This window comes from Actinoplanes sp. NPDC051405, assembly GCF_055586185.1.
Genome location: NZ_JBVJIR010000003.1, coordinates 495,514 through 543,376 on the forward strand (window position 1 = coordinate 495,514; position 47,863 = coordinate 543,376).

The following is a 47,863-nucleotide window of genomic DNA, read 5'->3' on the forward strand; positions in this document are numbered from 1 at the left end:
CCAGGCCTGGCTGGCGGAGCTCGACCACCGCCAGATGGAAGAGCTGGTGATCGACGCCTGGCGCATGGTGGTGCCGAAGCGGGTGGCCGCGGCCTATGTAGCCGGTCTGCCCGACGCCGACCCGCCGACCAGCCGTTAGGTCCGGGCAGCCGCCGGAATTCCGTTGCGAGGCGGTTCAGGATGGGGTCATGGGCATCTACCTGGAGACGGACCAGCTGGTGCTGCGCCAGTTCACCGCGGGCGATGTCGACCACATCGTCGCGCTGGACAGCGATCCCGCCGTGATGCGCTACCTGACGGGCGGCCGCGCGACGCCGCTCGAAGAGGTCCGGGACGTGGTGCTTCCATTCTGGCTGGCGTACTACGAGCGGGGTGAGCAGTTCGGCTTCTGGGCCGCCGTCGAGAAGGCATCCGGGCGTTTCGTCGGCTGGTTTCACTTCCGGCCGCGCCCGGACGGCCCGCCCGCCGGTGGTGACGCCGACTCCGGGGTCGAGCTGGGCTACCGCCTGCGCCGCGAGTCCTGGGGCAAGGGCTACGCGACCGAGGGCAGCCTTGCCCTGATCCGCAAGGGCTTCACCGAGCTCGGCGTCGAACGGGTCTACGCCGAGACGCTCGCCGTGAACCTCGGCTCGCGCCGGGTCATGGAGAAGGCGGGCCTGCGCTACATCCGGACGTTCCACCAGGACTGGCCCGAGCGGATCCCCGGCGACGAGCACGGTGACGTCGAGTACGCCCTGACCCGCGCCGAGTGGGCAGCTGCCCGTCCCTAACGCAGGTAGCCGCCCTCGGCGAGGTTCTTGGCGTGCTGGGCGTACACCTCGGGCTCCCGCGGGGCGAGCGTGGCCAGGCCGTCGACGTAGCGGTTGTACATCGAGAAGGCCGCCGCGATCAGCACTGTGTCGTGGATGGCCTTGTCGTCGGCACCGTGCTCGCGGGCGTGGTCGATGTCCGCGGGGCTGACGCTGCGGCCGTCGACCCGTACCTTCTCGGCGATCGACAGCAGGGCCTGCAACTTCTGATCGGTCTGCGCGTGCTCGGTCGTCTTGCCCTCCTGGTGCAGCAGGTGGGCGGCGACCGCGCCGTGGATCCCGCTGCAGTACGTGCACTCGTTGCGGCTCGACACGTACGCGGCGATCGTCTCCCGCTCGCCGGGCGTCAGGGGTGACGGGCCCCGCAGCAGCGCATCGGCCAGGCCGTTGAGCGGGCCCGCGGTGTGCGGGTATTGGACCAGGAGCCCGACCATGCCGGGCAGTTCGGGCAGGTTGATGTGCGGCACGCGCCCATCGTCCTGTGCGCGCGGCGGCGTGTCCAGCGAGCCTCCGGCTGCTCTCCGCGACCGTTCGTCCGATGGCCCGCGGCCTGCCCCCCGGCGATTTCGGTGAGGCCCGGGACGTCGCCCGCCGGCACCGTTCCGGGGTGCTGATGAACGCCGTGTTCGACCTGCGCGAAGCGTTCAGCCTCACAGCCGCATCGCCCGCCACCCGGCCCGCAGCTCCGCGACGAACAGTGCGGGCTGCTCGAAGGCCGCGAAGTGCCCGCCCCGGGCCGGCTCGCCCCAATAGCGGATGTCCCGGAAACGCTTCTCGGCCCACCGGCGCGACGGGCGCGGATTCTCCTTCGGGAAGACCGAGCAGGCCGTCGGCACCTCGATCACATCCGTTGTGCCGGTGCGGAACCGCGCCTGAACTGCCCGGAAGCTCTCCCAGTAGAGCCGCGCCGCCGAGGCGCCCGTGCCGGGCAGCCAGTAGAGCATCAGATTGTCGAGCAACTCGTCGCGGGTGAGCACCGTGGACAGATCACCGTCGCAGTCTGTCCAGGCCTGGAACTTCTCGATGATCCAGGCGGCCAGCGCGACCGGTGAGTCGACCAGCCCGTAGCCGATGGTCTGCGGTCTCGTCGATTGCTCCAGTGAGTAGCCGTCACCGCTGTCGCCTGAGGCTTCGAGGTCGCGCAGGGCGGCCTCCTCCGCCTCGGTGAGGGCCTCGAAGGTCGCCGGGTCCGGGGCCACCAGCGGGGGCATGACGTGGATGCCGAGGACCTTGTCGGGGTGCTGCTGGGCGATGCTCGTGCTGATGCTGGTGCCCCAGTCGTGACCCGCGGCCACGAAACGCGGATAGCCCAGTCGGTCCATGAGCCGCACCCAGGCTGCGGCTGTCCGTTCCACTGTCCAGCCCTGTTCGGCGGGACGGTCGCTGAATCCGTACCCGGGCAAAGATGGACACACCACGTGGAAGGCGTCCGTCGCCTCGCCGCCGTGCGCGACCGGATCGGTGAGCGGGCCGATCACCTTGGCGAACTCGGCGATCGAGCCCGGCCAGCCGTGCGTGAGAACCAGCGGCACGGCCTCGGGATGGGGTGACCGCGCATGCACGAAGTGGATGCCGAGGCCGTCGACGGTCGTCCGGAACTGGGGCATCCGGTTGAGCCGCGCCTCGGCCGCCGGCCAGTCGTAATGATCGGCCCAATACCCGCAGAGCCCTTGCAGCTCCGCCAACGGCACGCCCTGCGCCCAGCCGCCGACGGTGGCCGGCTCGGGCCAGCGCGTCCGCCGAAGCCGCTCCCGCAGGTCGGCGAGGGCCTCGTCGCCGGCCCGGATCGCGAAGGGCGTGATCATCCCGGGCGAACGCTGATTCATGGTCCGGGACGCTAGCGGCGCGGTACGACATTCTTGCCCGGATCGCGTCCGAGCAGGGCGAGGATGCGATCCAACGGATCTCGACCGGAGTCGGGAAGCGGCGGCGCGAAGGCCGCTCCGGGCGCCAGCCGGGCCTCGCCGGCGGGCACGGCCTCCGCGATGGGCAGGGCCGCGGCGAGCACGTCCGGCGGCAACTCGTACGCGATGCCGAGCGTGCGCGCGACGTCCCAGCCGTGCACGACGTAGTCGACGAGGTGGAAGCCGATGGCGAGTCGGCCGGGAATCGGCCGTGGCGTGATCTCGGGCAGCAGGAAGCCGCGTTCGGCTACGTCGGGTCGGGCGAATGCCGCGATGACGGACTCGGCTGCTTCCGCGTACTCCCGGGTGATGTCGTCGCCCGGCGGTCGGGGCTGCCAGATGTCGAGATCACCGCCGTGGCCCGCGGCTGCCGCGGCGAAACCGCGGTGCTGGGCGGTCATGTGGGCGAGCAACCGGCCGAGGTCCCATTCCGCGCATGGTGTCGGCAGCGACAAGTCCGGTGGCAGGACCTGCGCGACGATCGGCACGGTCGCCCGGACAGCCCGCGCATGGGTGGCGAGGAGGTCAATAGTATGCATGTGCTTACGATCTGCGGGCGTACATGATTTGTCAAGGTGTATGTTTTCGGCCGTGCCCGACCCGGACCGCGACCGTCCCGATCTCGGCGCGATGGTCGTGCGGCTCGGCCGCGCGCTGATCGCGGCCGAGCGGCCGGTGCTGGCCGCGCACGGCGTGTCGATGTGGGGCTATGTCGTGCTCAGCGCCCTGGCTGACGAGCCGATGCGCACTCAGGCGGCGCTCGCGCGCGCCATCGGCGCGGACAAGACCCGGATCATCGGGACCCTCGACGAGCTGCAGGAACGCGCTCTGATCGAGCGCGAGCCGGACCCCGAGGACCGACGGGTACGGCTGCTGCGGCTGACGCCGGCCGGGCGGCAGCTGTACGCGTCCGTGAGAGCCGACATCCGGGTCGCCGAGGAGCAGTTGCTGGGCGGGCTGACGTCGGCGGACAAGCGGGTCTTCCTGCGAGTTCTCCAGCAGTTGAGCCCCGAGGTGAGCTAGTGCTCAGCGGGCGGCGAGGGCTTCCTGCAGACCGCGCGCGGCGAGCCGGTCGGCGCGCTCGTTCTCGGGATGGCCGGCGTGGCCCTTGACCCAGTGCCACTGCACGTCGTGCCGGGACACGGCTGCTTCGAGGCGCTTCCACAGGTCTACGTTCTTGACCGGCTGCTTGGCCGAGGTCAGCCAGCCGTTGGCCTTCCAGCGCGGCATCCACTTCGTGATGCCGTCCCGCACATAGATGCTGTCGGTGTAGAGCAGCACGGCGAGCGGTGCCCGGGTCAAGCTCTCCAACGCCTGGATGGGGGCCATGAGCTCCATCCGGTTGTTGGTCGTGGAGGAGGCCTCGCCGCCGCACAGGTCCTTCTCGCTGGAGCCCCAGCGCAGCACGGCACCCCAACCGCCGGGTCCGGGATTGGGAATACAAGCGCCGTCGGTGTAGATCTCCACCGCAGTGGCCGAGCCAGTCATGCGCAGCACCCTACCGACCAGCTCAAGCCGGGAGGGCAGCAGAGCGGGAGGCTCCCACCGCATCGAGTGAGCGTCAGGCCGCCGATCCGGTGCCTGCGTGACGCCGCAGGCGTGCCGGGGGGAACCGGTACCGGACCGGCGGCCTGCCCCCGCAGTGCCCGAGAGCGGTGGGAGCGCTCCCAGTGCCAGCGTAGCGAATCGTCCGCCCGGCGCAAAACCGTTCGGGAACACTCACATTCCACCGCCGACCAGCAGCTCCGCGACCTGCGGTTCTCGCTCGGAAAGAGGCCGGCCCGGCGCGGCCCGGGCCACACCGCTGTGGACAGGCGGGAGCCGCGGACCGGCCAGCCAGTACAGTTTCGGCATGCGTGAGGCAGCCGTCGAGGTGCAGGACGTCGTCGTGAAGTACGGCGATGTCGTTGCCGTCGACGGCGTTTCGCTGACCGTGCCGCGCGGCGCGATCCTGGCCCTGCTCGGCAACAACGGCGCCGGTAAGACCAGCTTGCTCCAGGTTTGTGAGGGCTTCCGGGCGCCCGATGCCGGGTCCGCCCGGGTGCTGGGGCTCGACCCGGTCGCCGATCACGACGATCTGATGCCGCGGCTCGGCATCATGCTGCAGTCCGGCGGCGTCTACCCCTGGGCGACCGCCGGTGACATCCTGCGGCTCTTCGCCTCCTTCGCCGCGCATCCGCTCGACACCGACATGCTGCTCGACCGGCTCGGGCTGCGGAAGTTCGCCAAGACCACATTCCGCCGGCTCTCCGGCGGTGAGCAGCAGCGGCTGTCCCTGGCCGTCGCACTCGTGGGCCGGCCCGAGCTGGTCTTCCTCGACGAGCCCACCGCGGGCATGGACGTCGGCGCCCGCCAGACCACCTGGGAGCTCGTCGAGAGCCTGCGCACCGACGGCGTCTCGGTGCTGCTCACCACGCACCTGCTCGACGAGGCCGAGAGCCTCGCCGACCACGTGGTCATCATGGACAACGGCGTGGTCGCCGCAACCGGCACGCCGGCGGAGCTCACGGCCGCGGCCGGCATCGACCTCCTTCAGGTCCGCGCGGACCCCGCCCTCCCGGTCGCCGACCTCGCCGCCCGCCTGGACGCCAAGGTCACCGAGGACAACCCGGGCGAGTACGCGATCGCCGGCGCCCTCGACACCGAAGCCATCGCCGCGGTGCTCGGCTGGTTCGCCACGGCCGGCGCCCAGGTGACCGCGGTCAACACCCGCCGCCGCACCCTGGAAGACGTCTACCTGGCCCTGACCGCCGGAGCCACCCGATGACCATCGGCTCCCACCGACGGCGCCCGACCGCGACGAATCCTGGAGCTGGGCGATGAGCACCGAAGCCGGCACGTTCACTCCCGCCCCCGGCCGGGCGCCGATGCGGGCGATCCTCCGCCAGCAGGTACGCATGGAGTTGCTGCTGACCGCCCGCCGGGGTGAGGCCGTGGTGCTCGCCATGGGCGTACCCCTGTTGGTCCTGCTCGGTGCCGGCCTGACCAACGCCACCAACGTCCCCAGCGATGACCGCCTGGGTTTTGTCGTCCCTGGCGTGCTGGCCCTGACGGTGATGTCGACGGCCTTCACCGGCCAGGCGATCACCACCGGTTACGAACGCAGCTACGGCGTCCTGAAACGCCTCGGGGCCTCCCCGCTGACCCGCCCCGGCCTGCTCTTCTCCAAGACCGCCGCGATCCTCTGCCTGGTGGCGCTACAGGTGCTGGCCCTTGCCCTGGTCGGCGTCGTGGTCGGCTGGCGACCCGAGCTCTCCCTCGTCCTGCCCGCCATCGGCGTGACCGTGCTCGCCACCGCCGCCTACTGTGGCCTGGCCCTGCTCATCGCGAGCGTGTTGCGGCCCGAGACGACCACCGCCGCGGCCACCCTGATCTACGTGCTGATGCTGGCCGCGGGCGGGATCATGTTCGCGGCGCCCGACCTCGGCCCGGCCGGGCACTTCCTGCTGCCGCTCGCGGCGCACGCCGAGGCTCTGCGCGACACCCTCACGAGCGGCACCGCAGTGCCGGCAAGCATCTGGCTCAGCCTCACCCTCTGGGCTGCGGTCGCGCTCACCGCGGCCGCCCGCAAGTTCCGCTGGGAGTAACGGGGCCGATCCCGGCCAGGATGAGGTGCGCTGTCCGTCGATCGGTGGACACCGGGTGACAGCCGGGCGGTCGTCCCGGGCGGACCCCCTCCTTCGACAAGCTCCCATGCATGACAGCGATCGAGGTCACCAGCCTCCGCAAGACGTACGGTTCCCGTCCCGCGGTCGCGGGTATTGATCTTTCCGTTCCGCACGGCGAGGTGTTCGCCCTGCTCGGCCCGAACGGCGCCGGGAAGACCACCACCGTGGAGATTCTCGAGGGGCACCGGCAGCGGGATTCCGGCCACGTGCGGGTGCTCGGGCAGGATCCGGCCACCGGCGGGCGGGCCTGGCGGGCCCGGATCGGCATCGTGCTGCAGTCGGCCACCGACGCCGCCGATCTCACCGTCGCCGAGACCGTCCGGCACATCGCCGGGTTCTATCCCCGGCCGCGGTCCGCCGCCGAGGTCATCGAGCTGGTCGGGCTCTCCGACAAAGCGAAGGCCAAGGTACGGGCCCTGTCCGGCGGTCAGCGCCGCCGCCTCGACGTCGCGCTGGGCATCGTCGGCCGGCCCGAGGTCGTGTTCCTCGACGAGCCCACCACCGGCTTCGACCCGCAGGCGCGGCGGCAGTTCTGGCAACTGGTCCGGGCGCTCGCCGCCGAGGGCACCACCATTCTGCTCACCACCCACTACCTGGACGAGGCCGAGGCGCTCGCGGACCGGCTGGCCGTCATCGCCGCCGGCACCCTGGTGGCCGAGGGCACCCCGGCCACGCTCGGCGGCCGCTCCGGCGCCGGCGCCATCGTCGAATGGGCCGGGCCGAACGGCCGGGAGTCCGAGCAGACCACCGACCCGGCCGCGGTGATCAGCCGACTCACGGCGGCCGGCGTCGACCTGACCAGCCTGACCGTCACCCGCCCCAGCCTCGAAGACACCTACCTGACCCTGATCGGCGAGCACCGATGAGAAACGGCCGGCGAGCAGCGAAATCCACAGCCACCCTTGATCGGAGAGCAGCGATGACCACCACCGACACGGCCCTTCCCTCGACCGCGCGGATGGGGGTCAGCCGAGGCTGGGTCGAGATTATTCAGTTCTTCCGCGACCGCACCGCCGTCATCTTCAGTTTTCTCTTCCCCGCCCTGCTCCTGCTGCTCTTCGGCACGATCTTCGCCGACGACTACGACCATCCCGGGCTGAGCGCCGCCCGGGTCTTCTCCGCCAGCATGATCGCCTACGGGGTTGTCGCCACCGCGTTCATCACCATGGGCGTCGGGATCGCCACCGACCGGGAGGACGGCACGCTCAAGCGGCTGCGGGGCACGCCCGTCACCGCCACCGCGTACTTCCTCGGCAAGCTGATCATGGTCGCCGTCCTGACCGCTGCCGAGGTCGTCGTGCTGCTCGGCGTCGGGGTGCTGTTCTTCGATCTGCCGCTGCCCACCGACGCCGGGCGCTGGTTCACCTTCGGCTGGCTCTTCGTGCTCTCCGTCATCGCCTGCGGGCTGCTCGGCATCGCCGCGAGTGCCCTGGTCCGTTCGGCGAGGACCGCGGGAGCCGTGCTCAACGTGCCGGTGGTCGCCCTTCAGTTCCTGTCCGGGGTGTTCATCCATCCGATCACTCAGCTGCCCGGTTGGATGATCACGGTGGCGTCCGTCTTCCCGGTGAAGTGGATGGCCCAGGGCTTCCGGTCCGTCTTCCTGCCGGACTCCGCGGTCGGGTTCGAGGCCGGCGGCGCCTGGGAGCACGGGCGGATCGCCTTGGTGCTGCTCGCCTGGTGTGTGATCGGATCAGTGCTGTGCCTGATCACCTTCCGCTGGACCAACACCCGCGACGCATGATCGCGCAGCCGGACAGCCCGGGAGAGCCGATCGCGCAGCCGGGCGGTGGGGGAGTTCCCGCCGCCCAGCTGGGCGGCCCAGGAGAGCTCGCCACGCAAAAGGGCGGCCCGGGGGAGCCGATCGCGGAGCCAGGCGGCGCAGGAGAGCCCATCGCGCGCTACTCCCGGGCCTGGGCGATCTTCTACGCCGTCGTCGCCCTCGCGGTGGCGGCGGCGGTGCTCGGCCAGTCCGAGACCGGCACCGGGCGCCGGGCCGTCGCGGTCGGGGCCATCGCGGTGATCGCCCTGCTCTACGGGCTGTGGGGGCGGCGCGGGCAGGCCGGCCTGCCGTTCGTCGTGGCCGTGCTCGTCGTCTTCGCCGTCGGCACGGTCGCGGTCTCCACCGTCAGCTACCTGCTCTTCGCGCTCTGCCCGCTGATCTTCCTGGTCCTGGAGATCCGCCCGGCTGTCGTCGCGGTCGTCTGCGCCAACCTGCTTCCGCTTGTCGGCGCCCTCACCGACGACGGGGTCGACTGGTACTTCCTCACCCACGTCGCCCCGATCTCCGCCACGACGTCGGCCGCCGCGGTCTGGCTCGGGGTGTGGATCCACCGGGTTGTCGAGCAGAGCAAGGAACGGGCCGCGCTCATCGCCGAGCTGGAGAGCAGCCGGGCCGAGGTGGCCCGGTTGTCGCACGAGGCCGGCGTCGCCGCCGAGCGGGCGCGGCTCGCCGGCGAGATCCACGACACCCTCGCCCAGGGCTTCACCAGCATCATCACCCTGCTCCAGGCCGCCGATCCGGCGCTGGCCGACGAGCGGCTCGCGCTGGCCGTCCGGACCGCCCGGGAGAACCTGGCCGAGTCGCGGGCCCTGGTCGCCGCGCTGGCGCCGGCCGCGCTGGCGACCGGCTCACTGCCCGATGCGGTACGCCGTCAGGCGACCCGTTTCACCGAGGAGACCGGCATCCCGGCGACCTTCCGTCTCACCGGCGACACCCGGGCGTTGCCGACCGTCGTGGAGGTCGTGCTGCTCCGCGCGGCGCAGGAAGCGCTGACCAACGTCCGCCGCCACGCGAACGCTCACGAGGTGGCTGTACTACTCGCCTTCGCCGTGGACAGTGTCCGGCTCGTGGTGCGCGACGACGGCCGGGGATTCGACACCGCGGCCACGACCGGCTTCGGACTGCCCGGCATGCGGGCCCGCGCGGAACAGGTGAACGGCACGCTCATCGTGCACAGCGACCCGGACACAGGAACCCTCGTGGAAGTGGAGGTGCCGGCGTGACCGGCGGCGGGCAAGGGGGCGGCGTGACCGCCGGGGGCGGGGGAGCTGCCGGCGTGATCCGGTTGATTCTGGTGGACGATCATCCTGTCGTGCGACACGGTATTCGCGGCATGCTCGAGGCCGAGCCGGACCTGAGTGTCGTCGGTGAGGCTTCGTCCGGGCCCGAGGGCGTGGCGCTCGCCGCCGAGCTGCGGCCGGACATCGTGCTCATGGACCTGCGGATGCCCGGCGGGGACGGTGTCGAGGCGACCGCGCGGATCGTGGCCACTGTGCCCGGAGTGCGGGTGATGGTGCTGACCACGTACGAGTCGGATCGTGACATCTTGCGGGCGATCGAGGCCGGCGCCGGGGGTTATCTGCTCAAGGACGCCTCGCCGGCGGAGCTGGCCGAGGGCGTCCGGGCCGCCGCCCGCGGCGAGACCGTGCTCGCGCCCAGCGTCGCCTCCACCCTGGTCCGGCAGGTCCGCAGCCCCGCGCCGCCGGCGCTCTCCGCCCGGGAGACCGAGGTGCTGCGCCTGGTGGCGCGGGGACTGACCAATGCCGACATCGGCCGGGAGCTGTTCATCACCGAGGCCACCGTCAAGACGCATCTGCTGCGCGCCTTCGCGAAGCTGGACGTCGCCGACCGCACCGCCGCGGTCACCCGGGCGATGAGTCACGGCCTGCTGTGAGCCGCCGCGGGACGGGTCAGCGTTCGGTGTGGCGCTCCACGAAGGCCAGTGTGGTCTGGGCGACCTCCAGCCAGCCGCTGTCGATGGTCAGCGCGTGGCCGCGCCCGGGGATCTCGGCGAACTCGGTGATGCCCGGGTTCTTCAGCTGCTGCTTGTAGGCGGCCTCCGAGAGCGACCGCGGCACGGTGTGGTCCTTCTCGCCCGAGATGATCATCATGGGTCCGCGGTACGGGTTCTCCGTGTCCACCTTCGCCTCTGTCCACGGGTTCAGGTTGGCCGTCGCCGCCTGGAACAGCGGGGCGCCCGGCGCCGGCACGCAGTACGTCTCGTACAGCTCGTGGGCCTCCTCCTCGCTGACCGCGTTGGCGAACGCGTACCGGAACTGGTCGTAGGTCAGCGGTACGGCCTTGTGCCTGTTCGCCGGGTTGGTCAGCACCGGCGCGGCGGACCGCAGGGCCGAGATCGGCAGCGGCAGCACCCCGCGGAACGGGGCCGCGTCGATCGCCACGGTCGCCGCCGACAGCCCCCGGCCCGCGACGATCTGCGCGAGCAGCCCGCCGAACGAGTGGCCGACCACCGCCGGCTGCTTGTCGAGCTTGCCGATGACCTCGGCGTAGTGGTCGGCGACCTGGCCGACCGTCTTGTTCGCGAAGACCTCGGGGTGCGCGTTGGCCTCGGCCACGGTCTCCGGGTCGTCCGGCCAGCCGGGCGTGATCGGGGCGTAGCCGGCCGCCCGGAAGACGTCGGCCCATCGGTCCCAGCTGCTCGGCAGCAGCCACAGCCCGTGGATGAAGACCACCGGGGTCAGCCCGGTCGCGTTGACCTCGGCGATGTCGGTGAGGGTGTGGGCCGGGATGACGGTCGCGGGATGCTCGGACATGCGCTGCTCCTTCAGACGGCATCGGGAACCTTAGTGGCCCCTTGTTACGTCCCGGTTCACAGAAAGAGCCCAGCCCGGCCACAGGCCACGGCGAGGTCGGGACGGCACATTGGTTGAGTCGTCAACAAATGAGGGGGACGATCCGATGGACCGGGACAAGGCACTACGCCGTACGTCGGCGCTCACCGGGGTGCTGGTCGCGGCCGGCCTGGCCGGGACACTCGGGGTGGGCCTGGCGGCCCGTGCCGCCGACTCCACCGGGAACACCACCCCGGCCACCGACAGCTCGACGGCTCCCGAGAGCGTCACGGACAGTGACAGCGGCTCGACCGGCACGGATGCGCCGTCGCTCTCCGGCGGCAGCGACGGCTCCGGCCAGGCCACCTCCGGAGGGTCGTGACATGCCGCTGATCGAGACCCTGCCGGTCGGGGCGGACACCGCCCAGTGGTCCGTCTGGGGCACGGTGGCGCGCGTCGTCGTCACCGAGCCGGCCCGGCTCGCCCGGGCCACCGCCGTCGTCGAGGCCGAGCTGGCCGCGGTCGACGCGGCGTGCAGCCGCTTCCGGGCAGGCTCCGAGCTCTCCGTCGCCTGCCGCGCCGGTGGCCGTCCGGTCGTGGTCAGCCCGCTGCTCGCCGACCTGGTCGGTGCTGCCCTCGAAGCGGCCCGGCAGACCGGCGGCGACGTCGACCCCACCATCGGCGCCGCGCTGTGCGGTCTCGGCTACGACCGGGATTTCGCCGCCGTCACCGGCCGCGCGGTCGCCCCGGCCGTCCGGGTCTTCGCCACCCCGGACTGGCGATCGGTGCGGCTGCACGGCCGCGAGCTCACGGTGCCGGACGGCGTTCTGCTGGATCTCGGCGCGACGGCCAAGGCAGTCGCCGCCGACCGGGCCGCCCGGCTGGTGTCCGCCAGGCTCGGCGTCGGCGTGCTGGTCGCGCTGGGCGGGGACATCGCGACCGCCGGGCCCGCGCCGGACGGTGGCTGGTCGGTGCTGGTGCAGGACCGGCCCGGCGACCCGCACTGCACGGTCCGGTTGCCGGCCGGCGCCGCCCTCGCCACCTCCAGCACTGCCGGCCGCACCTGGGGGCGCCCCGGCGAGCTGCTGCACCACATCCTCGATCCGCGCACCGGCCGGCCCGCGCCCCGGGTGTGGCGGACGGTCTCCGTCGCGGCCTTCTCGTGCCTGCGCGCCAACACGCTGAGCACGGCCGCGGTCGTGCGGGGCCACGCGGCGTCGGAGCTGCTCTGTGGTGGGCCCGCCCGGCTGGTCACCCCGGAGCTGGACGTGCTGCGGCTGGGCGGGTGGCCGGCATGACCGACGCGCTGTGGTACCTCGGGCGGGGCAGCGGGGTCGTCTCGCTCGTCCTGCTCTCCGTCGTGGTGGCGCTGGGCATCGGCGCGCGCTCCGGGCGGACGGCCTTCGGGTTGCCCCGCTTCGCGGTCAACATGCTGCACCGCAACGTCGCGCTGCTGGCCGTCGCGCTGCTCGTCGTGCACGTGGTCAGCCTCTACTTCGACCCGTACGCGCAGCTGCGCTTCTTCGATCTGGTGGTGCCGTTCGCCGGCGAGTACCGGCCGTTCTGGCTGGGGCTGGGCACGCTGGCCTTCGACGTGGTGCTCGCGCTGATCGCCACCAGCCTGCTGCGGCACCGGCTCGGCGTGCGGGGCTGGCGGCTCGTGCACTGGCTGGCGTACCTGTGCTGGCCGATCGCCCTGCTGCACGGCTGGCAGACCGGCACGGACGCGGCGAGCTGGTGGCTGCGGGCCCTGCTGGTGCTCAGTACCGCCTTGGTCCTCGCCGCTGTCGTCTGGCGGGTCACGCCCTCGTTCGCCCGGTTCCCCGCCCGCCTCCCGCGCCGGGTCCGCACCCCTCAGGAGGTCCGATGACGACGGTGGACGCCCCCGGCGGAGTGCGGCTGCGCCTGCTCGCCGGTGACAACGACGGCCGGCTGGACACCCATCTCGGCCGGCACGGACGCTCGCCGGTGCTGAACGCCGAGCAGCTCGTCGAACTGCTGCGCGCGGCCGGGCTGACCGGGCGCGGTGGGGCCGGCTTCCCCACCTGGCGCAAGGTGGAGGCGGTGCGCCGGGCCGGGGGTACGCCGGTGGTCGTGGCGAACGGCGCCGAGGGGGAACCGGCCAGTGGCAAGGACCGGGCGCTGCTCGCGTACCGGCCGCATCTGGTCCTGGACGGCCTGCAGCTGGTCGCCGGTGCGCTCGGGGCGCGTACCGCCCATCTCTATGTGGCGGCGGCCTCGGCCGACGGGGTCCGGGCGGCCCTGGCCGCGCGGCGCGGGGCGGGCCTGGACCCGGTCCCGGTCACCGTGACCGTGGCACCACAGTCCTTCGTGGCGGGGGAGGAGTCGGCGGTGGTCGCCGCCGTCTCGGGGCGGCCCGCCGTGCCCGCCGACAAGCTGGTGCGGATCACCGACTCCGGGGTGGCCGGGGCGCCGACGCTCGTGCAGAACGTCGAGACGCTGGCCCACCTGGCGTTGATCGCCCGACACGGTCCCGGCTGGTTCCGCGCCGCGGGCACGCCCGACGAGCCGGGCACCTTTTTGGCGACGGTCGGGGGCGCGGTGCGCGCGCCCGGCGTGATCGAGGCCGGGTACGGCGTCCCGCTCGGTGACCTTGTCGACGCGGCCGGCGGAGCGACGGCTCCACTGCAGGCTGTGCTGCTCGGCGGCTACCACGGCGGCTGGGTCCCGGCCCGGCCCGGGATCGAGGTGAGCCGGGCGGCGCTGACCCCGCTCGGCGCGTCCCCGGGCGCGGGCATCGTGCTCGCGCTCCCGGCGCACGTGTGCGGCCTGGCCGAGACCGCCCGGATCGCCGGATACCTGGCCGGCGAGGTGGCGGGCCAGTGCGGCCCGTGCGTCAACGGCCTGCCCCGGCTGGCCGGCACGCTGGACGACCTGGCTCACCACCGGGCCCGGCCCGGCCTGCCGGCCGAGGTGCGGCGGCTCGCCGCGCTGGTCACCGGCCGCGGCGCCTGCCGGCACCCGGACGGCACGGCCCGCATGATCACCAGCGCCATGCGCGCCTTCGAGGCGGATGTGGCCGCGCATCTGGCGGGCCACTGCCTGGCCGTCGCATCCGGACACCAGGGGGTACGGCGATGAGCACCACCAGGCTGCACGTGGACCGGACGGCCTGCGACGGCCGCGGTCTCTGCGCCGAGTTGCTGCCCGAGCTGCTGAGCGAGGACGACTGGGGCTACCCGGTGGCCCGCGACGGCGAGGCGGAGCCCGTGGTGCCGCGGCGACTCGAGGATTCCGCCCGCCGGGCCGTCGACCGCTGCCCCGCTCTGGCGCTGTGGCTCGTGCGGCGCTGAACTGCTTCGCGCCCGCCGTTCCGCACCTCGTCCGAAATGGTCGCGGCGTGATCTTTTTGCCGGCCGACTCAGTGGATCATCCATTGTCAAGTGGGCCGATCGACGGGCGTGTCTCACATTCGGCCACTTCTGTCCAACCCGGATGATCGATTAGGGTCGGCCGGACATCGAAGGTCACGACTACCCCGCGCACGCGCTCCGCGTCCGGCATGTTACGGTGCGATGCCATGATCGGCTCTATCGGACAAATCACGGGCGCCAATGTGGAAAAAGCGGACCAGGGCCGGCCGGTCGTCGCCCACTGACGTCACTCTCGGTACGCCTGTTATTTTGTCCGATGTAGAACCGAGTTCACCGGCAATGCACGATGTTGCCGCCCGCCCCGGTATCCGAAAACTTGGTCCCGCGTTCGTAAAGATTGCGACCCTGGGGTCTCTATTTTCCTGGCCGTCGTCTAGCGTTCACCGCCTGAGCGTCCTTGCGCTTTGTTGTTGTGAGGCCAAGGGGTGGGGGGCGTCGTAAGTGGGGTGCACGAAATTGCCGAGTGGGCGTGGGGTCTCACGGCGGGCAGGGGCGTCGTGACAACGACGGAAACAACGGCGGACAACGCCGGGACCGGACCGATTCCGACAACTTCATCGTATGCGGGAGTCACCGAACGGGATCTCGGTGTCTCCGACGAGCGGGGCCACGCCGACCGGTGGGTCTGGGAAGCCCGCTACGTCAAGCTGCTCCTGGTCATCGACTTCGGCGCGACCCTGGTGGCCACTCTGGCCGCCTTCGTGCTGCGGTTCCAGGGCGCGCCGTACGCGGACTGGTATCTGGTGCTGTCCGCGCTCATCCCGCCGGTGTGGGTCGGTCTGCTGGCGTTGACGCACGCCTACGAACGGCGGGTGCTGTTCGTCGGCGGCGAGGAATATCAGCGGGTGCTGCGAGCGGGCGTACGCCTCACCATGGGCATCGCGCTCGCCTCCTATGTGGCCAAAGCGGACATCGCCCGGGGCTATCTGCTGATCGCTCTGGTGCTGACCACCGTGCTGTCGCTGACCGGCCGCTTCGTGTTGCGCAAGGTGCTGCACCGTTCCCGCCGGCGCGGGGCCTGCATGCACCGGGTGCTGGCGCTCGGGCACGCCACGGCCGTCGCGCAGATGACGCGCCAGTTGCACCGCCGCTCGCACCACGGGTTCCAGGTCATCGGCGCCTGCCTGCCGGCGGGACAGCTCGCCGACGCGGCGCACACGGTGGACGTGCCGGTGTTCGGTGCTCTGGGCGCCGCGGCGAATTCGGCCGCCGCCGCCGGGGCCGACACGGTGATGGTGCTGTCCTGCCCGGAGCTCGACGGCCCGATGCTGCGCCGCCTGGCCTGGGAGCTGGAGCGCGACGACATCGACCTGATCGTCTCGTCGTCGCTGGTGGACACCGCCGGCGACCGGATCACCGTGCGCCCGGTCGACGGGCTGCCGATGATGCACATCGAGCACCCGCGGCTCTCCGGCGGCCGGCGCCTGATCAAGTCCATGTTCGACGTGTCGGTGGCCGCGCTGCTGCTGGTGCTGCTGGCGCCGCTGTTCCTGCTGGTCGCGCTGGTCATCCGGCTGGACACCGGCGGCCCGGTGTTCTTCCGCCAGGTCCGGGTGGGCCGTGGCGGCGAATCGTTCCGGATGTACAAGTTCCGGACGATGCACACCGACGCCGAGGCGCGCTTCGAGGCGATGCGGCAGCAGAACGAGCACGCCGGGGTGCTGTTCAAGATCCGTGCGGACCCGCGGGTCACCCGGTCCGGACGGATCCTGCGCCGCTACTCGCTCGACGAGCTGCCGCAGCTGATCAACGTCCTGCTGGGGGAGATGTCGCTGGTCGGGCCGCGCCCGCCGCTGCCCAGCGAGGTCGAGCAGTATCCGCAGGACATGCGCCGGCGGCTGGTGGTCAAGCCCGGCATGACGGGGTTGTGGCAGGTGAGCGGGCGGTCGGACCTGTCCTGGGAGGACTCGATCCGGCTCGACCTGCGGTATGTGGAGAACTGGTCGCTCACCGTCGACCTGGTGATCCTCATGCGGACCGCGATGGCGGTCATGCGGGGCTCGGGAGCCTACTGAGCGACGCGTGGGGCGTCGTTCGACAGGTGGTGCAAGCATGCGGCCGGGACGCCGCAGGATGGGGACACTTCGGTGGTACTGCTGTATTTCATCGCCGCGTTCGCGGTCATCGTGCCCGCGGTGGCCGGCCCGCTGCTGGCGTACGGGCCGGGCCGGCGGCTGGCCCGCGGACGGCTGGCGGCGAAGACCCGCGAGTCCGTCGCCGGGCTGGTCGTGACCCTCGGGCGACCGATGACCGCGCTGGTCTTCGTGCTGTTCTGGGCCGCCGCCGTGGTGGCGGTCTTCTGGCCGGTGGGCATCCTGGCGCACCGCCTGGAGAACGTCATCGACTGGCCGGTGCTGCTCTGGGTGACCGACCGCCGCAGCCCCGGCTTCGAGGACTTCAACTGGTGGTACACCACGCTCGGCGACCGTGACCCGCTCAAGATCGTGGTGGTCGTGGCGGCGGTGCTCTTCGCCCCGTTCTGGCGCAAGCGGTTCTGGATCCCGCTGGTGGCGATCCTGGTCAGCTTCCCGCTGGAGCAGTACGTGCAGGCCATCCTGGCCGGCATGGTCAACCGCGGCCACCCGCCGACCGGGCTGGGCTCGTACCCGTCGGGCGGCATCGCCCGGGTGGTCATGACCTTCGGGGCGATCGCGCTGTTCATCGCGCTGACCTGGAAGATGCGCCGGCGCTGGCACGTGGTGCTGGGCACCGTCGTGCTCATCATGGCGACGTACGAGGGCTACTCGCGCATCTACACCCAGAAACACTGGCTCACCGACGTCATCAGCGGCCTGATCTTCGGCCCGGCGCTGTTCCTGGGCTACGCCCTGGCTGTCGGCATCCTGGTCGGCCGGTATCCACGCCCGCAGGCGCGGCCGGCCACCGGCGCGGCCGAGGCCACCCCGGCGACCGGGCCGGCCACCCCGGCGACCGGATCAGCCGCGCCGGACACCGGGTCGTCCGTCCCGGCCACCGGGTCGGCTGTCACGGCGACCGTGCTGTGACGACCCTGCTCGTCGCCTCGACCGGGGGTCATCTCGCCGAACTGCACGACCTGACGCCGCGGCTCGGCGTGGGGGAGCGGCGCTGGGTGACGTTCGACAGCCCGCAGAGCCGGTCCCTGCTCGACGGCGAGGATGTCGTCTTCGTGCCCCCGGCCACCAGCCGGGACCTGGTCGGCGCGGTCAAGGACCTGATCGCCGCGGAGCGGATGTTCCGCCGCGAGCGTTACGAGCGGGTGATCAGCACCGGCGCCAGCGTGGCCCTGGCGTTCTTCCTGCCCGCCACGCGCGCCGGTGTGCCGTGCTCCTACATCGAGAGTGCCACCCGCACCGAGGGTCCCTCGCTGACCGGCCGGCTCGCCGCCCGGGTGCCGCGCACCCGGCTCTACACGCAGTATCCGGCGTGGGCGGACGACACCTGGCGGTACGGCGGGTCCATCTTCGACGCCTTCGAGGCGGAACCGGTCGCCGAGCCGCGCCCGGTGAGCAAGGTCGTGGTGACGCTGGGCACCCACGAGCGCTACACGTTCCCGCGCCTGCTCAACCATCTCGTGACCCTGTTGCCGCCGGAATGGGACGTGCTGTGGCAGGTGGGCTCGACCGTGGTCGATAAGATGCCCGCCGGCGCCCGGAAACAGGTGCCGATCACCGAGATGCGCCAGGCCCTGGCCGAGGCGGACGCGGTCATCTCGCACGCCGGGGTGGGCTCCGCGCTGGCGGCGATGCAGGCCGGCAAGCGCGCGCTGTACGTGCCGCGGCGCAAGGCCTTCGGTGAGCACGTCGACGACCACCAGGTCGCGATGGCCCGCGAACTGGAAGGCAGGAAGCTGGTCGTGGCCCGGGAAGCGCCGGAGGTCGGCCTGGAGGATCTGGCGGAGGCGGCGGCCTGGCGGGTCCGGGCGAGTCCCGGGGTGACGCCGTTCCGGCTGGCTCCGTCGTGATCGCACACACTTTGTTCATCCTCTGTGCTCCGGCCCGAACCGAGCAGGCAACGTCTCCGTCCGGACGGTCGATAGCGAACTGACGCTCACCGCACGAGGCTGCGTCAATCTTTAAATTCTCATTAGGAGGGCTCGTGTCCCTAAAGCGTCGACTCCGGTCGCGGCCGGTGGCCAGAATCCTGGCCTCCGCCGCGGTGCTGAGTCTGACGGTCGCTCTGACCGCCATCCCGGCCTCCGCCGTGTACGTGCCCCCGAACGACCCCGCGACCATCGTCTCGGCCAATCCGGTGGACTACACGCCGCACGCCCAGAACGGCAGCATCCGTGCGTTCGCGCAGATCGGCAACACGGTCTACGCCGGCGGATCCTTCAGCGGCATCAAGGCCGCCGGCGCGAGCACCTGGTCGCCGGCGAGCAACCTGGTGGCCTACGACGCCGGCACCGGCGCGCTGCGCACGGGCTTCGCCCCGGTCCTCGACGGCGCGGTGCAGACCCTCGCGGTCAGCCCGGACGGCAAGCTCATCGTCGGTGGCAGCTTCGGCACGGTGAACGGGGTGTCCCGCAAGAACCTCGTCGAGCTGGACCCGGCCACCGGCGCCACGGTGACCGGCTGGGTCGGCCGCGCCGACGGCGGGGTCGTGCGCCGCGCCATCGTGCACGACAACCACCTCTACATCGCCGGTGCCTTCCACTGGATCAACGGCACCGAGCACGGGCTGCTGGCCCGCCTCAACGCCACCACCGGCGCGATCGACAACACCTTCCAGGTCGACGCCAGCGGCCCCCGGCCGTACCCGAACAGCACCGAGCTGGTCTGGGGCCTCGCGGTCGCGCCCGACGGTGACACGGTCGTGGCGGTCGGCAACTTCACCGAGGTCAACGGCAACGCCCGCAACCAGGTCGTCATGATCGACACCGCGAGCACGCCCACCGTCGCGGACTGGAACACCGACCGGTACGTGGCCGCCTGCTACAGCAGTTCGTTCCCGTTCTACGCCCGTGACGTCGACTTCAACGACGACGGCAGCTACTTCGTCATCATCGCCGACGGTGGCCGCGGTGACGCGTACTGCGACGCCACCGCCCGCTGGGAGACCGCGGACCGGGGCAGCAATGTCCAGGCGACCTGGGTCGACGTCACCGGCACCGACTCGGTCACCTCGCTCGAGGTCGCCGACGGCGTGGTCTACGTCGGCGGGCACTTCCGCTGGCAGAACAACGCCAACGGCAACGACTCACAGGGCCCCGGTGGCGTCAGCCGCTACGGCATCGCCGCGCTGGACCAGCAGAACGGCGTACCGCTGAACTGGAACCCGACCCGGTCGCCGGGCAGCCAGCTGCCGGCCGGCGGGACCAACTGGGGCCCGATCATGTGGGAGCTGTGGAAGGGCCCGAACGGGCTGTTCGCCGGCTTCGACGCCGACGGCCTGGGCAACGAGTACCACGGCCGGCAGGGTTACTTCCCGGACGCCGGTGGACGCACCATCGCCATCCAGGACGCCCCGCAGGCCGCGTCCGGCTACCTCTACCTGGGGGCCGGCAACGGCCAGGTGACCAAGGTGTCGTACGGCGTGTCCGGGGTGGGCACCCCGGCGACGGTCAGCCAGCCGCAGCTCACCAACGCCAAGTCGGCGTTCGTGGTGTCCAACAAGGTGTACTGGGCCAAGACGGACAGCAGCGCGCCCAGCGGCAGTCTGCTGAACATCTCGATCCTCAGCGGTTCCGGCGCGATCGGGGCCCCGTGGGTCGGCAGCGGCTACAACTCGTGGTTCGCCGCGGCCAGCATGACCGGCTCGTTCTATCTGCAGGGCCGGATGTATTACACGACAGCGTCGAGCAACGCGCTGTTCTATCGTTACCTCACGCCGGACGGCTACGTCATCGGTTGCACCGCCTTCACGCTGCCGACCTCGGACATCGACTGGCGCACGGTGCGCGGCATGACGTGGGTGGCCGGCAAGCTGGTCTACGGTTCCACGGACGGAACACTCCGGACGGTCAACTTCGACGCCTCGGCGTCGACCGCGGTCGACGGCTCCACCGCCACTGTGGTGGCGGCGCCGACGGCCGAGGCGACATGGTCCAATCCGACCCTGTTCTTCGCCACTTCGTAACACAGTCTGTCGTCGGAGCGACGACTCTCTGTTGCGTAACCTTCCCCGGCCGCGCGAGGATGCCGGCCGGGGAAGGTTTCGGTGAGACTCAGATGGATCGATACACAACTGCACACCTGTCGGGGAGAGACGACTCATGGATGTGACTGATTCCGTCGCCGCGAGCCGGCAGCGGGTCGTCGGCTTCGCGGACGTCGTACGGATTCCGCTGCGCCGGTGGCGCATCGTGCTGACCGCCACCGCGGCCGTCACGCTCGCCGTGCTCGCCTACCTCTTTTTCTTCCCGGCGACGTATCGCGCGACAACGGTGGTCGTGCTGCGTCCCGTGGTCACCGACCCGTTCACCCTGCCGTCCAGCGGCGCCGACCGGGCCATCAACATGACCGCCGAGAACGGCATCGCCCTGGGCAACGACGTCATCGACTCGACCGCCCGGATCCTCAACCGCGATCCCGAGGCGGTCCGTGAGTCGCTCACCACCGAGGTGCCCACGGGCGGCCAGGTACTGCGTTTCCAGTACGCCGGCGACAGCGAGCGCAGCGCGATCACCGGCGCGAACACCGCCGCGGAGACGTACCTGCGGGTCCGCGAGGACATCTACAAGCAGCAGCGGGCCGCGTTGATCCTCTCCTACGACAACACCATCAAGCAGGTGACCGGACAGCGGCTGACGGTGCAGAAGACGCTGCCCAATCAGAAGAGCAGCACGGACACCGCGTCGCCGCGTACCCAGGCGACGCTGGACCAGGTGAGCGCGCTCAACGACCAGATCGCCCAGCTCGCCAACGCGCGTGCCAAGGTCTCCTCGGCCGACCTGAGCCCGGGCTCGATCACCGCCGCGGCCCGCGCGCCGATCCCGTCCAGCCACGACGCCGGCCTGCTCTATCTGCTCGGCGCGGGGCTCGGCGGGCTGCTGCTGGGCATGGTCGCCGCGCACGCCCGGGAGGCGCTGGACCGCCGGGTCCGTTCCATCGACCAGGCCGCCGACCTGGTCGGGCTGCCGGCGCTCGGCGTGGTCCGCGCGGTCGGCCGGCATCACGACGAGGCTGCCGCGGCCGACGCCCGGTACGTCTCGCTGGCGGTGCTCAAGTGGATCGACCGGCACCCCGACCGCGCGCTCGTCGTGCTGTCCGGCCGCAACGACGAGGGCCGCACGACGGTGACCGGCAATCTGGCGGTCGCGCTGGCCGAGGCCGGGCAGGATGTCACGCTCGCCGCGCCGCCGGAGACCCACGAGGAGCTCAAGCGGGTGTTGTTCGCCGCGCAGAAGCGCACCCCGCCGCGTGCCCGCACCCTGTCGCCGTCCACGCCCGCCGCGATGAACGGATCGGCGGCTGCGGGCCGGCTCGGCCTGGGCGGCACCGGTGTCACCGCGGCGCCGGGGGTCACCCGGATCTCCGGCTCCGGCCTGCGCACCGCCGACGCCCCCACCCAGGTGCAGACCACCTCGGCCGACCCCGAGGCCACCCTGATCATGGAGGCGCCGGTCCGGCAGACGCCCGTGGTCGCGGCCGGGTCGGCCGGCAACGACGCGGACAGCCGGCTGCTGGTCGTGCTGATCGGTGGCGGTGTCATCCGGCTGTGCAACCTCGGTGAGGAGCCGGAGTCCGGCATCGTGGTCATCGACGCGCCCCCGTCCGACACCGACGAGCGGGGCGTCCGGGCCGCGCAGTCCGGGGTCGCGGTGCTCGTGGTGGCCCGCGACCGCACCCGTAACGCCGAACTGTCCCGCCTGGTCGACCGGCTGCGCTCGGCCGGCGCCCAGACGGTCGGCTTCGTGCTCACCGGAGGCCGCGGTGCCTGACCGCACCGGCCCCGACCACGCCGTGCCTGAGAGCGCCGGGCCTGACAGCGCAGGGGAGAACGCCGTGCCGAAGACCTATCCGGAGATCACCGTCGTCGTCGCCACCCGAGACCGGCCCGGGCTGCTCGAGCGCGCCGTCGCCAGCATCCTCGGTCAGGACTATCCCGGCCGGGTCGAGTGTGTCGTGGTCTACGACCACGTCGACGTGCGGGAGCTGGACGTGCCGGTCGGCCCCGACCGATCGCTCAAGCTGATCGCCAACACCCGCCGGCAGGGCCTGCCCGGCGGCCGCAACAGCGGGGTGGAGGCGGCGACCGGCGAGCTGCTGGCGTTCTGCGACGACGACGACATCTGGCTGCCGGCCAAGCTGAGCCGCCAGGTCGAGCAGCTCGCCGACCCGGCGATCGGCGCGGTCAGCTGCGGCCTGCGGCTGCGCGGGCCCGGCATCGACAAGGAACGCGTGCTGGACCGCGACCGGGTCGTGCACGAGGAACTGCTCGCCGACCGGGTGATGGAGGTGCACTCCAGCACCATGCTCGTGCGCCGATCGACCTGGGCGGCGGCCGGCGAGGTCGACGAGGGCATCCCCGGTGGCTACAGCGAGGACTACGAGTGGCTGCTGCGGGTGTCGGCGACGACACCGATCGCCGTGGTGCGCGAGGCGCTGGTCATCGTCGACTGGCACGGCGGCTCGTTCTACTTCGGACGCTGGGCGACCATCGTCGAGGCCCAGCGGTACCTCATCGGCAAGCACCCCGAGCTGGCCACCAGCCGCGCCGGGATGGCCCGGCTGCGCGGGCAGATCGCGTTCGCGCTGGCCTCGGGCAACCGGCGGACCGAGGCGATGAAGGAGCTGGCCGCGGTCGTCCGGCTGAATCCGCGGGAGAAGCGCGTGCTGGTCACCGTGCCCGTCATCCTCGGGCTGATGACCGGCGAGCGGGTGCTGCGGATGGCGCAGAAGCGCGGCAAGGGGATCTGAGCATTGGCCAGGACGATCGTGCGTGGCCGGCGGACCGCCCGGGCGTCCGCGCCGGCCCGGGCCCGCGCGGTCGCCCTGGTCGAGCCGGGCGTCCTGGAGCCGGGCGCCTGGGCGGTACGCCAGGCGAAGCTCCCGGTGTGGCCGATCGTCGGCATGTTCGCGCTGCTGCCGCTGTGGTGGGGTCTCGGGCTCTTCTACGTCGCCTGGCCGCTGTTCGGCGCGGTGCTGCTGTGCCTGCTGACCTCGCGCGGCAACATCCGGCTGCCCACTGGCACCGTGCTGTGGCTGATTTTCCTGGGCATCGTCACGGTGAGCGCCACCCGTCTGGACCATGTCACCAACCTGGTGATCTTCGCCCTGCGGCTCGGGCACCTGGTCACCGGTCTGCTGGTCGGGATCTACGTCTACAACCTGATCCGCGACGGCGTGCCGTGGACCAAGGTGGCCAACCCGCTGGCGATCTTCTGGCTGTCGATGGTGGCGCTGGGCTGGCTCGGCGTGCTCCTGCCCACGTTCAGCTTCCCGAGCCCGTTCGAGCTGGTGCTGCCGCACGGCGTGCAGGCCGAGCGGTACATCCTCGACATCACCCATCTGGACTCGACGGAGTTCAACAAGTTCAGCCGCAACCCGATCTACCGGCCGGCGGCGCCGTACCCGTACACCAACAACTGGGGTACGGCGTACAGCTTCCTGGTGCCGTTCGTGCTCGCGTACCTGATGTCGGTGCGCCGCGGCCCGATGCGGATCGTCCTGCTGGTGTCCCTGCCGCTGTCGCTGGTCCCGGCATTCCTGACGCTCAACCGCGGCATGTTCATCGGCCTGGGTGCCGGGGTCGCCTACCTGCTCTTCCGGGAGGTGATGCGCGGCCGGGTCCGGCTGTTGCTGCCGGTTGTCGGCATCATGCTGGTCGGCTGGATCGTCACGCTGTTCATCCCGGTCTTCGACCTGATCACCAACCGCACCTCCAGCACGGACACCACGTCGGACCGCTTCGACCTCTACGTGCAGACCTGGGCCGCGGTGGTGCACTCGCCGCTGCTGGGCTTCGGGCAGCCGAACTCGGTCGACACCACGCACGCGTCCGAGCCGCTGGGCACCCAGGGCATGATCTGGCAGCTGCTCTACAGCCACGGCATCCCGGCGACGATCTGCTTCTACCTGCTGCTGCTGGTGATCGCGCGCCGGCTCGCGGCGGCCGTGACACCGGCCGGGCTGTGGCTGAGTGCGCTGCCGATCATCGCCGCGATCGTGACGCCGTTCTACTCCTACATCGACCCCAACATGTCGGTGCTGTTCTTCGCCCTCGGCCTCGGGCTGGCGGCGGTGGACGGGCCGGTCAACCGCAGCCCGAAGGAAGTGCCGGCATGACAGCGGTCGCCGCGCCCGGTCCCGCCGACACCGAGGTGCGCCGCAGCACCCGCAGCGGGGCCATCGGGCTGGTCGGTGCGGCGGTCAACGGCGCCTTCGGGTTCGTGCTCACCACCGTCATCGTCCGGGCCTTCGGTGCGGACGGCTCGGGTGCGCTGTTCAGCGTCATCGGCCTGGTCACCATCGCCGGGGCCATCTGCTGCTTCGGCGCGGACACCGGCCTGATGTGGGCGATCCCGCGGCGCCGGCTCGGCCCGCAAGGCGACGCGGCCCGGTTGTTGCCGCTGGCGGTGCTGCCGACGTTCGGCCTGGCTCTGGTGGTCGCCGCGATCGGGCTGCTGGCCGCCGGCCCGATCGCCCGGGCGCTGCTCGACGACCCGGACGGCGCGGCACTGATCCGCCTCGCCGCCGTCGGCGTACCGCTGGTGGTGGTCTCGACCGTGCTGCTCGCGGCGGTCCGGGCCACCCGGTCCGTGTCGGCGTACGTGGGGGTGCAGTTCGTGCTCGTGCCGATCGCCCGGCCGGTGCTGATGATCGCCGCGGTGCTGACCGGCGGCGGGGTGCTGCTCGGCTTCGGCGGCTGGCTGCTGCCGCTGGCCGCGGCCGTCGTGCTGGCGCTGGTGCTGGTCGTGCGCCCGCTCGGACTCGGTGCGGGCGCGAGCCTGCGGTCCGTACGGGCCGACTGGCGCACGTTCTGGGGCTTCGCGCTGCCCCGGGCCGCCTCGGTGGCGATCGACGCCAGCAGCATGTGGGTCGGTGTCCTGCTCACCGGCGCCCTCGCCACCCAGGCGGAGGCCGGTGTCTTCGCCGCCGTCGGCCGGTACGCGCTGGCCGGCCTGCTCATCATGCAGGGCCTGCGGGTGGCCATCGCCCCGCAGCTCTCCCGGTTGCTCGGTGCCGGCCGGCGCGCCGACGCCGCCCGGGTCTACCGGCGGACCACCCTGTGGATCGTCCTGCTCTCCTGGCCGGCCTACCTGGTCCTGGCCGTGTTCGCCCCGGCCTTCCTGGCGTTGTTCGGCCGTGAGTTCAGCTCCGGCGCCACCCCGATGGCCGTGCTGGCCGTCGCGATGCTCGTCAACGTCGGCGTCGGCCTGGTGCAGACCGTGCTGCTGATGAGCGGCAACAGCCGCGGGCACCTGCTCGCCACCGTGGCCGGGCTGCTGCTCAACGTCGTCGCGTGCGTGGTGCTGATCCCGCGGCACGGTGCCCTGGGCGCGGCGGTCGCCTGGTCGCTCGGCATCGTGTGCGAGAACGTGCTGGCCGCGATCCTGGCCCGGCGGGCGCTGGGCGAGCCGCTGTTCGGCCGTACCCTCGTGCTCGCCGCCGGGGTGGCGATCGCCGCGACCGGCGCCGCGGCCGCGACCGGCGTGCTGATCGCCGGCCGTGGCCTGCCCGGCCTGGCCGTCACGCTCGGCCTGATCGGCGCCGCCGGCCTGGCCGCCCTCGCCGACCGCCGCGTCCGCGCGGCCCTGCGCAACGTCTGGACGCAGCTCCGGCCGGCACCGACTCAGGAGGTTTCGTCGTGACCGTGAAGGACCGGATCAAGAGCGTCGCCCCCAAGGGCGCCAAGGAACAGGTCCGTGGGCTGCTGGTCCGGTACGGCGAACGCACCAGCGACCAGCGGCCACTGCCGGACTTCCTGGTGATCGGCACCAAGCGCGGCGGCACCACGTCGCTGTGGCGCTACCTGATCCAGCATCCGCTGGTGCCGCGGCTCTTTCCGGCGTGGAACACCAAGACCTCGCACTACTTCGAGGAGAACTGGCCGCGCGGTGAGGCCTGGTACCGCTCGCACTTCCCGACGGTGAAGCAACGCGCGGCGCTGGAACGCAAGCACGGTGCGCCGCCGAAGGTGGGCGAGGCCGCGCCGCTGTACATGTTCCATCCCCTGGTGGCCTCGCGGGTCAGCCGGCTGATGCCGCGGGCCCGGATGGTCGTGCTGCTGCGCGACCCGGTGGAACGGGCGTACTCGCACTGGAAGGAACGGCGTACCGAGGGTGTGGAGCCGCTGGACTTCGCGGCGGCGCTGGCGGCGGAGGAGTCCCGGACGGCGGGGGAGCGGGAGAAGCTGCTCGCCGACCCGAACTACTTCAGCGAGGCCTTCGACTGGTATTCGTACCGGGCCCGGGGCCGCTATCTGGAGCATCTGACGCCCTGGCTGGACCACTTCGACCGGGAGCAGCTGCTGTTCGTGGCCAGCGAGACGCTGTACCGCGAGCCGGCGGCGACGTACGCGCGGATCCTGGACTTCATCGGGCTGCCGCCGTACGACCTGGGCGCCTACGACGTCTTCAACGACCGGCCCAGCAAGGGCATGGACGACGAGGTACGCGCGGAGCTGACGGCGTACTACCGCCCGCACAACGCGGCCCTGGCCGAGCGGCTGGGCATGACCTTCGACTGGAGTTAGGGCAGCCGCTCGCCGAGGATGTCGAGCAGGGCGGGGTGCAGCTTCGGGTTCCAGCCCGCGCCCCCGCCCGACAGCTCGTACGTGCGCAGCCACAGCTCCACCAGGTAGGCGTCCGCGACGAACCGCTGCCGGACCGGATCGGCGAGACCCAGCGCGGCACCGTGCCGCCGCAATGCCTCGTCCACGGCCGTCGCGCACTCGGCCGCGGGCCGTCCCCGAGTGGACAGTGCCGTTTGGAACGCCTGGTGGGCCAGGTCGAAGCCGACCGGCACGCCCGGCGCCCTGTTCTCCCAGTCCCAGACCAGCAGGCCGCCCTTGTGCCGGGCCATGTTCCACGGGACCCAGTCGCCGTGCCAGTTGCCGAACTCGAGCGTCAGCTCCCGGTCGAGCTGGTCGATGGCAGCGTGGATGCGAGGGTCGGCGCCCTCGGCCCGCGCCCGCCAGCCGGCCAGCAGCGCCTGCACGGGCTGCGTCTGGGTGGCGGGTGAACCCCACCGGGCGACCGCCAGCATCGCGTCCAGGCGGGGACTGTCGGGTTTGCTGATCCGGCGTACCCGGCGGGGCATCGGCTCGATGACGGCGATCTCACGGCCGTTCCACTGGGTGTGCAGGATCAGCCGCGGGGCGGGCGGGAAGCCGTTGCCGGTGGGCAGCTCGGCCAGGGTGGCGGCCTCTGCACGGACCATCGCGCGGGTGCCGTCGTTCCAGCCGATCTTCGCGTAGCCGCGGGGCCGGCCATGGGCGTCGAAGAGCTGCAGGGTCGGCTTGTGGTGCGGGTCCGGCGGCCGGATGCCGATCGCCGCGTGCAGCTCCGGCTCGCCGAGCTGGTCGGCCAGGAACGAGGAGAGCAGCAGCTCGCGCTCCGGGGCGTGCACGGACAGGATCGGCGCCCGGGTCAGGCCCAGGGCACCGACCCGGGCGAGCAGGCCGACGGCGGCGCGACCGGCCCGGACCTTGGGCGGGCGCAGGGCGTTGTAGGCCAGCAGGGACGCCGCGGTGACCTTGCGGGAGGCCAGGGGCAGCAGGAAACGGGCGTGCTCCAGGGCCGGGATGACCGCGTACCGGACGGTGGCGGTCGGGTCGTCGCCGACGGTCACCCGGAGCCGGGGGTCACCGAAGATGGCGCGGGTGACCCAGCCCAGCCCGTCCTGCCGCTGCCTGGGGTCGGTGTCCGCTCCGACCAGCGAATCGGACGGGGTCCGCTGACCCGGGACAGAGGTCCGTGTCGACTCGTTCAGCACGGTCTCGACGATAGTGACGGGCGTGCACAGCGGACAGGGCCCCGAGGTCACATTCGGGGCCCTGTCCGGTCAGATGCTGCTCAGCGCTGGTAGACCTTGACGTAGTCGACGACGAAGTCGGCCGGGAACTGGGTGCTGGCGTCCGGATTGCCCAGCCAGCCGCCGACCTGGAAGTTCAGGCGCAGGTTGTACGGCTTGTTGAACGCCTTGTCGAACCAGGGCGTCGTGCTGCTGTCCCGGGTCCACACCAGCTTGCCGTCGATGTACCACTTCAGCGACTTCGCGTCCCATTCGGTGGTGTACGTATGGAAACCGTCGGCCGGGTGCGCGCCGCCGGGCATGGCGATCCGGGTGTCCTGCTTGACCGGCGTGTAGTCCCAGAAGATGGCCGCGGTCGACTTGTCGTGCCAGCCGGGCCCGCCGGGCAGCTCGGTCACGTCGATCTCACCGTTGCCGCCGTCGTCGGGGCGCAGCCAGAACGCCGGCCACAGGCCCTTGGAGCTCTCGGGCTTGTTCGGCGACTTGGCGCGGATCTCGAAGCGGCCGTACTTGAACGACGCCTTGCCGATGGTGTCCAGGTAGGACTGGGTGTACTGCCGGGTCTGCGAGCTGCACGTGGAGGACTGCTTCAGCGCCCGCAGGGTCAGGTTGCCGCCGCTGACGAAGGTGTTCTTCGGGTCGTCGACGTTACAGCCGATGTCGATCGACCGGCCCTCGCCGTCGCGCAGGTTCCACTTCGACTTGTCGATGCTGCCGGAGGTGAAGTCGTCGTTGAAGACCAGGCGCCAGCCGTCGGTGACCGGCGCGGTGGGCGCGGCCGGAGGCTTGGTGGTGGTCGGCGCCGTGGTGGCCGGCTTGGTCGGGCTCGGCGACGTGGCGGTCGGCGCGGCCGTGGTCGGCTTGGTCGACGGCGCCGGGGGCAGAGCCGTGCTGGGCGTGCTCTTGCCCGGCGTCGGCTTGGCCTGCGTCCGGTACGACAGCACCAGCTCGGGGTGCAGGTTGTCCTTCGAGTTCTCCCGCGAGGCCCAGTAGACCCGGGTGTTGAGGCTCTCCTGGGAGAGGGCGAACGTGTAGGTGCCGTTGCCCTGCACCGAGCCCGAGACGTCGAACTCGTTGTAGCCCTTGGAGACCTTGTCGAGCGCCTGCACGCTGCCGACGGCGGCGAGCTTGGCCGGGCTGCTCGCCGCGGCCAGGTCGCCGGGGACGGTGCGGGCCAGGATCCGGGCGGCGAAGTCGTGCCAGGCGTAGACGCGCAGGGTCGCCTTCACCTCCGTGGCGTTGGCCGGGAGCTTGTCGACGGCGAACTGCAGGGTGGCGTCCCGGCGCCCCTTGGGGTTGCCGTCGCACAGCGACGGGCAGCTCGCCAGGGTGGTCTTGCCGTTGGTGTCGCCGTCCTGCGGCACCTGGGTGACGGTGGTGTCGGCCACCGGCCGCAGGGTGAGACCGTCGTCGTCGTCCGCGAAGACGGGCACCAGCGTCCCGGCGGTGACGGCCAGCACCGCGGTGCCGATGATGGTGAGCGATCGGGTGCTGCGAATCCCCCGCCGCGGTGCCGGTGCATGGGCCGGCACGTGCGCCCTGCGCAACATCAACTGTCTACTTTCCTCGGAGATATTCCCTTGTGGTGGATCGACGGCCGAGCGTATCCGGAACACCGTGAAGATCACATCTTCGCAAAACCGCGCCTAATGCGGGCTTAAGACTGCACTAATGCGCGGCCGACCATTGCCCCCGTGTCCAAATCGGTCGTGTCCGCACATGTCCACCCGCCGCCGCCTGCGCGAACGCCGTTGTGCGGGTTGGCATGAATGGCGGTCAACCTGCTGTTGTGCGGCCGCTGACCACGCAGAACCGGGCGATTCACCCGGGCGGCAGCGTGCTGACGAAATCGCGGGCCCGGACCAGCCATTCCTCCAGCACGTCGTCGTCGAGTTCGGCGCCGTCCACCCGGACCCAGCCCCGCATGCGCCGGCCGCCCATCTCCATCAGCCGGGTCCCCGGCCGGGTCAGTGCCTCGTCGGCGGCCGCCGGCCCGACTCGGACCATCAGGTCGTCGCCGGTGACCCCGACGGTGAGCCGGCCGTCGGTCAGGAAGGCCAGCGAGCCGAACATCCGCTTGTCGGTCACCCCGGGCAGCTCGGCGAGCCGGTCGCGGACCCGCTCGGCCAGGGCCTCGTCGTAAGCCATGACCCGACCGTACCGCTGGCGGGCGCGCCCTAGAGTCGGCGCCATGCTCCGCCGGACAGCGGCCGTCGTGGTCACCCTGATCGCCCTGGTCGCGGCCGTGCGGCTGGTCGCCCCGCAGGACACCTCGGGGGTACGCCGGCAGCTGACGTTCCTGCGCGCGCAGCTCGACGCCGGTGCCGCGCAGGAGGCTCAGGAACTGTTCCCCGAGGGCTACTTCTTCCTGTACGCCCTCTACGGCCTCGCCCGCGTCGACCTCGGCCGTGCCGCCGCGGATCCGGCCGAGGACGCTCGCGAGGCCCGCTGGGCGCTGGCGCAGCTGGAGTCACCGGCCGGTCGGCGGCCGTTCGACGCTGCTCTCACTCCCGCGTACGGCGTCTTCTATCAGGGCTGGACCAACTGGCTCCGCGGTGGAGTTTTTTCCCTGGAGCCGGATCCGGCGCTGCGGCGGGACTTCGAGTCCGCGTCCGCGGTGCTGGCCACGGCCCTGGACGCGGCGGCGACGCCGTATCTGGCGGCCTATCCGGGACAGGCCTGGCCGGTCGACTCGACGGTTGCGGTCGCCTCTCTGCGCCTGCACGACAAACTCCTGACACCCCGGTACGCCGGCACGACCGATCGCTGGCTGGCCGGGGTCCGGCAACGCCTCGACCCGGCGACCGGGCTGCTGCCGCACACCGTCGACCCGGCGTCGGGCCGGCCCACCTCGGGCGCCCGGGGCACGTCGCAGAGCATCATCCAGCGATTCCTGGTCGACATCGACCCGGCGTTCGCCCGCGAGCAGTACCAGCGGTTCCGGTCCCTGTTCGTGGTGCGGCCGCTGCTGCTGGGGCCGGCGGTGCGGGAGTATCCGCGCGGGACGGACGGGCCGGCGGACGTGGACTCGGGTCCGCTGCCGCTGGGTGTGAGCCTGTCGGCCACCGCGGTGACGCTGGGCGCGGCCGCCGTGCAGGGTGACGGGCAACTGTCCGGGGCGCTGGCCAACTACGGGGAGCTGATCGGCGTACCGGTGTCGACGCCGTGGTCCAAGCGCTATGCGGCCGGGGCGCTGCCGATCGGTGACGCCTTCCTGGCGTGGTCGAAGACCGCGCGGCCGTGGGTGGCCGACCCGCCGGCGCCGCTGCCGGGCGTGGTGGGACGGTTCTGGCGGTTGCCGTTCCTGGCGTTGCTGGCGTTGGCCGTGCTGCTCGCCTGGCTGCCGGTCGCCCGCTCTCGTCTTGGCACCGTCTAGATCCGTCACGCCGATGCATTTTTCCTGGTAGAGGGTCCGCTCGGCGGAGACGAAATAGACACAAGACCGTACCCACGGGGCCATCCGGCCTAAAAGTCCAATTCCCCCACAACTCGGCAATCCGCTGGTTACAGTACGGACGGCGCAGTTCCGAAGTGCGAGTTATGTCCCCGCGCTAGGTGCCCGCGCCAACCGGTTCACGCCGGCGCACCACAAGCCGTCGCGTGCGGCACCGAGAAAGGCAAACCCGTCGAGAGGCGGGGACGCAAAGCCAGGGACCTCCCGAGCGGGAGGCGGCCCAGCCGCCGAAGGAGACAGAAACACATGCGCTATTCACCAGCCCATGCGGCCAAGAGCGGCTCGGTTCCGTTCATGCTGCGTGGCCCCAAATCACTGCGGACGGCTATGGCGGCCGCGGTCGCCGGCGTCGTCGGCCTGGTGCCGACCGTATTGATCGGGTCACCCGTCCACGCCGCCGCCGCCGGCGACTGGACCATCGCCGTCACGCCGGCCACCGAGGGTGGCAACGTCAGGTTCACGATCACCCGCACTGCGGGCGGTTCCGGTACCAAGACGCTGACGTACTCGACCGTGGATGACGCCGCTCTCGGCAACGGTACGACGACCGGCGCGGCTACTGCAGGTCTCGACTACACCACCACCAGCAACACGCTGGTCTTCTCTTCGGCCAACGTCGGCTCGAACGATGTTCAGACGATCGACGTGCCGACCAAGTCCGATGACCTGGACGAGTTCCCGGAAAGCTTCAGGCTCGTGGTCACCGATGCCGGCAACGCTGTCACTTGGGCCGACGGTACTGCCACCAACCTGGTGGGCACGATCAACGACGACACCAACGACGTGCCGCCCAGCTATACTCTGAGCGCCTCGCCGTCGACCGTTACGGAGCCGGCCAACGGCAGCGCGACCTCGGAGATCACGGCGAAGCTGTCAGCCCCTTCGGGCAAGCCGGTCACCATCAGCCTGAGCACGGACAACGGCACGGCGAAGTCGCCCGGCGACTTCAATGTGCTGAACGCGGTGCCACTGACCTTCGCGCCGCTGGACGTCGAGGAAAAGACGACTGTCACCATCCTCGGCGACGGCAAGGATGACACAGCAAACAGCGAGACCTTCTCGGTGAACGGCACCGGGACCAACGTGTCCCCGGCTGCCCGATCGGTGGACGTGAACATCACCGACTACGACCCCACTCCGAAGGTCACGCTCACCCTGGGTGGCTCGGTCACCGAGAGCGCGAACTCGACGCTCACCTTCCGCGTGCACCTTGACCGGCCCTCCGAGAAGGACGTCACGGTCCACTGGGACGCGGTGGCCGCGGAGCCGGTGGCCGGGCAGGGCGCCGTGGACCCGACCGAGGACTTCATGTCCTACCCGTCCTCGGCTGCTCGCACCGTCACGCTGCTGGCCGGCGACACTGATGAAGACATCGTGATCCCGATCAAGAACGACACGCTCGACGAGGCCAGCCCGGAGAACTTCGCGATCGCTCTCTCGGCGCCCGTCAACGCTGACCTCGGCACGGAATACAAGCTGGAAGGTCATATCAACGATAACGGCGGTACTTTGCCGCCGACCGTCAGCATCACGCCGATCACCTCCGTAGACGAGGGCGACAGCGGCTACAACCCCAGGAAGTTCACAGCGACTCTCGGCGCCAAATCGGGCCGCGAGGTGAAGGTCAAGTACACGACCACGATCAACGGCGCAGTCGGTCCCGGCAAGGCCCTGCCCGGGCGGGACTTCGTGACGAAGACCGACACGTTGACCTTCCCCGCCGGCACCACGACGCAGGACTTCACCGTGGACGTCATCGGCGACAAGGTCGACGAGGGCACGGCAGAGACCTTCCGGATCAGCCTCAGCGACGTCGACGGCACGGCGACGCTGGTCGGCACGCCCCAGAACGAAACAGTCACCATCACCGACGACGACGCCGCTCCCACGTTCAGCGTGGACAACGTCACGGCCAAGGAGATGGACGAGCCCGGCGTGGCGCTCATGCCGATCAAGCTCAGCAACGCGAGCGAGGCAGACATCTCGTTCGATGTGACCAACGTGCCGGCAGTGGGTGACACTGCCACCGAGGCCGTCACCGCGGCGTGGGGCAGCGACGACTTCGACAATCCGGTCTCGCCGGTCTTTGTGCCCGCGGGTCAGACCACGGGATACGCCCTTATCTACGTCAACGGCGACGAGATCTACGAGGGCACCAGCGAGACGACCCACTTCGATGTCGAGCCCAGTAGCGGAATGAGCACGTTCGTCACCGGCAGCAAGAAGTCGCCCAGGCTGACACTGACCGATGACGATCTCGCGCCGCAGCTTGAGATCAACAGCATCACTGGCAATGAGGGCGACACCGTGGCCGTCACGGGCACCGTGACTGGCATGGCGCAGGCCGAGGTCAACCTCAACGTGACGTTCGCTGGTGGCTCGTCGAAGGGCAGCAATGCCGCCGAGGTGGAGGACTTCACCAACCCGGGCGCGACCGCGGTCAAGATTCCGGGTGGCACGAGCCCCGGCACGGTTCTCCCGGTGGCGAACATCGTGCTGACCAAGGACGCCGCCGCGGAGCCCGCCGAGACCATCATCGGCACCGGCATCGGGCTGGGCAATGTCGGTACGGTCAAGGAAGGCATCGTCACGATCGCGGCCAACGGCACCACGCCGACGGACCCGACGGACCCGACGGACCCGACGGACCCGGATGTCGAGGCGCCGACGCTGAAGGCGTCGTCCACGGTGCGGATCGGCCGGGGCAGCGTCGTCCTCAGTGGTAAGGCGGCGGCCGGCCAGACGGTCGACCTGTGGGGCAAGAACAATGACGCAGAGGAGTTCGTGAAGCTCAGCTCGACGACCGCCGAGTCGAACGGCACGTTCTCCTTCACCCGTGGGCTCAACACCTACGGTATGAACTTCAAGGCCGCCATCGGCGACCTGGAGTCCGACACGGTCACGGTCATCGTGCGGCAGGATCCGGAGTTCACGGTCACCTCGCCGTCCAAGGGTGTCGTCCGGGTCACCGTCTACGGAGACCCGAAGATCTCCGGTTCCACGACCAAGGTCTTCCAGGCCAAGACGGGTGGTGGCTGGGTCACAGCCGGCACCGGCAATCTGAGCTCGGCCGGTACGTACACCAAGACCATCACCGGTCTGACGTCCGGCAAGTCCTACACCTTCAAGGTGCAGGTCCTCGGTAACGCCAGCCGTGGCATCGCGACGGGCTACTCGGCCACCAGCAAGAACGTCAAGGTCAAGTAACTCCTGACGGATCTCAGGCAGGGGCAGCCCGGATGGGCTGCCCCTGCTGCCGTTCCCGCTACAGCCGGCTCACCGTGACGGTGTTGAAGCGGAACCGCGTGTTGTCCCCGCGGATCCCGACCGGCGCGCCCGCCCGGATCGGCGCGCACCCGATGCCGGTGTCGACCGCGCTGACCGTCGCCTTGCCGTCGACGTACAGCACGACGGTCACCGAGCCGCCCGGGTTGTTCTGCACCGTCGCCGCCACCCGGCGCCACTTGTTGCGCACGATCGGCATCCCGGGGATCTCGGCGCCCAGCGTGTAGTACGTGCCGCCGTTCACCGGCCCGCCCGGGCACTTCTTCTTGATCAGCACCTTGCCGTCGCGGCGGGCGACGCTGGCCGCGTACAGCTCGTACTGGGACTTGTGGCGCAGCCAGATGTGCACGCCGTCGTAGCTGCTCGCCGGGGTGTACGACGTCGACGTCTGGTGCGCGATGTTCAGGTTGAACGAGACCCTGACGTTCGTGAAGTCCGCCCGCACAGTGTGCATCCGGAAGACCGACGAACCGGTGTTGACCGCCGAGGTGGGTCCCGGGGCGCCGTCGTCGATCTTTCCGGTGTCCCCGCTGCCGCGCGTGGCGAACAGCGAGCCCGTGGTCACGTGCCAGACCGCCGAGCGCACTGCCCGCTTGTTCCTCGGGTTGTGGTAGGCGAACCCGTTCGTCACCAGGCCGGTGCGGCGCCCGAGGGCCGGACGGTAGACCTGCGGGCGCTGGGCCGCCGCTGTCGCCGCGACGGCTACCTCGCCGACCGTCGTGGCGCCCGGGAGGTCGACTCCGATCCGCTCGGTACCGGCCGGCACAGCGGGCGTCGTCGTCGCCAGCGACGCCCACGACGCCGACGGCCCGTACGGCGTGCCGGTGAACCACCGTCGCCAGCCCGCGGCGGCGCTGTACGTGTACGCGACCGCCCGGACCGTCGAACTCGCCTGGTAGGCAGACGTGATTGTGTAGGCGCGCCCCGGGGTGACGGCGAAGCCGCAGTCACCGGCCGGCTGCGGGCAGACTGCCGGAAGCGTCTCAGGCAGGGCGGGGGTGGCGGGGGCGGCTCCGAGCAACCCCGGCAGCGCCGTCGCGAGCGCGGCCAGCTGGGGAACGATCCACACCGTGACGACCTCCGGTTCAGCGGCACACCGCGCCGGGCCGGGCGGCGTCGCCGAAAAGTTCGGGAACCGGGCCGCGGAGCTGAGAAGTCCCGGCCCCGCGACCCGGCGCACAACCGAACGGCACCCTCAGTCGACCTCCACGGCGGCCTGGGCGAACTGCGCCGAGTACAGCCGGGCGTACGCGCCGTCCGCGGCGATCAGGTCGTCGTGGGTGCCCTGCTCGACGATCGCGCCCTGCTCCATCACCAGGATCACGTCGGCGTCCCGGATCGTCGACAGACGGTGGGCGATCACGAACGAGGTGCGGCCTGTCCGCAGCCTGTTCATCGCGCGCTGGATCAGCACCTCCGTACGGGTGTCGACCGAGCTCGTCGCCTCGTCCAGGATCAGGATGCTCGGCTCGGCCAGGAACGCCCGGGCGATCGTGATCAGCTGCTTCTCGCCCGCCGACACGTTCGAGCCCTCCTCGTCGATCACCGTCTCCATGCCGTCCGGCAGGGACCGCACGAACCGGTCGACGTGGGCCGCCTCGGCTGCCTCGGCCACGGACTCCGGCGTGGGATGGTCGGCCCCGTACGCGATGTTGTCGTAGATCGTGCCGCCGAACAGCCACGGGTCCTGCAGCACCATGCCCATGTGCTCGCGCAGCTCCTCGCGGGGCATCGTCGCGATGTCCACCCCGTCGAGGGTGATCCGGCCGCCGGTCACCTCGTAGAAGCGCATCAGCAGGTTGACCAGGGTGGTCTTGCCGGCGCCGGTCGGGCCGACGATCGCCACTGTCTGCCCGGGCAGCACGGTCAGCGACAGGTTGTCGATGAGCGGCTTGTCCGGCAGGTAGCGGAACGACACGTCCTCGAAGGCGACCCGGCCGCGGACCGTGTCACCGAGCACCGGAGCGGGCGCCTCCGCCGACTGCTCCGGCGCGTCCAGCAGCGCGAAGACCCGCTCGGCCGACGCCACCCCGGACTGCACCAGGTTGGCCATGCTGGCCACCTGGGTCAGCGGCTGGCTGAACTGCCGCGAGTACTGGATGAACGCCTGCACGTCGCCCAGCGACAGCGAACCCGTGGCCACCCGCAGCCCGCCGACGACCGCGACCAGCACGTAGTTCACGTTGCTGATGAACATCATCGCGGGCTGGATCAGGCCGGAGATGAACTGCGCGCGGAAGCTGGACGCGTACAGCTTGTCGTTGTGCTCCCGGAACGTCTCGGCCGCCTCCTGCTCGCGGCCGAAGACCTTGACCAGCGAGTGGCCGGTGAACATCTCCTCGATGTGGCCGTTCAGCCGCCCGGTCGTCGCCCATTGGGCGACGAACTGCGGCTGCGACCGCTTGCCGATCCGGGTCGTGACCCAGACCGACACCGGTACGGTGACCAGCGCGATCAGTGCCAGCAGGGGCGAGATCCAGAACATCACGGCCAGCACGCCGATGATGGTCAGCAGGCTCGTGACGAGCTGGCTGAACGTCTGCTGCAGCGTCTGCGCGATGTTGTCGGTGTCGTTGGTCGCCCGGCTCAGCACCTCGCCGCGCGGCTGCTGGTCGAAGTAGGAAAGCGGCAGCCGGGCCAGCTTGGCCTCGACCTGCTCGCGCAGCCGGGACACGGTGGCCTGCACCACCGTCGCGGTCAGCCGGCCCTGGAACACGCCGAAGACCCACGCGGCCACGTAGAGCGCGAGCACCCAGAGCAGCAGGTGCCCGAGGCGGGTGAAGTCGACGCCCTGGCCCGGGATGACGTCCATCGACGCCAGCATGTCGGCCCGGTTGGTCTCGCCCTCGGCGCGCAGCCGGTCGACGAGCTCGGCCTTGCTGACCCCGGCGGGCAGGCCCTTGCCGACGATGCCGTTGAAGATGACGTCGGTGGCGTGGCCGAGCAGCCGCGGGGCGATGACCGACAGCGTCACGCTGGTGATGCCGAGCAGCAGCACCACGCCGACCAGGACCCGCTGCGGGCGCAGCATGCGCAGCAGCCGCAGGCTGGAACCCTTGAAATCCTGCAACTTCTCGGTCGGCATGACCGCGCCGCCCATCATGCGGGCCCCCGGCCCGCCCATCGGCGGACCAGGACGACGCGTAGGCGCGGTCATACTGTGCCCCCCGGAACAAAAAGCGGACCCCGAACGCGATCATGACGCTCACTTCGCTCGGTCATGCTGTGCCTACTGGAACAAAGAACGCGATCATGACGCTCGCTTCGCTCGGTCATGCTGTGCCTACTGGAACAAAGAACGCGATCATGACGCTCGCTTCGCTCGGTCATGCCGCGGCCTCCTGCTCAGTCAACTGCGAAAGAACGATTTCCCGGTACGTGGGGTTGGTGTCCATCAGGTCGGTGTGCGAGCCCGTGCCGACGACCACGCCGTTGTCGAGCACGACGATCCGGTCGGCGTCGCGGATGGTGCTGACCCGCTGGGCGACGATGACCACGGTCGCGTCGGCGATGTGCGCGGTCAGCGCCGCCCGCAGCGCCGCGTCCGTCGCGTAGTCCAGCGCCGAGAACGAGTCGTCGAACAGGTAGATCTCCGGCCGGTGCACCAGCACCCGGGCGATCGCCAGCCGCTGCCGCTGACCGCCGGAGACGTTGGTGCCGCCCTGCGCGATCGGCGCCTCCAGCCCGCCCTCCATCCGTTCGACGAAGTCGCGGGCCTGCGCCACCTCGAGCGCGGTCCACAGCTCCTCGTCGGTGGCGTCCGGGTTGCCGTAGCGCAGGTTCGACGCGACCGTGCCGCTGAACAGGTACGGCTTCTGCGGCACCAGGCCCACCGTCCGGGACAGCAGCGCCGGGTCGAGCTCGCGGACGTCGACGCCGTCGACCAGCACGGTGCCGCCGGTCGCGTCGAACAGCCGGGGGACCAGATTGAGCAGGGTCGTCTTGCCGCTGCCGGTACTGCCGATGACGGCCGTGATCTCCCGCGGACGGGCCGTGAGGTCGATGCCGGACAGCACCGGCGCCTCGGCGCCGGGGTAGTGGAAGTCGACGCCGCGCAGCTCCAGGGAGCCGTGCCGGTGCAGCTCGGTGACCGGCCGCGGAGCGATCACCACACTGGACGGCAGCACGAGCACCTCCTCGATGCGCTCGGCGCAGACCTCGGCCCGCGGGATCATCACGAACATGAAGGTGGCCATCATGATCGCCATCAGGATCTGCATCAGGTAGCTGAGGAACGCGGTGAGCGCGCCGATCTGCATCGAGCCGTCGTCGATGCGGTGCCCGCCGAACCACAGCACCGCCACGCTGGAGGCGTTCACCAGCAGCATCACGGTGGGGAACATCAGCGCCATCAGCCGCCCGACGCGCAGCGACACGTCGGTCAGTTCGGCGTTGGCGAGGCCGAAGCGGGCCTGCTCGCGGTCGTCGCGGACGAACGCGCGGATCACCCGGATGCCGGTGATCTGCTCGCGCAGCACCCGGTTGACCTTGTCGATGCGCACCTGCATGGTGCGGAACAGCGGGCGCATCCGGGCGATGATCAGCGTGACCACGCCGACCAGCACGGGCACGACGACCAGCAGCAACGAGGACAGCGGCACGTCCTGCCGCAACGCCAGCACGATGCCGCCGACACACATGATCGGGGCCGAGACCATCAGCAGGAACGTCATCAGCACCAGCATCTGAACCTGCTGGACATCGTTGGTGGTGCGGGTGATCAGCGAGGGCGCACCGAACTGGCCGACCTCCCGGGCCGAGAAGTCGAGCACCCGGGAGAAGACGGCGGCCCGGATGTCCCGGCCGACGGCCATGGCCGTGCGGGCGCCGAAGTAGACGGCGGCGACCTGGGCGGCGATCTGCACCAGCGTGATGCCCAGCATCTCGGCGCCGACCATCATGACGTAGCGGGTGTCGCCGGGCACCACGCCGTTGTCGATGATGTCCGCGTTCAGCGTGGGCAGGTAGAGCGTGGCGAGCGTGGCGACGAACTGGAAGAGCACGACCAGGAAGATCGCTTTTCCGTACGGCCGCAGCCGCGCGCGCAGAAGTCGGACGAGCACCGGTCAGACACCCCCGTGTGAATGGTCTGGTGGGACGAGCAGCCCGTCGAGCAGCAGCGACACCAGCTCGTCGCCGTCGAAGCGCCGGTCGGCGAACGGGCCGTAGCTGTTGGCTCCGCAGAAGAGCAGAACCAGCCGGGCGACCTCCGCCGGTGACCGGCGCAGCAGCGCGGCGTCCGGCTCGATGACCTCCGTCAGGGCGGCGAGCAGCTGCTCGCGGGCCCGGTTCATCCGCACGATGCCCGCCGGGTCCTTGGCGTGATGGGCGTGCCGGGCCGCGGCCATCAGCCGGGCGTTGCGGGCGAACCGCTTCATGATCAGTGTGGCGGCGGCCGACAGCCGCCCCCGCAGATCCTGGCTCGGAGCGATGGCGGCGACGGCGTCGATGGTGGACGCGGGGTCAAAGGCCTGCACGATCGCGGCGGTCAGGAGTGAATTCTTGTCGGGGAAGACGCCGAAGATCGTGCCCTCGGCGACCCCGGCCGCCTGGGCGATCTGTTTGGTGCTGACGTCGAGCCCGTGCTCGTGCAGCAGCGGGATGGTGGCAGCGATGAGGGCGGCCCGCCGATCCTCGGGGGCCATGGCAGGCACCCGTCGGCGTCGCGGACTCCGGGCTGGAGAGGTCACTCCGTGGAGCCTAATGAGCGAGCACTCACTCAACCACTGATATTTGTCACGGGTGTTCGCTCAGCCGCGGAGGAAATCGATCAGGTGCGGGGCCAGGGCGTCCGGCTGCACGTCGTGCGTCTGTCCGGCCAGCGAGCGGTGCTCGGCCGCGGGGAACGCGGCCGCCGTCGCCTGCGCCGCCTGCTGCAGCGCCGCCGGGCTCGCGGTCCCCGAGACAACCAGCACCGGTACGGCCACCGGCAGCTCACCCGGCACCCGACCGTCACCCAGCAACGTGTCGTCGTAGGCCAGCGTCGGGGCGATCGCCTCCAGGGTCGACCAGCCCGGGCCACTCCGCATGCCGGCGATCACCGGTGCCGGCACGCCCACGGTGGTCATGAACAGCTCGACCGCGTCCCCGCGCCGGCCCGCCGCCAGCAACTCGCCGAGCCGCGCGGTGTACTCCTTGTCCCCGCCCAGGAACGGCGGCTCGTACAGCACCAGCCCGGTGACGCCCGGATCGGCGGCGGCGGTCGCCAGGGCGAGAGCACCGCCGGACGACATGGCGTACAGGGCGGCCTGGCCACCGGCGGCGCGCACGATCGCCCGCAGGTCCTCGACTTCACGCTCAGCCGCGTACGGCTGGGTGTCGCCGCTCTCCCCGCGGCCCCGCCGGTCGTAGGTGAAGACGGTGAAGGCGCCCGTCAGGAGTGCGGCCAGCGGCCGCATCGGGCCCGCGGCCCGGTAGCACATGGCCCCGTCGACCAGGACGAGCGCGGGCCCGCGGCCGGCGCTCTCGTAGGCGATCTCGGTGCCGTCGGCGGATGTCACGGTGGTCATGTGGGCTCCTGGCTGGTCAGTTGGGCCACGTAGGCGGCGTAGCGGTCCAGGCTGGTGACGAACCCGGCCTGGGCCTTGGCTGCGAGATACGCGGCGGGCACGTTGCTCTGGTGGGTGACGACCTCGGTACGCCCGTCGTGCAGGTCGGTGAAGGTGACCGTGGTCCGCATGCCGCCCTCGACGCCGGCCTCGACCCAGACGAGCCGGTGCGGCGGATCGATCTCGGCATAGACCGCCCGCATCGTGTACGTGCTGCCGTCGGCGTCGTTGACCATGGTGGTCTCGAAGGCGCCGCCCGGCCGCAGGTCGACCACGATGCCTTCGACCGGTGTCGTGGTGCCGGCCGGTCCCCAGAAGTACGCGAGGTGGGCCGGCTCGGTCATGCAGGCGAAGAGCAGCGCGGGGGAGCCGCGGTGCACCCGGGTGAAGGTGAGCTCGCCGGTGCCGGTCACGAGGTGCCCTCCGATGCGTTGCGCAGATCGCTCAGGTGCTGCTCCAGGCGGTCGTGCCGGTCCGCCCAGACCTGCCGGTGCCGGGCCACCCAGTCGACGGCCTCGTCGAGCCGCCCGGTCTCCAGCACGCAGGGCCGCGACTGCGCCGTCCGGGTGCGGGAGATGAGCTGGGCCTGCTCCAGCACCTTGAGGTGTTTGGAGACGGCCTGCTGGCTCATCGGCAACGGCTCGGCCAGCTCGTTGACCGTGGCGTCGCCGTGGGCCAGCCGGGCGAGGATCGCGCGCCGGGTGGGATCGGCGAGCGCGAAGAACACCTGGCTCAGGTCATCCTGCACAACGGGCATGGCCCGAACAGTACGCACAACTCACTCGTTGTACAACCCGTCGGTTGTCAGCGAGCCGAGCAGGGACCGGGTGACGTTCTCGGCCTCGGTGAGCATCTCGTCCACCGCCTGCCGTAGATCGGCGTCACCAGGGTCCCGGTCGTCCTCGGCGGCGATCAGCACCGCCCGCCGCACCAGCTCCTTGGCGAACGAGGCCGTGGTCCCCTCCGTACGCTCGGCCACCTCGTCGAGGATGTCCGCGCTGAACGGGAGCCGGCTCGAGGACGTCGACCCGGTTGGTGGTGAGCAGGAACGCCACGTCGGCGTCGTCGCTCAACCCGTCCAGGGCCTCCAGCACCGCGAACAGCAGCGGCTGCTCGCCGCCGTGGTGGTCACGGGCTCTCCGCGACCAGGTCACAGTCCTCCAGCACCACGAGAGCCGGCTGCAGGGCCCGCGCCATCAGGGCGGCCTCCGACACGTACCGGATGGACGGCCCGGCGAGCAGGATGACCGTGAGGTCCGGCAGCGCGCCGAGCAGGTAGCGGACCGTGTGGGTCTTGCCCGTGCCCGGCGGTCCGTAGAGCAGCAGGCCGCGCTTGAGGTGCTGGCCCGCGGCCCGCAGTCGGTCCCGATGCCGGGCGACCCCGGCGACGTGGCGCTGCAGCCGTTCCAGCACCCCCGCGGGCAGCACGATGTCGTCGGGCGCCAGCACCGGCCGGCGGTGGAACGTGATCCCGCCGACGCCCGGCTCGAAGTCCGAGCCACCCAGCGTCAGCACCTGCCCGCGCAGCACGGACCGCTCCAGCATGACGGCCCGGACCGTGCTGATGAGTGCGGCGGCCACGCCGGGCGCCGCGGCGAGCACCTCCATCCGCGCGTTCGTGCTGCCGGTCCGCGGGTCGGCTCCACGTTGCAGAACCGCGACCGGCGCGCCGTCGAAGGAGAACAGCCGCATCCCGAACGAGACGATCTCCCGGGTGCTGTCCGGCCCGGTCGCGGTGCTGCTGTAGTCGACAGCCTGGTGCAGCGGGACGCGGAACGCGAGCTGCTGCCGATGGCCGAGGCGCTCGGTCTGGCGGTCACGGCGTGGAGCCCATTGGGCGGCGGAGTGCTGTCCGGCAAGTACACGGTGGACGGCGACGCGGGCAGCACCCGGCTGGACCGCGCGAGCGTGGACGAGCGGACGCACGCCGTCGTCCGGGCCGTGCTGGCCGTCGCGGCGGAGATCGGCGCGACTCCGGCCCAGGTCGCCCTGGCCTGGATCAGAAGCCGGTCCCGGGCGATCTTCCCGATCCTGGGCGCCCGGCGCCTGGCCCAGCTCCACGACAACCTGGGGGCGCTGACCGTCGAGCTGTTCGACGAGCAGTGCGAACGACTGGCGGCGGCGACCGGCTTCGAGCTCGGCTTCCCGGGTGACTTCATCAACCAGAACGCCCGCTGGGTGTTCGGAGCCGCCGCTATTCCCTGAGCGTATACTCTCAGCGTATAGTCCTCCGCATGACGGTGCCGCTGACCCTTCTGGGGCTTCTCGAACGTGAACCCAGCCACGGTTATGACCTCAAGCGTGACTACGACGCCTACTTCGGGCGGGGTAAGCCGCTCTCGTTCGGCCAGGTCTATTCCACGCTGTCCCGCCTCGCCCGCGACGGCAAGGTCGTCATCAGCGACCTCGAGCCCGGCGAGGGCCCCGACCGCAAGCGCTACATCATCACCGATCTCGGCGCGACCGAGGTGGACAGCTGGCTGACCGAGCCCGTCGCCCCCGAGCCGCATCTGCAGACCGTGCTCTTCGCCAAGGTGACCCTCGCGCTCATGCTCGGGCGCAACGCCGAGGGTTACCTCGACACCCAACGGGCGGCCCACCTGCGGCGGATGCGCGAGCTCACCGAGATCAAGCGCACCGGCGGCCTGGTCGACGCCCTGCTCGCCGACCACGGCCTGTTCCACCTGGAGGCCGATCTGCGCTGGATCGACCTGACCTCCGCCCGGCTCGACGCCCTGGCCAAGGAGGTCCGGTCGTGACCGTCATCGAGGCGCGCGACGTCGTCCTGTCGTTCGGTGAGACGCCCGCGCTGCGCGGCGCCGACCTCACCGTCGCCGAGGGTGAACTGCTGGCCATCATGGGTCCGAGCGGCTCCGGCAAGTCCACGCTGCTGCACTGCCTGGCCGGCATCCTGGTGCCGGAGGCCGGCGAGATCCGCTTCGAAGGCCGGCGGGTGGACCGGCTCGGCGAGACCGATCGCAGCCGCCTGCGGCGGGACAAGTTCGGCTTCGTCTTCCAGTTCGGCCAGCTCGTGCCCGAGCTCAGCGCGCAGGAGAACGTCGCCCTGCCGCTGCTGCTCAACGGGATGCGGCGGGCGGCGGCGGTGGCCGAGGCCCGGGCCTGGTTCGGCCGGCTCGGGCTCGACGGCCTCGAGGAGCGCCGCTCCGGCGAGCTCTCCGGCGGCCAGGCCCAGCGGGTCGCCCTGGCCCGAGGGCTGGTGGCCCGGCCGCGGGTGCTGTTCGCCGACGAGCCGACCGGCGCGCTCGACTCGCTCACCGGCGAGCACGTCATGGACCTGCTGGTCAGCGCGGCCCGGGACGAGGGCACCACGGTCGTGCTGGTCACCCACGAGCCGCGGGTCGCCGCGTACGCCGGCCGGGAGGTCGTCGTCCGCGACGGCCGGGTGCACTCGCTGACCGCCGAGGCGATCGCATGATCCGCTTCGGGCTGCGGCTCACGCTCGCCGGTGGCCGGGAGGCAGCGGTACGCCTGATCGTCATCGCCCTGGCCGTGGCCCTCGGAGTGGGCATGCTGCTGCTGGCGCTCACCGGGCTGAACGGCGTGACCAGTCAGAACGACCGGTACGGCTGGGCCAACTCGGCGGACGTGCCCGGCGCCGAGCAGGGCGTCGATCCACTGTGGTGGCAGCTGCGGGTGGACGGCTTCGACAGCCGTACCGTCGGCCGGGTCGATCTGGCCGCGACCGGTCCGCGCTCGCCGGTGCCGCCGGGCCTGCCCCGGCTGCCCGGCCCGGGGGAGTACTTCGCGTCGCCGGAGCTGGCCAAGCTGATCGCGGACACCCCGGCGGCCCAGCTGGCCGACCGCTTCCCGGGCCGCCGCCTGGCCGGCACGATCGGCCGCGACGCGCTGCCCGCCCCGGACTCGCTGGTCGTCGTCGTCGGCTACACCCCGGCGGAGCTGGCCCAGCGCGCCGGTGTCTCCCGGGTCGGCACGATCGCGGCGACGCCACCGGAGCAGTGCCCGAACGGCTGCTGGAGAGGCATCCCGACCTCCGGGCTGCAGCTCATCCTGGCGGTGGTGGCGGCCGCCCTGATCTTCCCGCTGTTCATCCTCATCGGTACGGCCACCCGGCTCGCCGCCACCCGCCGCGAGCAAAGGTTCGCGGCCATGCGGCTGGTCGGCGCGACCCCGGCGCAGGTCTCCACGGTGTCCGCGGTGGAATCCATGGTCTCCGCGCTCGCCGGTACGGTCCTCGGCTTCGGCCTGTTCTTCCTCGTCCGGGACACGGTGGCGGCGGTCCCGTTCACCGGCGCCCCGATGTTCCCCGAGGACCTGGCGCTGGACCCGGTGACCTTCCTCGGCGTGGCGCTCGGGGTGCCGGTGGTGGCCGCGCTCGCGGCCCGGCTGGCCCTGCGCCGGGTGCAGATCTCCCCGCTGGGTGTCACCCGGCGGGTCACGCCCCGGCCGCCGCGGGCGTGGCGGCTGATCCCGCTCGCGGCCGGCCTCGGCGAGCTGGCGTACTTCGTGGGCCGCCGGCCCGGCACCACCAACGGGCAGATCATGGCCTTCCTGCCGGGCATCTTCATCATCATGATCGGCCTGCTCGTGGCCGGCCCGTGGCTGACCATGGCCGGCTCCCGGCTGGTCGCGAGCCGGGCGAAACGGCCGGCGTCGCTGATCGCGGCCCGGCGGCTCGCCGACAACCCGCGGGCGGGCTTCCGCTCGGTCAGCGGCCTGGTGCTGGCGCTGTTCGTCACGAGCGTGGCCGTCGGGGTGATGGGCTCGATCGCCGCCGATCGGGACAAGCCGAGCCAGGCCCCGGACGCCGCCAGCCTGTTCACCCTGTTCCGTGACGAGGCGGCAGCGCCGGTCGGCGATCCGGTCCCGGCCGGGCTTGCGGCGCAACCGGGTGTCCGGGGCATCGCCGTGACCCGGATCCCGCCGCCGAGTGTGCCGGTGCCCGAGGCCCCGCTCGGTTCCTTCGGCTGGCCTTACGTGCTGGCTTCGTGCGACGAGATCGCCCGGCTGCCGGACGTCACCCGGTGTGCTGCCGGAGCCCGTACAGGGTGGGTGTGGCCCGACCTGACCGGGCCGGAGGACTGGACCGGACCGTGGCCCGCCGCGGACGTCGACCCGGCCCGGCTGAGCACCTTCAAGGCGCAGTCGATCGTGACCCTGACCGACGGTTCGACGCCCGCGCTGGAACGGGCCCGGACGAGCCTGCAGCTGGCCCACCCGATGCTCTACTCGCCGTACTCGAGCGTGGAGTTCGGGGCCGAGTCGGCCAGGGTCTTCGAGGGCTGGAAGCGGCTGGCCAACGTGGTGATCCTGGCCAGCCTGGCCATCGCCGGGTGCAGCCTGGCGGTGAGCGTGGCGGGCGGCCTGAGCGAACGCAAGCGCCCGTTCAGCATGCTGCGGCTCACCGGCGTCCCGCTCGGCACCCTGCGCCGGGTGGTCGCGCTGGAGAGCGTCACCCCGTTGGTGACCGCCGCCGTGGTGGCACTGGGCTCCGGACTGCTGGCGGCACATCTGTTCCTGACCGCGCAGATGAAGTTGTCGCTGAGCCCACCCGGGATCTCGTTCTATGTCATCGTGGTCGCCGGGCTCTCGGCGTCGCTCGCCGTGATCGCGTCCACGATGCCGCTGCTGCGCCGGATCACCGGCCCGGAGGCGGCCCGCAACGAGTGAGGGAACTGTGCAGGACGACCGGATCGACCCACCCCTGCTCGGCGGGGAACGCGAGACACTGCGCGCCTACCTGGACTACCACCGGGCGACGCTCGCCATGAAGTGCCAGGGCCTGTCGGACGAGGAGCTGCGGCAACGCTCGATGCCGCCGTCGACGCTGACCCTGCTGGGCCTGGTGCGGCACATGGCCGAGGTCGAGCGCACCTGGTTCCGCCGGGTCATCAACGCCGAGGACATCCCGCTGCGCTGGTCGGCGGAGGGCGACTTCCAGGCGGCGTACGACGCGTCGGCCTCCACCCGGGCCGAGGCGTTCGGCGCTTGGCAGGAGGAGGCCGAGCACGCCCGCCGCATCGAACGGGCGGCCGAGTCGCTGGACGTGACGGGCTACCAGGCGCGGTGGGGCGAGAAGGTCTCGCTGCGCCTGGTGATGCTGCACATGATCCACGAGTACGCCCGGCACAACGGCCACGCGGACTTCCTGCGCGAGGGCATCGACGGCGAGGTCGGCGCCTGAGCCACGCGCCGCGCTCGTCGCTCCGGCGGCTGGCTGCCCGTCACGCCGGCCGTTCGGTGGCGCTGGCCGTCCGGTGGCGCTGGCCGTCCGGTGGCGCTGGCCGTCCGGTGGCGCTGGCCGTCCGGTGGCGCTGGCCGTCCGGTGGCGCTGGCCGTCCGGTGGCGCTG

At 71.3% G+C, this 47,863-nt stretch carries 47 protein-coding genes and 1 riboswitch (1 of these 48 cut by a window edge); of the genes, 30 read left to right on the forward strand and 17 right to left on the reverse strand.

Annotated elements, in window-relative coordinates:
- Both ACZ6S4_RS10185 and ACZ6S4_RS10190 read left to right on the forward strand, forming a co-directional pair.
- Positions 1–139: the final stretch of an MmcQ/YjbR family DNA-binding protein gene (locus ACZ6S4_RS10185; protein ID WP_465474577.1), read on the forward strand. 233 nt of this gene lie to the left of the window's left edge; only the last 139 of its 372 coding nucleotides appear in the window; its start codon lies beyond the left edge, outside the window; its stop codon occupies positions 137–139.
- Positions 140–188: 49 nt separating this feature from the next.
- On the forward strand, positions 189–770 hold the full coding sequence (locus tag ACZ6S4_RS10190; protein ID WP_465474578.1) for a GNAT family N-acetyltransferase: 582 nt from the start codon (positions 189–191) through the stop codon (positions 768–770).
- Here ACZ6S4_RS10190 and ACZ6S4_RS10195 read toward each other — a convergent pair.
- From ACZ6S4_RS10195 to ACZ6S4_RS10205, 3 genes are all read right to left on the reverse strand, one after another.
- Positions 767–1,276 (reverse strand): carboxymuconolactone decarboxylase family protein, encoded by a 510-nt coding sequence (locus tag ACZ6S4_RS10195; RefSeq protein ID WP_465474579.1) that lies wholly within the window; start codon positions 1,274–1,276, stop codon positions 767–769. The genes ACZ6S4_RS10190 and ACZ6S4_RS10195 overlap by 4 nt on opposite strands.
- Before the next feature lie 183 nt (positions 1,277–1,459).
- Complete coding sequence (locus tag ACZ6S4_RS10200; RefSeq protein WP_465474580.1) at positions 1,460–2,635, reverse strand: epoxide hydrolase family protein; 1,176 nt, start codon at positions 2,633–2,635, stop codon at positions 1,460–1,462.
- Between the two features lie 11 nt (positions 2,636–2,646).
- Positions 2,647–3,252, reverse strand: a complete 606-nt coding sequence (locus ACZ6S4_RS10205) for a TIGR03086 family metal-binding protein (protein WP_465474581.1) — start codon at positions 3,250–3,252, stop codon at positions 2,647–2,649.
- A 52-nt stretch (positions 3,253–3,304) separates the two neighbouring features.
- Here ACZ6S4_RS10205 and ACZ6S4_RS10210 point away from each other — a divergent pair, with 52 nt between their 5' ends.
- Complete coding sequence (locus ACZ6S4_RS10210) at positions 3,305–3,736, forward strand: MarR family winged helix-turn-helix transcriptional regulator (RefSeq protein WP_465474582.1); 432 nt, start codon at positions 3,305–3,307, stop codon at positions 3,734–3,736.
- A gap of 3 nt (positions 3,737–3,739) precedes the next feature.
- On the opposite strand, the gene rnhA is transcribed toward ACZ6S4_RS10210, so the two are convergent.
- The gene (rnhA, locus tag ACZ6S4_RS10215) at positions 3,740–4,201 is read right to left on the reverse strand and encodes a ribonuclease HI (protein ID WP_465474583.1); all 462 of its coding nucleotides are present in this window, start codon (positions 4,199–4,201) and stop codon (positions 3,740–3,742) included.
- A 364-nt stretch (positions 4,202–4,565) separates the two neighbouring features.
- Between rnhA and ACZ6S4_RS10220 the strand changes: the two genes are divergently transcribed.
- The 6 genes from ACZ6S4_RS10220 (at position 4,566) to ACZ6S4_RS10245 (ending at position 10,055) form a co-directional block, all read left to right on the forward strand.
- Positions 4,566–5,480 (forward strand): ABC transporter ATP-binding protein, encoded by a 915-nt coding sequence (locus ACZ6S4_RS10220; RefSeq protein WP_433720842.1) that lies wholly within the window; start codon positions 4,566–4,568, stop codon positions 5,478–5,480.
- A 52-nt stretch (positions 5,481–5,532) separates the two neighbouring features.
- On the forward strand, positions 5,533–6,300 hold the full coding sequence (locus ACZ6S4_RS10225; RefSeq protein ID WP_465474584.1) for an ABC transporter permease: 768 nt from the start codon (positions 5,533–5,535) through the stop codon (positions 6,298–6,300).
- Between the two features lie 110 nt (positions 6,301–6,410).
- On the forward strand, positions 6,411–7,247 hold the full coding sequence (locus ACZ6S4_RS10230; RefSeq protein ID WP_465474585.1) for an ABC transporter ATP-binding protein: 837 nt from the start codon (positions 6,411–6,413) through the stop codon (positions 7,245–7,247).
- 53 nt (positions 7,248–7,300) lie between these two features.
- Positions 7,301–8,122: an ABC transporter permease gene (locus tag ACZ6S4_RS10235; RefSeq protein ID WP_465474586.1), complete on the forward strand. Its 822-nt coding sequence runs from the start codon at positions 7,301–7,303 to the stop codon at positions 8,120–8,122.
- Complete coding sequence (locus ACZ6S4_RS10240; RefSeq protein ID WP_465474587.1) at positions 8,119–9,384, forward strand: sensor histidine kinase; 1,266 nt, start codon at positions 8,119–8,121, stop codon at positions 9,382–9,384. Before ACZ6S4_RS10235 ends, ACZ6S4_RS10240 begins: the two co-directional genes overlap by 4 nt.
- A 53-nt stretch (positions 9,385–9,437) precedes the next feature.
- Entirely contained in the window at positions 9,438–10,055 is a 618-nt protein-coding gene (locus ACZ6S4_RS10245; protein ID WP_451908615.1) for a response regulator, read from the forward strand.
- A gap of 16 nt (positions 10,056–10,071) precedes the next feature.
- Here the strand turns inward: ACZ6S4_RS10245 and ACZ6S4_RS10250 are convergent, their stop codons facing one another.
- Positions 10,072–10,935 (reverse strand): alpha/beta hydrolase, encoded by an 864-nt coding sequence (locus ACZ6S4_RS10250; RefSeq protein ID WP_465474588.1) that lies wholly within the window; start codon positions 10,933–10,935, stop codon positions 10,072–10,074.
- A gap of 145 nt (positions 10,936–11,080) precedes the next feature.
- Between ACZ6S4_RS10250 and ACZ6S4_RS10255 the strand changes: the two genes are divergently transcribed.
- From ACZ6S4_RS10255 to ACZ6S4_RS10320, 14 genes are all read left to right on the forward strand, one after another.
- Positions 11,081–11,335 carry a hypothetical protein gene (locus ACZ6S4_RS10255; RefSeq protein WP_465474589.1) on the forward strand — a complete coding sequence of 85 codons (255 nt, stop codon included), beginning with the start codon at positions 11,081–11,083 and terminating at the stop codon, positions 11,333–11,335.
- Between the two features lies 1 nt (position 11,336).
- Positions 11,337–12,251 (forward strand): FAD:protein FMN transferase, encoded by a 915-nt coding sequence (locus ACZ6S4_RS10260; protein WP_465474590.1) that lies wholly within the window; start codon positions 11,337–11,339, stop codon positions 12,249–12,251.
- Positions 12,248–12,823, forward strand: a complete 576-nt coding sequence (locus ACZ6S4_RS10265) for a ferric reductase-like transmembrane domain-containing protein (RefSeq protein ID WP_465474591.1) — start codon at positions 12,248–12,250, stop codon at positions 12,821–12,823. Before ACZ6S4_RS10260 ends, ACZ6S4_RS10265 begins: the two co-directional genes overlap by 4 nt.
- Positions 12,820–14,055, forward strand: coding sequence for an NADH-ubiquinone oxidoreductase-F iron-sulfur binding region domain-containing protein (locus ACZ6S4_RS10270; RefSeq protein WP_465474592.1), 1,236 nt, complete (start codon positions 12,820–12,822; stop codon positions 14,053–14,055). The genes ACZ6S4_RS10265 and ACZ6S4_RS10270 overlap by 4 nt, the downstream gene beginning before the upstream one ends.
- A complete protein-coding gene (locus ACZ6S4_RS10275; RefSeq protein ID WP_465474593.1) occupies positions 14,052–14,267 on the forward strand; it encodes a ferredoxin in 216 nt (71 codons plus the stop codon). Before ACZ6S4_RS10270 ends, ACZ6S4_RS10275 begins: the two co-directional genes overlap by 4 nt.
- A gap of 578 nt (positions 14,268–14,845) precedes the next feature.
- On the forward strand, positions 14,846–16,363 hold the full coding sequence (locus ACZ6S4_RS10280) for a sugar transferase (RefSeq protein WP_465474594.1): 1,518 nt from the start codon (positions 14,846–14,848) through the stop codon (positions 16,361–16,363).
- A gap of 72 nt (positions 16,364–16,435) precedes the next feature.
- A complete protein-coding gene (locus ACZ6S4_RS10285) occupies positions 16,436–17,353 on the forward strand; it encodes a phosphatase PAP2 family protein (protein WP_465474595.1) in 918 nt (305 codons plus the stop codon).
- Positions 17,350–18,291: a glycosyltransferase gene (locus ACZ6S4_RS10290; protein WP_465474596.1), complete on the forward strand. Its 942-nt coding sequence runs from the start codon at positions 17,350–17,352 to the stop codon at positions 18,289–18,291. The genes ACZ6S4_RS10285 and ACZ6S4_RS10290 overlap by 4 nt, the downstream gene beginning before the upstream one ends.
- 167 nt (positions 18,292–18,458) lie before the next feature.
- Positions 18,459–20,405, forward strand: coding sequence for a hypothetical protein (locus tag ACZ6S4_RS10295; RefSeq protein WP_465474597.1), 1,947 nt, complete (start codon positions 18,459–18,461; stop codon positions 20,403–20,405).
- Positions 20,406–20,541: 136 nt separating this feature from the next.
- A complete protein-coding gene (locus tag ACZ6S4_RS10300; RefSeq protein WP_465474598.1) occupies positions 20,542–22,209 on the forward strand; it encodes a hypothetical protein in 1,668 nt (555 codons plus the stop codon).
- 64 nt (positions 22,210–22,273) lie between these two features.
- Positions 22,274–23,188: a glycosyltransferase family 2 protein gene (locus ACZ6S4_RS10305; RefSeq protein WP_465474599.1), complete on the forward strand. Its 915-nt coding sequence runs from the start codon at positions 22,274–22,276 to the stop codon at positions 23,186–23,188.
- A gap of 3 nt (positions 23,189–23,191) precedes the next feature.
- Entirely contained in the window at positions 23,192–24,556 is a 1,365-nt protein-coding gene (locus ACZ6S4_RS10310) for an O-antigen ligase family protein (protein ID WP_465474600.1), read from the forward strand.
- Positions 24,553–26,082, forward strand: a complete 1,530-nt coding sequence (locus ACZ6S4_RS10315) for a lipopolysaccharide biosynthesis protein (RefSeq protein ID WP_465474601.1) — start codon at positions 24,553–24,555, stop codon at positions 26,080–26,082. The genes ACZ6S4_RS10310 and ACZ6S4_RS10315 overlap by 4 nt, the downstream gene beginning before the upstream one ends.
- Before the next feature lie 2 nt (positions 26,083–26,084).
- Complete coding sequence (locus ACZ6S4_RS10320) at positions 26,085–26,966, forward strand: sulfotransferase domain-containing protein (protein WP_465474654.1); 882 nt, start codon at positions 26,085–26,087, stop codon at positions 26,964–26,966.
- On the opposite strand, the gene ACZ6S4_RS10325 is transcribed toward ACZ6S4_RS10320, so the two are convergent.
- The 3 genes from ACZ6S4_RS10325 to ACZ6S4_RS10335 form a co-directional block, all read right to left on the reverse strand.
- The gene (locus ACZ6S4_RS10325) at positions 26,963–28,150 is read right to left on the reverse strand and encodes a hypothetical protein (protein ID WP_465474655.1); all 1,188 of its coding nucleotides are present in this window, start codon (positions 28,148–28,150) and stop codon (positions 26,963–26,965) included. The genes ACZ6S4_RS10320 and ACZ6S4_RS10325 overlap by 4 nt on opposite strands.
- Positions 28,151–28,287: 137 nt before the next feature.
- The gene (locus ACZ6S4_RS10330; protein WP_465474602.1) at positions 28,288–29,796 is read right to left on the reverse strand and encodes a family 16 glycosylhydrolase; all 1,509 of its coding nucleotides are present in this window, start codon (positions 29,794–29,796) and stop codon (positions 28,288–28,290) included.
- Between the two features lie 271 nt (positions 29,797–30,067).
- Positions 30,068–30,394: a TfoX/Sxy family protein gene (locus tag ACZ6S4_RS10335; protein WP_465474603.1), complete on the reverse strand. Its 327-nt coding sequence runs from the start codon at positions 30,392–30,394 to the stop codon at positions 30,068–30,070.
- A 43-nt stretch (positions 30,395–30,437) separates the two neighbouring features.
- Here ACZ6S4_RS10335 and ACZ6S4_RS10340 point away from each other — a divergent pair, with 43 nt between their 5' ends.
- Together ACZ6S4_RS10340 and ACZ6S4_RS10345 are read left to right on the forward strand one after the other, a co-directional pair.
- The gene (locus ACZ6S4_RS10340) at positions 30,438–31,622 is read left to right on the forward strand and encodes a hypothetical protein (RefSeq protein WP_465474604.1); all 1,185 of its coding nucleotides are present in this window, start codon (positions 30,438–30,440) and stop codon (positions 31,620–31,622) included.
- A 230-nt stretch (positions 31,623–31,852) separates the two neighbouring features.
- Positions 31,853–31,932: riboswitch (cyclic di-GMP riboswitch) on the forward strand.
- A gap of 14 nt (positions 31,933–31,946) precedes the next feature.
- Positions 31,947–34,907, forward strand: coding sequence for a Calx-beta domain-containing protein (locus ACZ6S4_RS10345; RefSeq protein WP_465474605.1), 2,961 nt, complete (start codon positions 31,947–31,949; stop codon positions 34,905–34,907).
- A 58-nt stretch (positions 34,908–34,965) separates the two neighbouring features.
- Here ACZ6S4_RS10345 and ACZ6S4_RS10350 read toward each other — a convergent pair whose 3' ends face one another.
- The 9 genes from ACZ6S4_RS10350 to ACZ6S4_RS10390 all read right to left on the reverse strand — a co-directional run bounded on the left by ACZ6S4_RS10350 (position 34,966) and on the right by ACZ6S4_RS10390 (position 43,225).
- Positions 34,966–36,054, reverse strand: coding sequence for a hypothetical protein (locus ACZ6S4_RS10350; protein WP_465474606.1), 1,089 nt, complete (start codon positions 36,052–36,054; stop codon positions 34,966–34,968).
- Between the two features lie 126 nt (positions 36,055–36,180).
- Positions 36,181–38,142: an ABC transporter ATP-binding protein gene (locus ACZ6S4_RS10355; RefSeq protein WP_465474607.1), complete on the reverse strand. Its 1,962-nt coding sequence runs from the start codon at positions 38,140–38,142 to the stop codon at positions 36,181–36,183.
- 169 nt (positions 38,143–38,311) lie between these two features.
- Positions 38,312–40,048: an ABC transporter ATP-binding protein gene (locus ACZ6S4_RS10360; RefSeq protein ID WP_465474608.1), complete on the reverse strand. Its 1,737-nt coding sequence runs from the start codon at positions 40,046–40,048 to the stop codon at positions 38,312–38,314.
- A 3-nt stretch (positions 40,049–40,051) separates the two neighbouring features.
- A complete protein-coding gene (locus ACZ6S4_RS10365; RefSeq protein WP_465474609.1) occupies positions 40,052–40,630 on the reverse strand; it encodes a TetR/AcrR family transcriptional regulator in 579 nt (192 codons plus the stop codon).
- 105 nt (positions 40,631–40,735) lie between these two features.
- The gene (locus ACZ6S4_RS10370; protein ID WP_465474610.1) at positions 40,736–41,494 is read right to left on the reverse strand and encodes an alpha/beta fold hydrolase; all 759 of its coding nucleotides are present in this window, start codon (positions 41,492–41,494) and stop codon (positions 40,736–40,738) included.
- Positions 41,491–41,946: an SRPBCC family protein gene (locus tag ACZ6S4_RS10375; protein ID WP_465474611.1), complete on the reverse strand. Its 456-nt coding sequence runs from the start codon at positions 41,944–41,946 to the stop codon at positions 41,491–41,493. Before ACZ6S4_RS10375 ends, ACZ6S4_RS10370 begins: the two co-directional genes overlap by 4 nt.
- The gene (locus ACZ6S4_RS10380; protein WP_465474612.1) at positions 41,943–42,290 is read right to left on the reverse strand and encodes an ArsR/SmtB family transcription factor; all 348 of its coding nucleotides are present in this window, start codon (positions 42,288–42,290) and stop codon (positions 41,943–41,945) included. The genes ACZ6S4_RS10375 and ACZ6S4_RS10380 overlap by 4 nt, the downstream gene beginning before the upstream one ends.
- Before the next feature lie 21 nt (positions 42,291–42,311).
- Positions 42,312–42,512, reverse strand: coding sequence for a hypothetical protein (locus ACZ6S4_RS10385; RefSeq protein ID WP_465474613.1), 201 nt, complete (start codon positions 42,510–42,512; stop codon positions 42,312–42,314).
- Between the two features lie 149 nt (positions 42,513–42,661).
- Positions 42,662–43,225, reverse strand: a complete 564-nt coding sequence (locus ACZ6S4_RS10390; RefSeq protein WP_465474614.1) for an AAA family ATPase — start codon at positions 43,223–43,225, stop codon at positions 42,662–42,664.
- A 66-nt stretch (positions 43,226–43,291) separates the two neighbouring features.
- Between ACZ6S4_RS10390 and ACZ6S4_RS10395 the strand changes: the two genes are divergently transcribed.
- From ACZ6S4_RS10395 to ACZ6S4_RS10415, 5 genes are read left to right on the forward strand one after another with little or no spacing between them, the layout of a single operon-like run.
- Entirely contained in the window at positions 43,292–43,738 is a 447-nt protein-coding gene (locus tag ACZ6S4_RS10395; RefSeq protein WP_465474615.1) for an aldo/keto reductase, read from the forward strand.
- Between the two features lie 29 nt (positions 43,739–43,767).
- Positions 43,768–44,292 (forward strand): PadR family transcriptional regulator, encoded by a 525-nt coding sequence (locus ACZ6S4_RS10400; protein ID WP_465474616.1) that lies wholly within the window; start codon positions 43,768–43,770, stop codon positions 44,290–44,292.
- Entirely contained in the window at positions 44,289–44,969 is a 681-nt protein-coding gene (locus ACZ6S4_RS10405; RefSeq protein ID WP_465474617.1) for an ABC transporter ATP-binding protein, read from the forward strand. The genes ACZ6S4_RS10400 and ACZ6S4_RS10405 overlap by 4 nt, the downstream gene beginning before the upstream one ends.
- Entirely contained in the window at positions 44,966–47,182 is a 2,217-nt protein-coding gene (locus ACZ6S4_RS10410) for an FtsX-like permease family protein (protein WP_465474618.1), read from the forward strand. Before ACZ6S4_RS10405 ends, ACZ6S4_RS10410 begins: the two co-directional genes overlap by 4 nt.
- A gap of 7 nt (positions 47,183–47,189) precedes the next feature.
- A complete protein-coding gene (locus tag ACZ6S4_RS10415) occupies positions 47,190–47,696 on the forward strand; it encodes a DinB family protein (protein ID WP_465474619.1) in 507 nt (168 codons plus the stop codon).
- Positions 47,697–47,863: the final 167 nt, after the last annotated feature.

Excerpts from the sequence above, each read along its gene's own strand:
- ACZ6S4_RS10190 (WP_465474578.1), top strand. The coding sequence starts at position 189 with ATGGGCATCTACCTGGAGACGGACCAGCTGGTGCTGCGCCAGTTCACC.
- ACZ6S4_RS10200 (WP_465474580.1), bottom strand. The coding sequence starts at position 2,635 with ATGAATCAGCGTTCGCCCGGGATGATCACGCCCTTCGCGATCCGGGCC.
- ACZ6S4_RS10205 (WP_465474581.1), bottom strand. The coding sequence starts at position 3,252 with ATGCATACTATTGACCTCCTCGCCACCCATGCGCGGGCTGTCCGGGCG.
- rnhA (WP_465474583.1), bottom strand. The coding sequence starts at position 4,201 with ATGACTGGCTCGGCCACTGCGGTGGAGATCTACACCGACGGCGCTTGT.
- ACZ6S4_RS10220 (WP_433720842.1), top strand. The coding sequence starts at position 4,566 with ATGCGTGAGGCAGCCGTCGAGGTGCAGGACGTCGTCGTGAAGTACGGC.
- ACZ6S4_RS10225 (WP_465474584.1), top strand. The coding sequence starts at position 5,533 with ATGAGCACCGAAGCCGGCACGTTCACTCCCGCCCCCGGCCGGGCGCCG.
- ACZ6S4_RS10230 (WP_465474585.1), top strand. The coding sequence starts at position 6,411 with ATGACAGCGATCGAGGTCACCAGCCTCCGCAAGACGTACGGTTCCCGT.
- ACZ6S4_RS10235 (WP_465474586.1), top strand. The coding sequence starts at position 7,301 with ATGACCACCACCGACACGGCCCTTCCCTCGACCGCGCGGATGGGGGTC.
- ACZ6S4_RS10240 (WP_465474587.1), top strand. The coding sequence starts at position 8,119 with ATGATCGCGCAGCCGGACAGCCCGGGAGAGCCGATCGCGCAGCCGGGC.
- ACZ6S4_RS10250 (WP_465474588.1), bottom strand. The coding sequence starts at position 10,935 with ATGTCCGAGCATCCCGCGACCGTCATCCCGGCCCACACCCTCACCGAC.
- ACZ6S4_RS10255 (WP_465474589.1), top strand. The coding sequence starts at position 11,081 with ATGGACCGGGACAAGGCACTACGCCGTACGTCGGCGCTCACCGGGGTG.
- ACZ6S4_RS10260 (WP_465474590.1), top strand. The coding sequence starts at position 11,337 with ATGCCGCTGATCGAGACCCTGCCGGTCGGGGCGGACACCGCCCAGTGG.
- ACZ6S4_RS10265 (WP_465474591.1), top strand. The coding sequence starts at position 12,248 with ATGACCGACGCGCTGTGGTACCTCGGGCGGGGCAGCGGGGTCGTCTCG.
- ACZ6S4_RS10270 (WP_465474592.1), top strand. The coding sequence starts at position 12,820 with ATGACGACGGTGGACGCCCCCGGCGGAGTGCGGCTGCGCCTGCTCGCC.
- ACZ6S4_RS10275 (WP_465474593.1), top strand. The coding sequence starts at position 14,052 with ATGAGCACCACCAGGCTGCACGTGGACCGGACGGCCTGCGACGGCCGC.
- ACZ6S4_RS10300 (WP_465474598.1), top strand. The coding sequence starts at position 20,542 with ATGGATGTGACTGATTCCGTCGCCGCGAGCCGGCAGCGGGTCGTCGGC.
- ACZ6S4_RS10315 (WP_465474601.1), top strand. The coding sequence starts at position 24,553 with ATGACAGCGGTCGCCGCGCCCGGTCCCGCCGACACCGAGGTGCGCCGC.
- ACZ6S4_RS10330 (WP_465474602.1), bottom strand. The coding sequence starts at position 29,796 with ATGTTGCGCAGGGCGCACGTGCCGGCCCATGCACCGGCACCGCGGCGG.
- ACZ6S4_RS10335 (WP_465474603.1), bottom strand. The coding sequence starts at position 30,394 with ATGGCTTACGACGAGGCCCTGGCCGAGCGGGTCCGCGACCGGCTCGCC.
- ACZ6S4_RS10340 (WP_465474604.1), top strand. The coding sequence starts at position 30,438 with ATGCTCCGCCGGACAGCGGCCGTCGTGGTCACCCTGATCGCCCTGGTC.
- ACZ6S4_RS10345 (WP_465474605.1), top strand. The coding sequence starts at position 31,947 with ATGCGCTATTCACCAGCCCATGCGGCCAAGAGCGGCTCGGTTCCGTTC.
- ACZ6S4_RS10355 (WP_465474607.1), bottom strand. The coding sequence starts at position 38,142 with ATGACCGCGCCTACGCGTCGTCCTGGTCCGCCGATGGGCGGGCCGGGG.
- ACZ6S4_RS10365 (WP_465474609.1), bottom strand. The coding sequence starts at position 40,630 with ATGGCCCCCGAGGATCGGCGGGCCGCCCTCATCGCTGCCACCATCCCG.
- ACZ6S4_RS10370 (WP_465474610.1), bottom strand. The coding sequence starts at position 41,494 with ATGACCACCGTGACATCCGCCGACGGCACCGAGATCGCCTACGAGAGC.
- ACZ6S4_RS10380 (WP_465474612.1), bottom strand. The coding sequence starts at position 42,290 with ATGCCCGTTGTGCAGGATGACCTGAGCCAGGTGTTCTTCGCGCTCGCC.
- ACZ6S4_RS10390 (WP_465474614.1), bottom strand. The coding sequence starts at position 43,225 with ATGCGGCTGTTCTCCTTCGACGGCGCGCCGGTCGCGGTTCTGCAACGT.
- ACZ6S4_RS10400 (WP_465474616.1), top strand. The coding sequence starts at position 43,768 with ATGACGGTGCCGCTGACCCTTCTGGGGCTTCTCGAACGTGAACCCAGC.
- ACZ6S4_RS10410 (WP_465474618.1), top strand. The coding sequence starts at position 44,966 with ATGATCCGCTTCGGGCTGCGGCTCACGCTCGCCGGTGGCCGGGAGGCA.